The 57,671-nt window shown below is 72.3% G+C and carries 43 protein-coding genes, 2 tRNA genes and 1 riboswitch (1 of these 46 running past the window's edge); of the genes, 29 read left to right on the top strand and 16 right to left on the bottom strand.

What is annotated here, in order from left to right:
- Window positions 1-1,335, top strand: the final stretch of a protein-coding gene (gene ppc, locus AC07GB_RS23905) for a phosphoenolpyruvate carboxylase (RefSeq protein WP_478848615.1). 1,413 nt of this gene lie to the left of the window's left edge; 1,335 of the gene's 2,748 nt are visible here — the last part of the coding sequence; the start codon falls outside the window, past its left edge; the stop codon is at window positions 1,333-1,335.
- Between the two features lie 136 nt (window positions 1,336-1,471).
- Window positions 1,472-4,636: a hypothetical protein gene (locus tag AC07GB_RS23900; RefSeq protein WP_478848613.1), complete on the top strand. Its 3,165-nt coding sequence runs from the start codon at window positions 1,472-1,474 to the stop codon at window positions 4,634-4,636.
- 81 nt (window positions 4,637-4,717) lie between these two features.
- Here the strand turns inward: AC07GB_RS23900 and pth are convergent, their stop codons facing one another.
- The 6 genes from pth to AC07GB_RS23870 all read right to left on the bottom strand — a co-directional run bounded on the left by pth (window position 4,718) and on the right by AC07GB_RS23870 (window position 9,871).
- Window positions 4,718-5,314, bottom strand: a complete 597-nt coding sequence (gene pth, locus AC07GB_RS23895; RefSeq protein ID WP_478848611.1) for an aminoacyl-tRNA hydrolase — start codon at window positions 5,312-5,314, stop codon at window positions 4,718-4,720.
- Window positions 5,315-5,403: 89 nt separating this feature from the next.
- Window positions 5,404-5,991: a 50S ribosomal protein L25/general stress protein Ctc gene (locus AC07GB_RS23890; RefSeq protein WP_478848609.1), complete on the bottom strand. Its 588-nt coding sequence runs from the start codon at window positions 5,989-5,991 to the stop codon at window positions 5,404-5,406.
- A 188-nt stretch (window positions 5,992-6,179) separates the two neighbouring features.
- Window positions 6,180-7,169, bottom strand: a complete 990-nt coding sequence (locus AC07GB_RS23885; RefSeq protein WP_478848607.1) for a ribose-phosphate diphosphokinase — start codon at window positions 7,167-7,169, stop codon at window positions 6,180-6,182.
- Window positions 7,170-7,340: 171 nt separating this feature from the next.
- A complete protein-coding gene (glmU, locus tag AC07GB_RS23880) occupies window positions 7,341-8,798 on the bottom strand; it encodes a bifunctional UDP-N-acetylglucosamine diphosphorylase/glucosamine-1-phosphate N-acetyltransferase GlmU (RefSeq protein WP_478848605.1) in 1,458 nt (485 codons plus the stop codon).
- A 127-nt stretch (window positions 8,799-8,925) separates the two neighbouring features.
- Window positions 8,926-8,996, bottom strand: a tRNA-Gln gene (locus tag AC07GB_RS23875).
- A gap of 11 nt (window positions 8,997-9,007) precedes the next feature.
- Window positions 9,008-9,871, bottom strand: coding sequence for a hypothetical protein (locus tag AC07GB_RS23870; RefSeq protein ID WP_478848603.1), 864 nt, complete (start codon window positions 9,869-9,871; stop codon window positions 9,008-9,010).
- Window positions 9,872-10,048: 177 nt separating this feature from the next.
- Here AC07GB_RS23870 and AC07GB_RS23865 point away from each other — a divergent pair, with 177 nt between their 5' ends.
- Window positions 10,049-11,371, top strand: a complete 1,323-nt coding sequence (locus AC07GB_RS23865; protein ID WP_478848601.1) for a sensor histidine kinase — start codon at window positions 10,049-10,051, stop codon at window positions 11,369-11,371.
- Window positions 11,372-11,430: 59 nt separating this feature from the next.
- Here the strand turns inward: AC07GB_RS23865 and AC07GB_RS23860 are convergent, their stop codons facing one another.
- Together AC07GB_RS23860 and AC07GB_RS23855 are read right to left on the bottom strand one after the other, a co-directional pair.
- Window positions 11,431-11,922 (bottom strand): SUKH-3 domain-containing protein, encoded by a 492-nt coding sequence (locus AC07GB_RS23860; RefSeq protein WP_478848599.1) that lies wholly within the window; start codon window positions 11,920-11,922, stop codon window positions 11,431-11,433.
- 52 nt (window positions 11,923-11,974) lie between these two features.
- Window positions 11,975-12,649: a YwqJ-related putative deaminase gene (locus AC07GB_RS23855; RefSeq protein ID WP_478848597.1), complete on the bottom strand. Its 675-nt coding sequence runs from the start codon at window positions 12,647-12,649 to the stop codon at window positions 11,975-11,977.
- A 246-nt stretch (window positions 12,650-12,895) separates the two neighbouring features.
- On the opposite strand from AC07GB_RS23855, the gene AC07GB_RS23850 reads away from it, so the two are divergent.
- The 3 genes from AC07GB_RS23850 to AC07GB_RS23840 all read left to right on the top strand — a co-directional run bounded on the left by AC07GB_RS23850 (window position 12,896) and on the right by AC07GB_RS23840 (window position 17,955).
- On the top strand, window positions 12,896-13,885 hold the full coding sequence (locus tag AC07GB_RS23850) for an SMI1/KNR4 family protein (protein WP_478848595.1): 990 nt from the start codon (window positions 12,896-12,898) through the stop codon (window positions 13,883-13,885).
- An 8-nt stretch (window positions 13,886-13,893) separates the two neighbouring features.
- Window positions 13,894-16,698: an SUKH-4 family immunity protein gene (locus AC07GB_RS23845; RefSeq protein ID WP_478848593.1), complete on the top strand. Its 2,805-nt coding sequence runs from the start codon at window positions 13,894-13,896 to the stop codon at window positions 16,696-16,698.
- 339 nt (window positions 16,699-17,037) lie between these two features.
- Window positions 17,038-17,955 (top strand): cellulose-binding protein, encoded by a 918-nt coding sequence (locus tag AC07GB_RS23840; protein ID WP_478848591.1) that lies wholly within the window; start codon window positions 17,038-17,040, stop codon window positions 17,953-17,955.
- Window positions 17,956-17,965: 10 nt separating this feature from the next.
- On the opposite strand, the gene AC07GB_RS23835 is transcribed toward AC07GB_RS23840, so the two are convergent.
- A complete protein-coding gene (locus AC07GB_RS23835; RefSeq protein ID WP_478848589.1) occupies window positions 17,966-19,537 on the bottom strand; it encodes an MFS transporter in 1,572 nt (523 codons plus the stop codon).
- Window positions 19,538-20,009: 472 nt separating this feature from the next.
- Between AC07GB_RS23835 and AC07GB_RS23830 the strand changes: the two genes are divergently transcribed.
- Window positions 20,010-20,798, top strand: coding sequence for an ABC transporter ATP-binding protein (locus AC07GB_RS23830; RefSeq protein ID WP_478848587.1), 789 nt, complete (start codon window positions 20,010-20,012; stop codon window positions 20,796-20,798).
- Window positions 20,795-23,377 (top strand): ABC transporter permease, encoded by a 2,583-nt coding sequence (locus AC07GB_RS23825; RefSeq protein ID WP_478848585.1) that lies wholly within the window; start codon window positions 20,795-20,797, stop codon window positions 23,375-23,377. Before AC07GB_RS23830 ends, AC07GB_RS23825 begins: the two co-directional genes overlap by 4 nt.
- Before the next feature lie 74 nt (window positions 23,378-23,451).
- Here the strand turns inward: AC07GB_RS23825 and AC07GB_RS23820 are convergent, their stop codons facing one another.
- Together AC07GB_RS23820 and AC07GB_RS23815 are read right to left on the bottom strand one after the other, a co-directional pair.
- Window positions 23,452-23,706, bottom strand: a complete 255-nt coding sequence (locus AC07GB_RS23820) for a type II toxin-antitoxin system RelE family toxin (protein WP_478848583.1) — start codon at window positions 23,704-23,706, stop codon at window positions 23,452-23,454.
- The gene (locus AC07GB_RS23815) at window positions 23,703-23,978 is read right to left on the bottom strand and encodes a type II toxin-antitoxin system Phd/YefM family antitoxin (protein ID WP_478848581.1); all 276 of its coding nucleotides are present in this window, start codon (window positions 23,976-23,978) and stop codon (window positions 23,703-23,705) included. The genes AC07GB_RS23820 and AC07GB_RS23815 overlap by 4 nt, the downstream gene beginning before the upstream one ends.
- A gap of 148 nt (window positions 23,979-24,126) precedes the next feature.
- Between AC07GB_RS23815 and mfd the strand changes: the two genes are divergently transcribed.
- Entirely contained in the window at window positions 24,127-27,666 is a 3,540-nt protein-coding gene (gene mfd / locus AC07GB_RS23810; protein WP_478848579.1) for a transcription-repair coupling factor, read from the top strand.
- Window positions 27,667-27,715: 49 nt separating this feature from the next.
- Here mfd and AC07GB_RS23805 read toward each other — a convergent pair whose 3' ends face one another.
- The gene (locus tag AC07GB_RS23805) at window positions 27,716-28,141 is read right to left on the bottom strand and encodes a nuclear transport factor 2 family protein (RefSeq protein WP_478848577.1); all 426 of its coding nucleotides are present in this window, start codon (window positions 28,139-28,141) and stop codon (window positions 27,716-27,718) included.
- Between the two features lie 240 nt (window positions 28,142-28,381).
- Here AC07GB_RS23805 and AC07GB_RS23800 point away from each other — a divergent pair, with 240 nt between their 5' ends.
- On the top strand, window positions 28,382-29,119 hold the full coding sequence (locus AC07GB_RS23800) for an HNH endonuclease family protein (protein WP_478848575.1): 738 nt from the start codon (window positions 28,382-28,384) through the stop codon (window positions 29,117-29,119).
- A 49-nt stretch (window positions 29,120-29,168) separates the two neighbouring features.
- Window positions 29,169-29,924 (top strand): GNAT family N-acetyltransferase family protein, encoded by a 756-nt coding sequence (locus tag AC07GB_RS23795; protein WP_478848573.1) that lies wholly within the window; start codon window positions 29,169-29,171, stop codon window positions 29,922-29,924.
- A 58-nt stretch (window positions 29,925-29,982) separates the two neighbouring features.
- Here AC07GB_RS23795 and AC07GB_RS23790 read toward each other — a convergent pair whose 3' ends face one another.
- Window positions 29,983-30,762 (bottom strand): hypothetical protein, encoded by a 780-nt coding sequence (locus AC07GB_RS23790; protein WP_478848571.1) that lies wholly within the window; start codon window positions 30,760-30,762, stop codon window positions 29,983-29,985.
- Window positions 30,763-31,201: 439 nt separating this feature from the next.
- On the opposite strand from AC07GB_RS23790, the gene AC07GB_RS23785 reads away from it, so the two are divergent.
- The 15 genes from AC07GB_RS23785 (at window position 31,202) to AC07GB_RS23715 (ending at window position 50,245) form a co-directional block, all read left to right on the top strand.
- Window positions 31,202-33,361 (top strand): N-6 DNA methylase, encoded by a 2,160-nt coding sequence (locus AC07GB_RS23785; protein WP_478848569.1) that lies wholly within the window; start codon window positions 31,202-31,204, stop codon window positions 33,359-33,361.
- Between the two features lie 116 nt (window positions 33,362-33,477).
- Complete coding sequence (locus tag AC07GB_RS23780; RefSeq protein WP_478848567.1) at window positions 33,478-34,044, top strand: hypothetical protein; 567 nt, start codon at window positions 33,478-33,480, stop codon at window positions 34,042-34,044.
- A 47-nt stretch (window positions 34,045-34,091) separates the two neighbouring features.
- Window positions 34,092-35,579 (top strand): serine/threonine-protein kinase, encoded by a 1,488-nt coding sequence (locus tag AC07GB_RS23775; protein WP_478848792.1) that lies wholly within the window; start codon window positions 34,092-34,094, stop codon window positions 35,577-35,579.
- A gap of 180 nt (window positions 35,580-35,759) precedes the next feature.
- Window positions 35,760-36,404 (top strand): SurA N-terminal domain-containing protein, encoded by a 645-nt coding sequence (locus tag AC07GB_RS23770; RefSeq protein WP_478848565.1) that lies wholly within the window; start codon window positions 35,760-35,762, stop codon window positions 36,402-36,404.
- A gap of 31 nt (window positions 36,405-36,435) precedes the next feature.
- Window positions 36,436-37,419 (top strand): nucleoside triphosphate pyrophosphohydrolase, encoded by a 984-nt coding sequence (locus AC07GB_RS23765; protein WP_478848563.1) that lies wholly within the window; start codon window positions 36,436-36,438, stop codon window positions 37,417-37,419.
- Window positions 37,420-37,484: 65 nt separating this feature from the next.
- Window positions 37,485-39,158 carry a tetratricopeptide repeat protein gene (locus tag AC07GB_RS23760; protein ID WP_478848561.1) on the top strand — a complete coding sequence of 558 codons (1,674 nt, stop codon included), beginning with the start codon at window positions 37,485-37,487 and terminating at the stop codon, window positions 39,156-39,158.
- A 28-nt stretch (window positions 39,159-39,186) separates the two neighbouring features.
- Window positions 39,187-40,494, top strand: a complete 1,308-nt coding sequence (locus AC07GB_RS23755) for a cytochrome P450 family protein (protein WP_478848559.1) — start codon at window positions 39,187-39,189, stop codon at window positions 40,492-40,494.
- 131 nt (window positions 40,495-40,625) lie between these two features.
- Complete coding sequence (locus AC07GB_RS23750) at window positions 40,626-41,759, top strand: LysM peptidoglycan-binding domain-containing protein (protein ID WP_478848557.1); 1,134 nt, start codon at window positions 40,626-40,628, stop codon at window positions 41,757-41,759.
- A 191-nt stretch (window positions 41,760-41,950) separates the two neighbouring features.
- Window positions 41,951-42,136, top strand: a riboswitch (cyclic di-AMP (ydaO/yuaA leader).
- Window positions 42,137-42,140: 4 nt separating this feature from the next.
- Entirely contained in the window at window positions 42,141-42,893 is a 753-nt protein-coding gene (locus tag AC07GB_RS23745; RefSeq protein WP_478848555.1) for a transglycosylase family protein, read from the top strand.
- Window positions 42,894-43,166: 273 nt separating this feature from the next.
- Entirely contained in the window at window positions 43,167-44,447 is a 1,281-nt protein-coding gene (gene eno / locus AC07GB_RS23740; protein ID WP_478848553.1) for a phosphopyruvate hydratase, read from the top strand.
- Window positions 44,448-44,544: 97 nt separating this feature from the next.
- Entirely contained in the window at window positions 44,545-45,042 is a 498-nt protein-coding gene (locus tag AC07GB_RS23735; protein ID WP_478848551.1) for an FtsB family cell division protein, read from the top strand.
- 30 nt (window positions 45,043-45,072) lie between these two features.
- On the top strand, window positions 45,073-45,594 hold the full coding sequence (locus tag AC07GB_RS23730; protein WP_478848549.1) for a DUF501 domain-containing protein: 522 nt from the start codon (window positions 45,073-45,075) through the stop codon (window positions 45,592-45,594).
- A gap of 201 nt (window positions 45,595-45,795) precedes the next feature.
- Window positions 45,796-46,752 carry a Ppx/GppA phosphatase family protein gene (locus AC07GB_RS23725; protein ID WP_478848547.1) on the top strand — a complete coding sequence of 319 codons (957 nt, stop codon included), beginning with the start codon at window positions 45,796-45,798 and terminating at the stop codon, window positions 46,750-46,752.
- Between the two features lie 443 nt (window positions 46,753-47,195).
- The gene (locus AC07GB_RS23720) at window positions 47,196-48,584 is read left to right on the top strand and encodes an NAD(P)/FAD-dependent oxidoreductase (protein WP_478848545.1); all 1,389 of its coding nucleotides are present in this window, start codon (window positions 47,196-47,198) and stop codon (window positions 48,582-48,584) included.
- A gap of 302 nt (window positions 48,585-48,886) precedes the next feature.
- On the top strand, window positions 48,887-50,245 hold the full coding sequence (locus AC07GB_RS23715) for a class I SAM-dependent methyltransferase (RefSeq protein ID WP_478848543.1): 1,359 nt from the start codon (window positions 48,887-48,889) through the stop codon (window positions 50,243-50,245).
- A 48-nt stretch (window positions 50,246-50,293) separates the two neighbouring features.
- Here the strand turns inward: AC07GB_RS23715 and AC07GB_RS23710 are convergent, their stop codons facing one another.
- Both AC07GB_RS23710 and AC07GB_RS23705 read right to left on the bottom strand, forming a co-directional pair.
- A complete protein-coding gene (locus AC07GB_RS23710; protein ID WP_478848541.1) occupies window positions 50,294-52,816 on the bottom strand; it encodes an ABC transporter permease in 2,523 nt (840 codons plus the stop codon).
- A 98-nt stretch (window positions 52,817-52,914) separates the two neighbouring features.
- Window positions 52,915-53,688 carry an ABC transporter ATP-binding protein gene (locus AC07GB_RS23705; protein WP_478848539.1) on the bottom strand — a complete coding sequence of 258 codons (774 nt, stop codon included), beginning with the start codon at window positions 53,686-53,688 and terminating at the stop codon, window positions 52,915-52,917.
- A gap of 544 nt (window positions 53,689-54,232) precedes the next feature.
- Between AC07GB_RS23705 and AC07GB_RS23700 the strand changes: the two genes are divergently transcribed.
- Window positions 54,233-54,315: transfer RNA gene (locus AC07GB_RS23700), tRNA-Leu, on the top strand.
- Window positions 54,316-54,340: 25 nt separating this feature from the next.
- Here AC07GB_RS23700 and AC07GB_RS23695 read toward each other — a convergent pair.
- On the bottom strand, window positions 54,341-55,138 hold the full coding sequence (locus AC07GB_RS23695) for a VOC family protein (protein ID WP_478848538.1): 798 nt from the start codon (window positions 55,136-55,138) through the stop codon (window positions 54,341-54,343).
- Window positions 55,139-55,259: 121 nt separating this feature from the next.
- Between AC07GB_RS23695 and AC07GB_RS23690 the strand changes: the two genes are divergently transcribed.
- Together AC07GB_RS23690 and AC07GB_RS23685 are read left to right on the top strand one after the other, a co-directional pair.
- On the top strand, window positions 55,260-56,444 hold the full coding sequence (locus AC07GB_RS23690; protein WP_478848536.1) for a 4-hydroxybenzoate 3-monooxygenase: 1,185 nt from the start codon (window positions 55,260-55,262) through the stop codon (window positions 56,442-56,444).
- A gap of 204 nt (window positions 56,445-56,648) precedes the next feature.
- Window positions 56,649-57,542 carry a Bax inhibitor-1/YccA family protein gene (locus AC07GB_RS23685; RefSeq protein ID WP_478848534.1) on the top strand — a complete coding sequence of 298 codons (894 nt, stop codon included), beginning with the start codon at window positions 56,649-56,651 and terminating at the stop codon, window positions 57,540-57,542.
- The last annotated feature ends 129 nt before the right edge of the window (window positions 57,543-57,671 follow it).

Below are 57,671 nucleotides of genomic sequence, written 5' to 3'. Positions count from 1 at the left end.
TTCGAGACGGTCAAGAAGGCCCTGGACGTCTTCGGACCCGAGGTCATCGAGTCGTACATCATCTCCATGTGCCAGGGCGCCGACGACGTCTTCGCCGCCGCCGTCCTCGCCCGCGAGGCAGGCCTGCTCGACCTGCACGCCGGCTGGGCGAAGATCGGCATCGTGCCGCTCCTGGAGACCACCGACGAGCTGCGCGCCGCCGACGTCATCCTCGACGAGATGCTCGCCGACCCCTCCTACCGCCGCCTCGTCGCCCTGCGCGGCGACGTCCAGGAGGTCATGCTCGGCTACTCCGACTCCTCCAAGTTCGGCGGCATCACCACCAGCCAGTGGGAGATCCACCGCGCCCAGCGGCGCCTGCGCGACGTCGCCCACCGCTACGGCGTGCGCCTGCGCCTCTTCCACGGCCGCGGCGGCACCGTCGGCCGCGGCGGCGGCCCCTCGCACGACGCCATCCTCGCCCAGCCCTGGGGCACCCTCGAAGGCGAGATCAAGGTCACCGAACAGGGCGAGGTCATCTCCGACAAGTACCTGGTCCCCTCGCTCGCCCGCGAGAACCTGGAACTCACCGTGGCCGCCACCCTCCAGGCCTCCGCCCTGCACACCGCCCCACGCCAGTCCGACGAGGCCCTCGCCCGCTGGGACGCCGCCATGGACGTCGTCTCCGACGCCGCGCACGCCGCCTACCGCAGGCTCGTCGAAGACCCCGACCTGCCCGCCTACTTCTTCGCCTCCACCCCCGTCGACCAGCTCGCCGAACTGCACCTCGGCTCACGGCCCTCGCGCCGCCCCGACTCCGGCGCAGGACTCGACGGCCTGCGCGCCATCCCGTGGGTGTTCGGCTGGACCCAGTCGCGGCAGATCGTGCCCGGCTGGTTCGGCGTCGGCTCCGGCCTCAAGGCGCTGCGCGAGGCCGGCCTCGACACCGTCCTGGAAGAGATGCACGAGCACTGGCACTTCTTCCGCAACTTCGTCTCCAACGTCGAGATGACCCTGGCCAAGACCGACCTCAGGATCGCCCGGCACTACGTCGACACCCTCGTCCCCGACGACCTCAAGCACGTCTTCGCCACCATCGAGGCCGAACACGAGCTGACCGTCCGCGAGGTCCTGCGCATCACCGGCGAGGCCGAACTCCTCGACGCCCAGCCCGTACTCCGCCAGACCTTCGCCATCCGCGACGCCTACCTCGACCCGATCTCCTACCTCCAGGTCGCCCTGCTCAAGCGACAGCGCGACGCGGCCGCCGCCGGCGCCGAAGCCGACCCGCTCCTCGCCCGCGCGCTGCTGCTCACCGTCAACGGCGTGGCCGCGGGACTGCGCAACACCGGCTGACCCCACCACCCGCCGCCGAAAGGCCCCGCACCCTCCTGGTGCGGGGCCTTTCAGGTGAAAAGTGCGCTTAACGCCTTGTCGTAGCGGTGGACGCCCCGACCACCACCCCACAGTTGACCCGTCCTCAGGTCCCCTCGTGGTCGGAAGTGCTGTGGTCCTCCTCGCCCACCGGTACCGTCGCGCGCTCGGCGCCACGGTGGCCGTCCTGCTCGCCGCCCTCGCGGCACTCGCCCTGGTCCCGCACGACAGCGCGGCCCGCGCCGACGCCCGCATGAGCGTCCGCCTCGACCCCGGCACCACCCCGGTGCCCTCCGGCGACCACGTCACCTACAACGGCTTCATCCAGTGCTCCATCCCCGGCGACTGCCAGTCGGTGACCGTCACCTTCACCCCACCGCCCGGCGCATCCGGCAAGGGAGTCGTCTCCCAGCCCTACCCGCCCGGCGTCACCGGCGTCACCGCCCACGACGACGGCAGCGTCACCGTCACCTACAGCTCCATCGCCAGCGGCCAGAGCTCCCAGCTCACCGTCAGCTGGCCCACCGAGGACTACTGGACACCCCCCGGCGACCAGCGGGCCGAGATGTCCGCGACCGCCACCAACGGCGACGGCACCCCCAGCACCGACGACGCCGCGGTCGAGGTGACCGCCGAGCCCAACCCCGCCGTCCGCAAGGAAGGCCCCTCCCGCGCCCGGCCCGGCGAGACCATCACCTACAAGGTCACCGCCACCAACGACCCCCGCAACGCCAACCGCCCGCGCGGCAACCTGGCCCTGGAGAACGCCACCCTCACCGACGTCCTCCCCGAAGGCGTCGACCTCGTCGACGCCACCCCCGCCGGATACACCTACGACCCCGCCACCCGCACCATCAGCTGGCCCGTCGACACCGAACCCGACCGCCCCGGCAACCAGCTCGCCCAGGTCAAGACCTACCCCTACGGCGTCGTCCACGAAATCCGCGTCAAGGTCCGCGACGACGTCCCCGACGGCACCACCCTCACCGACACCGCCGCCATCAGCGGCGACCCCCTCGGCCCCGACCCCGAGGAGATCACCAGGACCGACACGGCCGACACCGTCGTCGGCACCGGCGGCGGCGAGGTCTCCGGCACCCTCGACAAATCCGTCGACACCCCCCTCGCCGCCGACGGACAACGCGTCTCCTACGTCCTGCGCTTCGCCAACACCGGCACCGACCCCGCCGACGCCCGCGTCAGCGACGCACTGCCCGCCGGGTTCGACGCCGAGACCCTGAGCCTGTCCACCTCGTCCGGCGGGGTCTACTCCGGCCCCTGGACGGTGACCGTCACCCGTCGCGACGGCAGCTCCGAGACGGTCACGCCCTCCGGGCAGACCATCAGCCTGCGCGACCTCGGCGACCTGGTGGCCGTCCGCGTCGACGTACCGGACCTGGCCGCGCGCACCAACCTCGTCCTCCAGATCTCCGGCCGCGCCGACGCCTCCGAACTCCCCGACGGCAGCGGAGACGTCGACAACTGCGCCGACCTCCACCTCACCGGCTCCGCCGGCACCGCCGACGAACAGTCCTGCACCAGCTTCCACATCGAACCCCAGGTCTCCCAGCCCGAGCTGGCCAAGTCCACCGACCCCACCCCCGTCGGCCCCGGCGGCAGCCACACCTGGACCGTCACCCTCCGCAACGACCGCTACCGCACCGGCTCCTCCCCGCTGCGCCCCCGCTTCGTCGACCTCGTCCCCCGCCAGCTCGCCTACGACAGGGGCTCCTGGACCCTCGCCGACGGCCAGCCCGACTACTGCCCCGCCGCCGACCGCTTCACCGAGACCGTCTCCGAAGGCCCCGACGGCCGCACCCGCGTCGAACTCACCGCCGAACCCGGCGCCGAGATCCCCGCCGACGACTCCTCCTGCGTGTACGAGTTCCGCACCACCGTCGAACCCGGCGTCGCCAGCGGCACCTACGGCGGCTCGCCCGACAGCGCCGACTACGCCGGCAACCGCGCCGGCCTCTACGACGCCGAGCGCCCCATCAACACCCGCAGGACCGACACCCACGACATCGACGGCGACGGCGACACCACCGAGAACGTCGCCGAGGCCACCGACGACTTCGCCATCGCCGAATCCTCCGCCCTGTTCGTCACCAAAGAGGTCAAGGGCGACAAGGACGACGCCTTCAAAGGCTCCGCCGAAGTCCCCGGCAAGGAGGACGAGGTCGGCCAGTCCACCATCGGCGGCACCGTCGAATACCGCACCGTCCTCGGCAACATGGGCAACACCGACCTCACCAACGTCGTCGCCTACGACCTGCTGCCCGCACCCGGCACCTACGGCGTCACCAGCGGCCGCTACGAGGACGACGTGACCAGCCAGTGGCGCCCCACCCTCACCGGACCCGTCGACGCGGGCGGCGCCCCCGTCACCATCACGTACTCCGAAGAGCCCGACCCCTGCCGCCCCGAAATGGACAACACCCCCGACAAGAGCGCGCCCTTCCAGTGCGGAGGCGAACCCGACCCCTCCTTCGTACCCGCCGACGACGTCACCGACTGGAGCCGCATCCGCTCCATCCGCTTCGACTTCGACGGACACGTCTTCTCCGCCGGAGAGCGCTATACGCTGCGCTGGCTGATGGAGGTGCCCGAACGCGCCGCGGACGGTGAGCCGTTCGAGGGCGGGGAGCGCACCTGGAACAAGATCGCCATCCAGGGCGACCGCCGCCAGCCCGACGGCTCCACGCGGGGCCTCCTGGCCACGGAGGCCCCCTGGGTGGTCGACGAGGTCCACCCGTCGCCGTCCCCGTCGCCGTCCCCGTCGCCCTCGCCGTCGGATTCGCCGTCCCCGTCGCCGTCTCCGTCGGATTCGCCGTCGCCGTCCCCGTCGCCGTCGGATTCCCCGTCGCCGTCGCCGTCCCCCTCGGACTCGCCGTCGCCCTCGCCGTCTCCGTCGGATTCGCCGTCGCCGTCCCCGTCGCCTTCGGATTCCCCGTCGCCGTCGCCGTCCCCCTCGGACTCGCCGTCGCCGTCCCCGTCCCCGTCGCCTTCGCCGTCGGATTCCCCGTCTCCGTCGGACTCGCCCTCGCCGTCGGACTCCCCGTCCCCGTCCGACTCGCCCTCCCCGTCCGACTCGCCCTCGCCCACCCCGACCAAGCCCACCGGACCCCCCTCGCCCTCACCCTCGAAGCCCACCCCGTCCCTCCCGGACACCGGGTCCGGCGGTGCGTGGCTGGCATCCGGGATCGCCGCGGCGCTGCTCGCGGCAGGCGCGCTGCTCGCGGCCATCGCCCGCAGACGACGTGAGGTACGCGACCACCTGTAAGACAGAACACCCCCGCCCGCCCCCTCAAGAAGGGGGGCGGGCGGGGGTGTGAGTGCCGCGGAGCGCCGACCGAGGCCCGGCTCAGGAGTTGTACGTGCTCTGCGCCCGCTCCAGACCCTCCACGACCAGGCACTCCACCGCGTCCGCCGCCCGGTCCACGAAGTAGTCCAGCTCCTTGCGCTCCGCCGACGAGAAGTCCTTCAGGACGAAGTCGGCGACCTGCATCCGCCCCGGCGGCCGGCCGATGCCGAAGCGGACCCGGTGGTAGTCGGACCCCATGGCCTTGGTCATGGACTTCAGACCGTTGTGCCCGTTGTCACCACCACCGAGCTTCAGCCGCAGCGTGCCGTAGTCGATGTCCAGCTCGTCGTGGACCGCGACGACGTTCGCCGTCGGCACCTTGTAGAAGTCGCGCAGCGCCGTCACCGGACCGCCCGACAAGTTCATGTACGACGTCGGCTTGGCCAGGACGACCCGGCGGCTGCCCGGCCCCATCGGCCCCAGACGACCCTCCAGGACCTGCGCCTGCGCCTTCCCCGCGCGCTTGAACGTGCCACCGATCCGCTCGGCCAGCAGGTCGACGACCATGAACCCCACGTTGTGCCGGTTCATGGCGTACCCCGGCCCCGGGTTGCCGAGACCCACGACCAGCCAGGGAGCACTCGGGTCCGTCGTCATCTGCGTGTCTCCTCCATCGCTGCTCATAGCCGAACCGCCGCCCAGCGCCGAGGCGCTGGACGGCGGTTGACAGTGCCTTGAGGCGCGGCTCAGGCCTCGGCGGCCGCGTCGCCCTCGCCCTCGGCCGGGGCTTCCTCGGCCTGCGCGGCCAGCACCTGGAGAACCACGGCGTCACCGTCGACGGCCAGCGTCGCACCGGCGGGCAGCGTGATGTCCTTGGCGTGGATGGAGGCACCGGCCTCCAGGCCCGCGATGGAGACCGTGACGGCCTCGGGGAGGTGCGTGGCCTCGGCCTCGATCGGCAGCGCCGAAAGAACGTGCTCAAGGAGGTTGCCACCGGCGGCCAGCTCGCCCTCGGTGTGGACCGGGACCTCGACGGTGACCTTCTCGCCACGCTTGACCAGCAGCAGGTCGACGTGCTCGATGAAGCCCTTCAGCGGGTCGCGCTGCACGGCCTTCGGGATGGCCAGCTCGCTCTTGCCGTCGATGTCCAGGGACAGCAGGACGTTCGGCGTACGCAGCGCGATCATCAGGTCGTGACCCGGCAGCGTGACGTGCACGGGGTCCGTGCCGTGGCCGTACAGGACGCCGGGAACCTTGTTCTCGCGGCGGATGCGGCGGGCGGCGCCCTTGCCGAACTCGGAACGGGTCTCGGCGCTGAGCTTGACCTCAGACATGGAGCACTCCTCGTAGATATAGGTGAACGGATGCGTCACCCGGCCATACGACTGGCCTGCTACGAAGAGCGCGTCGATAACGGACCGCCGTACTCACGTTTGCGACAAACGCGTACGGCCTCCCTCGCCGAGCAACTTCGACAGTCTACTCGGCGGGGAGGCCGTACCCCAAAACGATCAAGCAGGACTCAGTCCTTCGGACCCGCCTGCTCCTCGAAGAGGCTGGTCACAGAGCCGTCCTCGAAGATCTCCCGCACCGCGTTGGCGATGGTCGGAGCGATCGAAAGGACCGTGATCTTGTCAAGCTCCAGCTCGTTCGGCGTCGGCAGCGTGTTCGTGAACACGAACTCGCTCACCTTCGAGTTCTTCAGCCGGTCCGCCGCCGGACCCGACAGCACACCGTGCGTCGCCGTCACGATGACGTCCTCCGCACCATGCGCGAACAGCGCGTCCGCCGCGGCACAGATCGTGCCACCCGTGTCGATCATGTCGTCGACCAGGACACACACCCGGCCCTCGACGTTACCGACCACCTCGTGGACCGTCACCTGGTTCGCGACGTCCTTGTCACGCCGCTTGTGCACGATCGCAAGCGGCGCGCCCAGACGGTCGCACCAGCGGTCGGCCACACGCACCCGGCCCGCGTCCGGGGACACGACCGTCAGCTTGTCCCGGTCCACCTTCGCACCCACGTAGTCCGCGAGGATCGGCAGCGCGAAGAGGTGGTCGACAGGACCGTCGAAGAAGCCCACGATCTGGTCCGTGTGCAGATCGACCGTGACGATCCGGTCCGCACCCGCGGTCTTCATCAGATCCGCGACCAGACGCGCCGAGATCGGCTCACGGCCGCGGTGCTTCTTGTCCTGACGCGCATAGCCGTAGAACGGCACGATCACGGTGATGCTCCGCGCGGAAGCCCGCTTCAGAGCGTCGATCATGATCAACTGCTCCATGACCCACTTGTTGATCGGAGCCGTGTGGCTCTGGATCAGGAAGCAGTCCGCACCACGTGCCGACTCCTGGTACCGCACGTAGATCTCACCATTGGCGAAATCGAAAGCCTTGGTCGGTACGACGCCGATCCCCAGCTCGTGGGCCACCTCCTCGGCCAACTCGGGGTGGGCGCGGCCGGAGAAGAACATCAACTTCTTCTCGCCGGTCGTCTTGATCCCGGTCACAGCACTGTCTCCTCAGACGAGTTCTTCCGCTGCTGCACCCGCGATACATCCAGAGGTCCAGGAGCGATCACCCGCATCCCAGGACATAGGCCGCGCCACGAGTCAGCCGATTGGTGTGCACCTATCACGGTACGCGGTGTTCGGCGCACCTTTTTCCAGTCAGGTTGACGGTCAGCCCTCGCCGACCGCGTCCCCGGACCCCCCGGAGGCCGCCTCGGCCGCCTTCGCCGCCGCGCTCCCCGGACGCTTACGAGCCACCCAACCCTCGATATTCCGCTGCTGGCCACGGGCGACAGCCAACGAACCGGGCGGCACATCCTTCGTGATCACGGACCCCGCCGCCGTATAAGCACCGTCGCCAATCGTGACAGGCGCCACAAACATGTTGTCCGAACCCGTCTTGCAGTGCGACCCCACCGTCGTGTGGTGCTTGGCCTCACCGTCGTAGTTCACGAAGACGCTCGCCGCCCCGATGTTCGTGTGATCACCGATCGTCGCGTCCCCCACGTACGACAGGTGCGGCACCTTCGTGCCCTCACCGATCGTCGCGTTCTTCATCTCCACGTACGTCCCGGCCTTGGCCCTCGCCTTCAGCCGCGTACCGGGCCGCAGATACGCGAACGGGCCCACACTCGCCCCCTCGCCGACCTCCGCGCCGGTCGCCACCGTGTTGTCCACCCGCGCGCCCGCACCCACCGTCGTGTCCGTCAGACGCGTGTTGGGACCCACCTCCGCACCCTCACCCAGGTGCGTCGCCCCCTGGAGCTGCGTCCCGGGGTGCACCAGCGCGTCACGCTCGAACGTCACCGTCGCGTCCACCCACGTCGACGCCGGATCCACCACCGTCACACCCGCGAGCATCGCCTCCGTCAGCAACCGGTCGTTCAACACGCGCCGCGCGTCCGCCAGTTGCACACGGTTGTTGATCCCAGCGATCTCCCGGTGATCCGCCGCCACCGACGCCCCCACCCGGTGCCCCGCCTCCCGCAAAATCCCCAGCACATCCGTCAGGTACTCCTCACCCTGACTGTTGTCCGTACGCACCTTGCCCAGAGCATCCGCCAGCAACTGCCCGTCGAACGCGAAAACCCCGGAGTTGATCTCCCGGATCGCCCGCTGCTCCTCGCTCGCGTCCTTGTGCTCCACGATCGCGGTCACCGCGCCCGACGCCGGGTCGCGCACGATGCGGCCGTAGCCGGTCGCGTCGGGGACCTCGGCGGTCAGGACGGTCACGGCGTTGCCGTCGGTGGCGTGGGTATCGGCGAGCCGCCTCAGCGTCGCACCGGTCAGCAGCGGAGTGTCCCCGCACACGACGACCACGGTCCCCTCGACCGCGCCGCCGATCTCCTCCAGGCCGATGCGGACGGCGTGCCCCGTGCCGTTCTGCTCCGCCTGGTAGGCGGTGCGGGCCTCCGGGTCGATCTCGGCGAGGTGCGCGGTGACGCGCTCGCTCTCGTGCCCCACGACGGCGACCAGACGCTCCGGCGCGAGTTCGCGCGCGGCGGCGAGCACGTGCCCGACGAGGGAACGGCCACAGATGTCGTGCAGGACCTTCGGGGTGGCCGACTTCATACGGGTGCCCTCACCCGCTGCGAGGACGACGACGGCTGCCGGGCAATTGGCGCTCACGGGGGTGCCCTTCGGCTTCGGATGGCGTGGGGTTGGACATCCGCAGGATACCGGGGCGTAAGGGGGCGGAAATGGGGGCGGGTCCCGACCTTGCGGTCAGGACCCGAACCTGGGCGATGTATCTGAGCTCCCGGGGAAGGAATCGAACCCTCATTCAAGAGACCAAAACTCTTTGTCCTACCATTAGACGACCCGGGATGGTTCGTCCGCTATGTCCGATTCTGCTGATCGGCTTCGCTCGCGGACAACACTATGCCGTACCAAGCGCCCTCGATGCGACGGTACAACTCCGCGCTCTGCCGAACTTGGATCACTAGACAGCCGCGATAGGTCTCGCCCACGTTCTTGCGCACGGTCTTGGGGTTGTGCTTCTTGATGGTCGTCTTGTGGAACGCGGAGCGGTCGGCGCCGACGAGGTCCGACCAGTACTGCTCGGCGCCCGGCACGTCTGCGGTCTCGTGGATCATCACGTAGTACCGCACGCGCTCGCGCTCGACTTCGAGGAGGTCGAGCCAGCGCAGGAAGACCTTGACCATTCCCGGGTCGCTGTTCACGAACGTGACGCGCTCGCGCCGAGCGTAGGGCTTGCTCTTGGAGCCCTCGGCCCAGTAGAGCCCGACGCCGATCAGGAACAGTTCGCGGTCCGTGAGTTGCCCCACCGCGTCCAGCGCTGCCTTTGTGGTGCGTTGCCGCTCTTCTTCGCGCAGCCTCAGCTTCGGCTCCCAGCCGCGTCTGGCGATGGCTGAAGCTTCTTCACGGGTTCGCCGAGGGCGCTCCGGCCTCGGCAGGTCTCGTACCCACAGTGAGACGGAACTCTTCGAGCAGCCCAGCTCTGCCTGGATCTGGTTGTACGTCCAGCCCTTGAGGCGCAGCTCGCGGGCGCGTTCGCGGAGGTCGTCCTTGGCCCTGGGGCGCTTGGTCCACTCCGGTGCGGGCTCGCCCTCGACGAGGCGCTGGAGGAGGTCCTTGCTGCGGACCTGAAGGGCGTCGGCGATCTGCCGGAGGCTCAGGCCTGCGCGGCGCAGTGTGACGGCCCGGTGGCGCAGCGACGCGAAGTCGGTGATCTCGGTCATGCGGCGAGCCTCGTTCGGAATTTTGGGTTCCGGGTCGAAAATCTGGGCGGTTCAACTGTTCGAGGGTTACCTGGCGGTTCGGGCGTCGTCCGAGGCCCGCCCGGGTAGGGCCGCGGTGCGATCGTGTGCTGGAAACTCACCGGAAAACCGGGCGGCGGCGCCCGTAGGCTGGAAGGCATGACCACGACGGGGGACAGCGGAGCCGCGGCCAGGACCGGGCCGTGGTGGTGGGAGCGGCGGCGCAGTGCCGTGCTCGATGTGGGGCTCGGCGTCGTGTCGGCGGCCGAGTGCGGTGCGGAGGGTGTGGAGTTCGCGCGGGACGCGGGGCTGCCGCTCGCGGTGGGTGTGGGTTTCGGGGTGCTGGCCGGGGCGATGCTGGTGCTGCGGCGCCGCTGGCCGATCGCGGTGGTGCTGATCGCGGTGGCGGTCACGCCGGCGCAGATGGGCGTCCTGATGACGATCGTGGGTCTTTACACGCTGGCGGCGTCGGAGCTGCCGCGGCGGATCATCGGTGCGCTGGCGGGCATGTCGCTGGCGGGCACGTTGATCGTGACGATGGTGCGGGCCAATCAGGACATAGCGAGTGGGGATCTGACGATCGGCGAGGGGGTCATCCCGTTCATCGCGATCAGTACGTCGCTGGGGGTGACGGCGCCGCCGTTGCTGCTGGGTCTGTATGTGGGTGCGCGGCGTCGGCTCATGGAGTCGTTGCGGGAGCGGGCGGACAGTTTGGAGCGGGAGCTTCAGTTGCTGGCGGAGCGGGCGGAGGAGCGCGCGGAGTGGGCGCGTAACGAGGAGCGGACGCGGATCGCGCGGGATATGCACGACGTGGTGGCGCACCGGGTGAGTCTGATGGTGGTGCACGCGGCGGCGTTGCAGGCGGTGGCGCGGAAGGATCCGGAGAAGGCGGTGAAGAACGCGGCGCTGGTGGGGGACATGGGCCGGCAGGCGCTGACGGAGCTGCGGGAGATGCTGGGGGTGTTGCGGGCGGGGGAGGCTCCGCCGAGGCCTGCCCCGGCCGCGGTGCCGTTGGCGGCGGTGCGGGAGGCGGCGTCGCGGGCGGCGTCGCGGGCCGGGGGTGAGGAGGCCGGGGAGGCGGCGGAAGGGCCGTGTCTGGCGGAGCTGGACGAGTTGGTGGATCAGTCGCGGGCGGCGGGCATGGTGGTGGATCTGTCGGTGGAGGGTGAGTCGCGCCTGTATGCGGCGGATGTGGAGGAGACGGCGTACCGGGTGGTGCAGGAGGCGTTGACGAACGTCCACAAGCACGCGGCGGGTGCGAAGACGTATGTGCGGCTCGCGCATCGGAGTGCGGAGATCGCGATGCAGGTGGAGAACGGGCCGCCGCCGGAGACGGCTCCGGCGGACGCGCGGTTGCCGAGTGGTGGCAATGGTCTGGTGGGGATGAAGGAGCGGGTGACGGCTCTGGGGGGTGTGTTCGTGTCGGGTCCGACGGACGCGGGGGGTTTCCGGGTGTCGGCGGTGCTTCCGGCGGGGGCCTGACCCGGTGAGCGGGGGCCTTGGCTGGTGAGCGGGGCCTGTTCCGGTGAGCGGCGGGGGGTTCAGGTGCCGGCGGTGAGGCGTACTGGTCGGGTGCCGGCGATGAGGGTGGTGAGGGCCTGGTCGATGTGCTGGCCGAGGTACCAGTCGCCGGTGTGGTCGAGGCTGTAGACGCGGCCGCGGGCGTCGACGGCGAGGAGTGCCTGGGTCTCGGTCTCCTCGCCGATGGGGCTGACTTCGGTGCCGAGGGCGCGGCCGAGGTCGCCGAGGGTGCGGGCGGTGTGGAGGCCGTACATGGGGTCGAGGTGGAGGGTGGCGGGGGCTATCTGGCGGCCGGGGCCCTGGGGGGTGATGTGCAGGCCGCCGAATTCGGCCCAGGCTTCGACGGCGGCGGGGAAGACGGCGTGGCGGTGTCCGGCGGGTGAGGTGTGGCGGCGCAGGACGTCGGCCCAGATCTCGGCCTGTTTGATGTCCCAGCGGCCGGGGCGCCAGCCCGCGGTGCGCAGGGCGGCGTCGACGGGCACGGGGAAGCGGGTGGTGTGGTCGGTGCGCATGGTGGTGGGAGCCCTCGTGGTGCGGTGTGGGTACGGGCGGCGGGTGGGGGTGTCAGCCGTCGGCCGCCGTGGGGTCCACGACGCGGACGCCGAAGTGGTCGGTGAGGGCGGTGCAGGAGCGGCAGGGCCGGGCGAAGGAGCCGTGCAGGGGGTCGCCGTCCTCGCGGATGCGGCGGGTGGTGAGTTTGGCGTGTTTGAGGGCTTTGCGGGCTTCGCCGTTGGTCATGGGTTTGCGGCGGGCGCGTTTGGAGCGGCCGGCGTCGGCGGTGGTGAGGTGGCGGGAGACGAGGAGGGCTTCGGCGCAGCGTCCGGTGAAGCGTTCGCGTTGGGCGCTGGGGAGGGCGTCGAGGAAGTCCTGGACGAGTGGGTGGAGGCGGGGTGGTTCCTCGCCGCGTCTGGGGGTGGCGGTGAGGGTGGTGCCGCGTACGGAGAGTGCGGCGGCGACGGTCGGCAGGATGCCGTCGCGGCGTTGGAGCAGGATGGGTGCGTCGGCGGGCACGCTGCTCCAGCCGACGCGGGGGTCGCCGCCGGGTTGGGCGGGTGCGGTGGCGGCGGTGGTGCCTGGGGGGCCGTGGGTGCTGTGGGTGCCCGTGGTCCTGGGGGTGCCTGTGGTCCCGGGGGTGCCCGGGGTGTGCGCCGTGGTGCCTGTGGTCGTGGAGTGAACGGTTCCGGCGCTTTCGGTGGATGTATCGGTGGTCCGTGACATGCTGGTTTGTGCCGTGTGCATGTGGTGTTTCCCTCCCCGTGCCCGCGGTGTCGGCCGCTGTGCCACGCCCCCGCGTTGCGGGAACAGACTGCCAAATGGGGCGCGTGGTACGGAAGCTGGGTCGGTGTGACACGAGCGGGTTTCGTCTCTGGGTGACGGGCTCGTGGCGGGTGGTCACGGATCCGGCGGCCCGATGACCCGTGTCGTCCTTCCGCATAGGCTGTCGCCATTCGTGAACCTCGACAGTGCCGCAGGAGGGCAACCGCCATGACGACAGGTCGGCCAGGTCGGCTCGGGCAGCAGGCCGCGCCGCCGAACGCGGCCTACGCCGGGCAGGTCGTGCACTTCCCGGATCCGGTCCGTGCCGCGCGCCATCCCAGGGGGGTGCGGGTGGACGGCGACGGCTTCCCGGACTTCTCGCCGTACGCGCGGGCCGCGGCGGAGATCGCGGAGCCGCCGGAGGGCTTCGGTGTGGACGAGCTGCGGCTCACGGACTACGTGTCGGCGAACGCGGCGCTCGCGGCGTCGGGGCATGAGCTGTGGGACACGATTCCGGCGGTGGCGACCCCGCACGGCTGGACGTGGCACCACGCGCCGTACGGCCGCCGGCTTCTGCTGGTCCCGGTGGAGGTGAAGGCGTTGCTGCGGCACCACGGCGGCATCGCGACGTCGGCCGTGGACCACGGCAAGCGCGGTACGCGTCCGCTTCAGGAGACCCGTCCGGTGCATCTGGCCCTGCCGAAGGGGGCGCTCGCCGTCACGGAGAGCCAGGTCTTGGGGGTCGAGGAGGACTTGGGTTACCGCTTGCCGGGGGCGTACCGCTCGTTCTTGAAGGCGGCGGGCGGTTGCGCGCCGGTGGGCACGGCGCTGGACGCGGAGCTGGGTCTGCTCATCGATCAGCCGTTCTTCACGGTCCGTGACGAGGCGGCCGTGAACGACCTGGTGTACGTCAACAAGTGTCTGCGCGACCATCTGACCAAGGATTTCCTGGGGGTGGGCTTCGTGCAGGGCGGTCTGCTCGCGGTGAAGGTGAAGGGCGACCGGATCGGCTCGGTGTGGTTCTGCGCGTACGACGACGCGCGGGACGTGGATCCGTCGTGGGCGCCCGCGGAGCGGGTGCAGCGGCTGTTGCTGCCGTGCGGTGACGACTTCGACGCGTTCCTGTCCCGGCTCGCGGGCAGTCCGCCCGAGCTGGAGACCGTGGCGAACCTGATGGTGGACGGCGGCTTCGCGCGTGCCGTCCCGGTGGGGGAGTGAGCTCCGAGATGGTGACGTTCGCACAGGCGCAGGAGCGCGCCGAGGAGTGGGTCAACGGTGACGTGCCGCCGCCCGGGCACCGTGAGGTGCGGGTGCGGGAGTTCGACCTGGGCTTCGTGGTGTGGGCCGAGGACCGCGAGGGCGGTCCGCGGTCGGACGGTGGCGGGCAGCGGCTGGTCATCGCCCGGGACAGCGGCGAGGCCACGTTGTGGCCCGCGCTGCCGGTGGGTGAGGTGATCCGCCGGTACGAGGAGGAGTACGGGGTGCCGGACGCGGCGGAGCCGGCGGTGGCGCCGGCGGCGCCGGAGCGCATGGATCTGAATCAGACGTCGTTCCTGCTGAGTCCGCCGGAGTGGTTGCAGGAGGCGGCGGACAAGCTGGGGATCCCGGACCGGCGTTCGTCGTCGGCCGCGGAGCCTGCGGGGCCGGCGGGGCCTGTGGCTGCGGAGCCCGCGGTGACGTCGGCGGGGCCCGTTCCCGAGGAGGCTCGGTCTCAGGGTGGTGGCACGCCGTGGCCTGTCGCCGGTGGGTCGGCCGGTGGGTCGGTGGGGGTGTCCGGTTCCGCGGGGCCGTCGTCGGAGACGCCGTGGGCCGGTACGGACACGAACGTCGGGGCCGATGACGAGGACGTGGCGGTGCCGTTGCCCGCGACGGTGTTCTCGCCGCCGGTGAATCTGGACGGCGAGGAGGAGGACGCGCCGCCCTCGGTGTCGCCGGAGGCGAAGACCGCGCTGATGTCGGGGGGCAGTCAGCTCCCGAAGACGGCGGTCGCGCCCGCTCTGGAGGAGCCGGTGCCGGGGGAGCCGGGCGGGGGCCCGGAGCTGCCGCCGCCGGCCGCGGGTGCGGCCGTGAGCGGCCCGCACCTTCCGCCTCCGCCCGCGGGCTCGGCGGTGGGTGGTCCTCAGGTGCCGCCTCCGCCTGCGGGGGCGACTGCTGGGGGGCCTGCCGCGCCGGGTGCGCCTGTCGGGTCCGGTGTGCCGCTTCCGCCGCCGTCCGCCGGGGCTGCCGTGAGTGGTCCGCACCTGCCGCCTCCGCCCGCGGGTGCGGCCGTGAGTGGTCCGCATCTGCCGCCTCCGCCCGCGGGTGCGGCGGTCGCCGGTCCCGGTGCGCCGCCTCCGCCCGTCGGTGCGACTCCGCCGCCCTCTCCGGGTGCGCCGCCGTCCCCGTCTTCGTCCGAGGGCGCGGCCGTCGGCGGTGGCGCGGGGACGCCGCCGCCCGGTGCGCCCGGTGGCGGCTATGTGGCGACGCAGTACGTGGCCTCGCTCGGCCCCGAGGGGCCGCAGCCGCCCGCCGCGCCGCAGCCGCCCGCCGCTCCCGGTGCCCCGGGTACGCCTCCCGGCGGGGTGCATCACGCCGCGACGATGCTGGCCGACCCGGGCGCGGGCGGCGGGACGCAGCCTCCAGGGGCTCCGGCCGCTCCGGCTGCCCCCGGTGTTCCTGGTGCGCCTGGCGCCCCGGGCGCTCCTGGTGCGCCCCAGCCGCCCGGCCCGCCCGGTGCCCCGGGCACGCCCCCCGGCGGGGTGCACCACGCCGCGACGATGCTGGCGGACCCGAGCCTCGGCGGCGCGCCCAAGCCTCCCGGTGCCCCGGGTGCTCCCGGCGCCCCGCAGCCGCCCGGCCCGCCCGGCGCCCCGGGCGCCCCGGGTGGCGGTGTCCACCACGCCGCCACCATGCTCGCGGGTCCCGCCGTGGGCGGCCCGCCCGCGGCCCCGCAGCCGCCGGGTGCCCCGGGCGCTCCCGGCATGCCGCCGCCCGCCCCGGGCATGGTGCCGCCGGGCCCCGGCATGCCGCCGCCCGGCGCGGGTCAGCCGTACGGCTATCCGCAGCCGCCCACCGGGCAGCCCACCGTGGGCCCCGGTTACCAGGCCGTGCTGCGGTACCGCGCCGCCGACGGCTCCGAGCAGCAGGTGATCCGGCGGTCGGCGCCGGGCACGCCGCACCCGGAGTGGCAGATCTTCCACGAGCTGCGCGGCATGAACGTGCCGCCGGACCAGGTCCTGGAGCTGCACACGGAGCTGGAGTCCTGCGAGCTGCCGGGCGCGTACTGCGCGCGGATGATCCGGGAGACCTGGCCGCAGGCGCGTATCACCTCGATCGCGCCGTACGGCAGGGATCATGCGTCGCGGCAGCAGGGGATGCGGCAACTGCTTGCGCACCAGGGCGAGTTGCACCAGGTCGCGGACGGCCCGGCGCGTCCGGCGCCGGTGCGGGCGCCGCTGCCGCAGGTGCCGCCCGCGCAGCCGGTGCCGCCGGAGGGCGTGGCGCAGGAGCTGGCGGGGGCGTTCGGGCCCGGGGTGTTCCGGTTCGACCAGCGGGCGGTGTCGCGGCAGGGTGTGCCGGACGTCGTGGCGCACACGCTCGTCGTGGCGGGCCTGCCCGTCGACTTCGGGCCGTTCTTCTGGGCGCAGGCCCAGCCGGGGCGGCCGGTGCCGACGCTGGCCGAGCTGGCGCAGGAGCGGGGCGTGGCGCCCGCGCCGGACGCGGGTTCGTACCTCGTGATGGGCAGCGACTTCGGCCGGGCGATCTGTGTGCAGTACGGCACGGCGCACATCGTCGCGGTGCCGGTCGAGGCCGGTCCTGGCGGGGTTCCGGTGCCGCCGCAGTTCGTGAACACGGGGCTGCCCGAGTTCGTGCGCTGTCTGGCCCTGCTCGGCCGCATGTGGCGGCTGCGCTACGGCCTCAACCAGGAGCAGGCGGGTCGCTGGACTGTCGACTTCCAGGCGCAGCTGGCCGCGCTCGACCCGGCGGCGCTCGCCTCGCCGGAGAGCTGGTGGTCGGTGCTCCTGGAGCAGATGTGGGACGGCTTGCTGTAGCCCGCGTCCGTACGCGGCCCGCCCGGTTCGCCGGGTCACCGGGGCGCCCGACCCGCACGGCGGGCCGGGCGCCCCGGTCGTTGTTCCGCGTCGTTCCGGTCGTTGTTCCGGTCGTCGTTCCGCGGGCCGGGCGGGGACGCGCCGGGGAACGACACCCCGATTCCGGCTTCTGGCCTCAATTGGCGCATCCTTGAGCGGACGGCGCTGACGGAGTGTCGTGTTATGACCATTTCCGCTTGATCCATCAGTATGTGCGCCAATCGCGTTGTACGCGGGTGGCGCGGTGGAGAGAGTCAGCGCGACGGTGAGAGTCCGTGTGGGCGAAAGAGGGGAACCAGGATGAGCGGCAGCGGTGCGTCACCTCATGGCTTCGTCACCGTACGCGGCCGCGGCTACCGCCCCGAGCAGGTGGAGGCGTACGCCGACGCGCTGTCCCGGGACCGTGACGCCGCGTGGGAGCGCGCCGCGCGGCTCACCGTCCTGGCCCGGGACATGGGCGAGGAGGCCGCGCGCCTGCGCGAGGCCGTGGGGCGGCTCGCTCCGCAGACGTACGACGACCTCGGCCGGCGCGCCCAGTACCTGCTGGCGCTGAGCGAGGAGGAGGCCGCGGCCGTGCGGGAGGCCGCGGCGGCCGAGACGTACGAGCTGGGGCGGGCCGTGGACGCCGCCGCCGCGGAGCTGCGTGAGTCCGCGCGCGCGTACGCCGATTCGGTGCGGGGCGAGGCCGAGGAGCGGGCCCGGCAGCGGTTGCTGGCCGCGGGGGCCGCCGCCGACGAGCTGCGGATCGCCGCGCGCCGCGACGCGAAGGAGTGGCGCGGCGAGGCGCTCGCCGCGCTGCGGGAGATGCGCAGGCGCACGAGCGGGCTGCTCGCCGAGCAGGAGAAGGAGCACGCCGAGCGCTGGGAGGCCACGGAGCGCGAGATCGCCGAGCGCGAGGCCGTCGCGGACGCCCGCGAGGCGGCCCTCGTCGCCGCGGCGGAGGCCCGTCTCACCGAGGCCAAGCGGGCGTACGCCGAGGCGGAGGAGGCCGCGCGGCACGGCGCGGAGGACGCGGCCGCGCGGGCCGCCGAGCTGGTCGCGCAGGCCCGGGTGCGGGAGGAGCGGGTGGGGCGGGAGACGGAGCGGGTGCTGCGCGAGCACGGGGAGCGCCGCGAGGAGGTTCGGGCGCACATGGACCACGTCCGCAGCAGCCTGGCCTCCTTGACCGGCCGCGGCTACGGAGACGTCCCCGGCCCCGCCCAGGGCGAGGACTCCTGATCCGGGGTTCTCAGTCGGCGGGGGGCTTCTCGGGGCGCGTACGGGTCAGCTGAGTCTCCTGGGGCACCTGGCGCGCCCCGGCCTCGGCACCCGGCTCCGGCTCCGGTTCCTGGAGCACCGGGAACCGCCGGGGCGCGAGCAGCAGCAGGACGAGCAGGCACAGCACCGCCGCGCAGGCCGCCCCCACGTACACGGAGTCGACGGCCGTGTCGACCGCCCGGCGCAGCCGGTCCGGGTCGGCGACGGAGCCCGGGTCGTCGAGGGACTTCGCGACGGCGTCGAGCGAGCCCGCGCCGCCCAGCTTCGCGCTGAGGACGCCGTTGGCGATCGCCCCGAAGACGGCCGCGCCGACGGTCTGCCCGATCTGGCGGCAGAAGAGGACGGAGGCGGTGGTCGTGCCGCGCTCCGCCCAGCCGACGGTCGACTGGACACCGACGACCAGGGGGAGCTGGAAGAGCCCGAGCGCGGCGCCGAGCAGCAGCATCAGGAGCGCGGGCTGCCAGGCCGCGCCGGGGTAGGGGAGCAGCGGGAAGGCGAACAGGACGCAGGCGGCGGCGCTGATGCCGATGATCGCGGTGTCGCGGAAGCCGATGCGCCGGTAGACGTGCTGGCTCAGGGCGGCCGACACGGGCCAGCTCAGGGTCATGGCGGACAGGACGAAACCGGCCGCTGTCGGCGAGAGGTGGAGCACCGACTGCGCGTACGTCGGCAGGAACACCGTGGGCGCGACCATCAGCAGGCCGAGCGAGCCGAGCGCCAGGTTCACGGCGGCGATGGGGCGGCGCCGCCACACCCAGCCCGGAATGATCGGGTTCGCCGCGCGCCGCTCGATGGCCACGGTCGCGCCGACGCAGGCGAGCCCCGCGGCGAACAGCGCGAGCGAGGGCGGCGACAGCCAGTCCCAGGCCACGCCGCCCTGCACGAGCGCGGTGAGCAGTACCCCGCCCGCGGCGAACACGGCGAGCGCCCCGGGCCAGTCGACGCGGTGCCGCTCGCCCCGTGGACGTACCGGCTCGTGCAGGTGACGGACGATCAGCCAGAGGGCGAAGGTGCCGACGGGCAGGTTGATCAGGAAGATCCAGCGCCAGTCCGCGTAGGCGGTGAGCAGGCCGCCGACCGCCGGGCCCGCGACGGACGACACGGCCCACACGGTCGAGATCCTGGCCTGGATGCGGGGGCGTTCCTTGAGCGGGTACAGGTCGGCGGCGATGGTCTGCACGGTGCCCTGGAGGGCGCCGCCGCCCAGGCCCTGGAGGACGCGGAAGGCGATGAGGGAGCCCATGTTCCAGGCGAGCGCGCACAGCACCGAGCCGGTGAGGAAGAGGGCGCAGCCGGCGATCAGGACGGGCTTGCGGCCGAAGGTGTCGGACAGCTTGCCGTAGACGGGCAGGGTGACGGTGGCGGCGAGCAGATAGCCGGAGAACAGCCAGGAGAAGACGGAGAAGCCGCCGAGGGAGCCGACGATCTGCGGTACGGCCGTGGAGACGATGGTGGCGTCGAGGGCGACGAGCGCCATGACGAGCATGAGCGCGGCGACGACGGCCCCGCGCCGGTCCGCGCGGCGCGCCCGCGTTGCCTCCATGGCGAAAGTCCTTTCCCCCTGCACCGGTTGCCCTAGTCACCTTCTCACTGATGGCGCGCTCCAGGGAGGGTGGAGGGCTTCTCTGCTGGTAGGGCGGTTGCTCGGTCAACAAGGGGGTGGAGGAACCCTGAGAAGCGCTCCACCGCCGGGTGGAGAACCCTTAGGGGGACCTCCGTATTTGGGGCAGGGGGATGTTGGTACCGGCGGAGGACGAGACGGCGGGAGCCGGTCCTTAGATTTGCTTTACGCCGCAGGGCACGGGGCGAAAGCGCCGGGCACGGGCACGGGGGCGTGGGGCCGGTATCGGGGGTCCGGCTCCGCGCCCTGCGACGAACCACAGCGCGGGGGGTGGGGTTTTCCCCAGGAAAAGACTGCGCTGCGCACCAGGGCGCCGGAGTACCCCGGCGATCCACACTGATCGCGTGAGCGCGCCGAGACGCGTTCATCTCGTCACCGACATAGGAGACTTACCGTGACAACGGCTGTATCCACTCCCAGGCACGGGGGAACTGGCGGGCGTACGGCCGTGGCGGCGCGGGCGCGCCAGGTCGTCAAGGCGTACGGCTCAGGGGAGACCCGGGTCGTCGCGCTCGACCACATCGACGTGGACATCGCCCGCGGCCAGTTCACCGCCATCATGGGCCCCTCCGGGTCCGGCAAGTCGACGCTGATGCACTGCCTGGCGGGCCTCGACACGGTCAGCGGCGGGCAGATCTATCTCGACGAGACCGAGATCACCGGCCTGAAGGACAAGAAGCTCACGCAGCTGCGCCGCGACCGCGTCGGCTTCATCTTCCAGGCGTTCAACCTCCTGCCGACGCTGAACGCCCTGGAGAACATCACGCTGCCGATGGACATAGCGGGCCGCAAGCCCGACCAGGGCTGGCTGGACCAGGTCGTCCAGACCGTCGGCCTGGCCGGGCGCCTCAAGCACCGGCCCACGGAGCTGTCCGGCGGTCAGCAGCAGCGCGTCGCCGTGGCCCGTGCCCTGGCCTCCCGGCCCGAGATCATCTTCGGTGACGAGCCGACCGGGAACCTCGACTCCCGCGCGGGCGCCGAAGTCCTCGGCTTCCTGCGCACGTCGGTGACGCAGCTCGGCCAGACCATCGTCATGGTCACCCACGACCCGGTCGCCGCGTCGTACGCGGACCGCGTGCTGTATCTGGCCGACGGCCGCATCGTCGACGAGATGTACAACCCGACCGCTGAGCAGGTCCTCGACCGCATGAAGCACTTCGACGCCCGGGGGCGTACGTCATGACGGTCCTGAAGACCTCGATGCGCAACTTCCTCGCGCACAAGGGACGCATGGCGCTCTCCGCGGTCGCCGTGGTCCTCTCGGTGGCCTTCGTGTGCGGCACGCTGGTGTTCTCCGACACGATGTCCACCACCTTCGACAAGCTCTTCGCGGCCACGTCCTCCGACGTCACGCTCACCCCGAAGAACGCCCCGGACGCGGGCGAGGAGGGCCCGAGCACCGGCAAGCCCGAGACCCTGCCCGCCTCCGCCATCGGCCAGGTGAAGAAGGCCGACGGAGTGAAGTCCGTCGAGGGCGCGATCAGCAGCGACAGCGTCACCGTCGTCAATTCCGAGAACAAGGACATCGGCCCCTCCAGCGGCGCCCCCACCCTCGCGGGCAACTGGACGAAGAACGACCTGCGGTCCATGGAGATCACCTCCGGTCACGCCCCGCGCGGCCCCACCGAGGTGATGCTCGACGCCGACACCGCCGACAAGAAGAACCTCAAGATCGGTGACGAGCTGCGCACCATCGCCGCCACCGGCACCTTCACCGCGAAGATCACCGGCATCGCCACCTTCAAGGTGACCAACCCCGGCGCCACCGTCGTCTACTTCGACACCGCCACCGCCCAGCGCGAACTGCTCGGCGCCACCGGCCGGTTCACCCACCTCGGCGTCACCGCCGCGAGCGGCGTCAGCGACGAGCGCCTGAAGGCGAACGTGGCGGCCGCCCTCGGTGCCGACGCCGCCGACTACAAGATCAAGACGCAGAAGGAGAGCGCCGACGACAACCGCAAGTCCGTCAGCGGCTTCCTGGACGTCATGAAGTACGCGATGCTCGGATTCGCCGGGATCGCCTTCCTCGTCGGCATCTTCCTGATCATCAACACCTTCTCCATGCTGGTCGCCCAGCGCACCCGCGAGATCGGCCTGATGCGGGCCATCGGCTCCAGCCGCAAGCAGGTCAACCGCTCGGTGCTCGTCGAGGCCCTGCTGCTCGGCGTCGTCGGCTCCGTCCTCGGCATCGGCGCGGGCATCGGCCTCGCCGTCGGCCTGATGAAGCTGATGTCGGGCATCGGCATGGAGCTGTCCACCGAGGACCTCACCATCTCCGCGACGACCCCGGTGGTGGGCCTGCTCCTCGGCGTCATCGTCACCGTCCTCGCCGCGTACCTCCCGGCCCGCCGCGCCGGCAAGGTCTCCCCGATGGCCGCCCTGCGCGACGCGGGCACCCCGGCCGACGGCAAGTCATCCGCGGTGCGCGCCGTCCTCGGCCTGGTCCTCACCGGCGCCGGAGTCTTCGGCCTCTACGCCGCCGCGGCGGCCGACAAGGCGAAGGAGGGCTCCCTCTTCCTCGGCCTCGGCGTGGTCCTCACGCTCATCGGCTTCGTCGTCATCGGCCCGGTCCTCGCGTCCTTCGTGGTCCGCGTGATCAGCGCGGTCCTGCTGCGGATGTTCGGCCCCGTCGGCCGCATGGCCGAGCGCAACGCCCTGCGCAACCCCCGCCGCACCGGCGCCACCGGCGCCGCCCTGATGATCGGCCTGGCCCTGGTGGCCTGCCTCTCGGTGGTCGGCACGTCGATGGTGGCCTCGGCGACGGACGAGCTGGACAAATCCGTCGGCGCGGACTTCATCGTGCAGGGCCAACAGCGTGTCAGCCATCAGGTGGAGAAGCGCCTGAAGGACACCCCGTACGTCGCCCACACCACGCGCTACAAGGAGGTCAAGGCCGACATCACCACCCCCGACGGCAAGACCGACAAGGGCGTCGACCTCAGCGCGAACGACCGCACCTATGTGCAGGACCTGCGCCGCGAGACCACCGCGGGCGAGATGTCCGCCGCGTACGAGGCGAACGCGATGTCGGTGGGCGAGGGCTTCGCCAAGGACCACCACCTGAAGGTGGGCGACAAGCTCAAGGTCGCCTTCGACGACGGCCGCACTGGGGAGCTGAAGCTCGCGGCGATCACCGAGGAGGAGGGCACCCTCGACCGGGGCGCGATGTACCTCGGCATCGACACCGTCGAGAAGTACGTCTCCCCCGACCGGATGCCGCTGAGCAGCATCGTCTTCGCCAAGGCGGTCGACGGCAAGCAGGACGAGGCCTACGCGGCGCTCAAGAAGACCCTGAAGACGGACCCGCAGCTCAAGGTCCAGGACCAGACCGACTTCAAGCAGACCCTGAAGGACCAGGTCGGCCAGCTCCTGAACATCGTCTACGGCCTCCTCGGCCTCGCGATCATCGTGGCCATCCTGGGCGTGGTGAACACCCTGGCCCTCTCCGTGGTGGAGCGCACCCGCGAGATCGGCCTGATGCGGGCCATCGGCCTCTCGCGCCGCCAGCTGCGCCGCATGATCCGCATGGAGTCGGTGGTCATCGCCCTCTTCGGCGCCCTCCTCGGCCTCGGCCTCGGCATGGGCTGGGGCGCGACCGCCCAGCAGCTCCTCGCCCTGGAGGGCCTGAAGGTCCTGGAGATCCCCTGGCCGACGATCATCACGGTCTTCATCGGCTCGGCGTTCGTGGGCCTGTTCGCGGCCCTGGTCCCGGCGTTCCGGGCGGGCCGGATGAATGTGCTGAACGCGATCGCGACGGAGTAGTCCTCCCGGACGGGGAGAGCAGGAACCAGGGCCGGGCCCGGTGGGATTCCACCGGGCCCGGCCCTGGCTTCGGTTCAGAGGGCGATGCGGCCGATGTGCATGACCACGATGGTGATGGTGTCCTCGTCGATCTCGTACATCAGGCGGTACAAACCGACCTGTAAGCGGCGGACCTCGGGCGATCCGTAGGCGACGGTCCCGCGCGGTCGGGGGTCGTCGGCCAGCAGGTCGACAGCGGCGTACACCTGACTCAGACCGTCAGGGTCGTCCTTCAGGAAGCGCACGGCGGTGTTGGTCGCCTGCTCGCGCCAGATGATCTGGTAACTCACTCACGCTCCAGACCGAGCAGCTTGCGTACTTCCTCGTGGGGAACGCCGACGAACGTGCCGTCCGCCTTCTCGGCTCGATAGCGGGCCACCGCGAGCTGCTCCTCCAGCTCCAGCATTCGCTCCTCCATCTCGGCCAGCTCAGCCGGATTTATGAAGACGGCTGCGGCCTGGCCATGATCAGTGATAGTGATTCGCTCACGCGCGTGGGCCGTGCGGCGCACCAGGGAGCCGAATCGGGCTCGCGCCTCGGTGATGGGCAGCGTCTCGCTCATACACAAAACAGTACGCTTCACGCGCCTTCTGTACAGTCCCTCGATCGGGTGAGCGGCGGCGCGGCGACGTACCCTGGGAGGCCCCCCGGCCCGTGAGACGTGTCGGGTGGTTCGCGTTGTCCACGCCCCCCGGACGGGATGCCCCTTCATGACCCTGCACGGACTGCTGGACGCCGTCGTCAAGGACGCGGCCCTCACCGAAGCGGTGAAGGCCGCCGCAGACGGCAACCGGCACCACATCGACCTCGTCGGTCCCCCGGCCGCCCGGCCCTTCGCCGTGGCCGCGCTCGCCCGCGAGACGCGCCGGACCGTGCTCGCCGTGACGGCGACCGGCCGCGAGGCCGAGGACCTGGCCGCGGCGCTGCGCACGATCCTGCCGCCGGAAGGGGTGGCGGAGTACCCCTCGTGGGAGACCCTGCCGCACGAGCGGCTGAGCCCCCGCAGCGACACCGTGGGCCGCCGCCTGGCCGTCCTGCGCCGTCTCGCGCACCCGAGCACCGACGGCGCCGACCCGGAGACGGGCCCCGTCAGCGTCATCGTGGCGCCCGTGCGCTCGGTGCTCCAGCCGCAGGTCAAGGGGCTCGGCGACCTGGAGCCCGTGGAGCTGCGCACGGGCCGGTCGGCCGACCTGAACGAGGTGGTCGACGCGCTCGGCGCCGCCGCGTACTCCCGCGTGGAGCTGGTCGAGAAGCGCGGCGAGTTCGCCGTGCGCGGCGGCATCCTCGACGTCTTCCCGCCCACCGAGGAGCACCCCCTGCGGGTGGAGTTCTGGGGCGACGACGTGGAGGAGATCCGCTACTTCAAGGTCGCCGACCAGCGGTCCCTGGAGGTGGCCGAGCACGGCCTGTGGGCGCCGCCGTGCCGGGAACTGCTGCTCACCGACGACGTGCGCGACCGCGCGCGGGCGCTCGCCGAGGCGCACCCCGAGCTGGGCGAGCTGCTCGGCAAGATCGCCGAGGGCATCGCCGTCGAGGGCATGGAGTCCCTCGCCCCGGTGCTCGTGGACGACATGGAACTGCTGCTCGACGTGCTGCCCGAGGGCGCGATGGCCGTCGTGTGCGACCCGGAGCGGGTCCGCACCCGGGCCGCCGACCTGGTGGCGACGAGCCAGGAGTTCCTCCAGGCCAGCTGGGCGGCCACGGCCGGCGGCGGCGAGGCCCCGATCGATGTGGGCGCGGCCTCGCTCTGGGGCATCGCGGACGTCCGCGACCGGGCCCGGGAGCTGGGCATGATGTGGTGGTCGGTGAGCCCGTTCGCGGCCGACCTCGACGCGGACGACGACACGCTCACGCTCGGCATGCACGCCCCGGAGACCTACCGCGGGGACACCGCGAAGGCCCTCGCCGACACCAAGGGCTGGCTGGCCGACGGCTGGCGCACGGTGTACGTGACGGAGGGGCACGGCCCGGCCGCCCGCACCGTCGAGGTCCTCGGCGGCGAGGGCATCGCGGCCCGCCTGGACACGGACCTCGACGGGATCACCCCGTCCGTGGTGCACGTGGCCTGCGGCTGCATCGACTACGGCTTCGTCGACCCGAAGCTGCGGCTCGCCGTCCTGACGGAGACCGACCTCACCGGGCAGAAGGCCGCGGGCAAGGACGGGCAGCGCATGCCCGCACGGCGCCGCAAGACCATCGACCCGCTCACCCTGGAGCCGGGCGACTACATCGTCCACGAGCAGCACGGCGTCGGCCGCTACATCGAGATGGTGCAGCGCACCGTGCAGGGCGCCACCCGCGAGTACCTGGTCGTGGAGTACGCCCCGGCCAAGCGCGGCCAGCCCGGCGACCGCCTGTACATCCCCACCGACCAGCTGGAGCAGATCACCAAGTACGTGGGCGGCGAGGCCCCCACGCTGCACCGGCTCGGCGGCGCCGACTGGACCAAGACCAAGGCCCGCGCGAAGAAGGCGGTCAAGGAGATCGCCGCGGACCTGATCAAGCTGTACTCGGCGCGCATGGCGGCCCCGGGCCACACCTTCGGCCCGGACACGCCCTGGCAGCGCGAGCTGGAGGACGCGTTCCCGTACGCGGAGACGCCCGACCAGCTCACGACGATCGCCGAGGTCAAGGAGGACATGGAGAAGTCGGTCCCGATGGACCGGCTGATCTGCGGCGACGTCGGCTACGGCAAGACGGAGATCGCGGTGCGCGCCGCGTTCAAGGCGGTCCAGGACGGCAAGCAGGTCGCGGTCCTCGTGCCGACGACGCTGCTGGTGCAGCAGCACTTCGGCACGTTCACCGAGCGCTACGGCCAGTTCCCCGTGAACGTACGGGCGCTGTCCCGCTTCCAGACCGACACCGAGTCGAAGGCGACCCTGGAGGGCCTGAAGGACGGCTCCGTCGACATCGTCATCGGCACGCACCGCCTGTTCTCCTCCGAGACGAAGTTCAAGGACCTGGGCCTGGTCATCGTCGACGAGGAACAGCGCTTCGGCGTCGAGCACAAGGAGCAGCTGAAGAAGCTCCGCGCCAACGTGGACGTCCTGACGATGTCGGCCACGCCCATTCCCCGTACGCTGGAGATGGCCGTCACCGGCATCCGGGAGATGTCGACGATCACGACGCCGCCGGAGGAGCGCCACCCGGTGCTCACCTTCGTGGGTCCGTACGAGGAGAAGCAGATCGGCGCGGCCATCCGCCGTGAACTGCTGCGCGAGGGCCAGGTCTTCTACATCCACAACCGGGTGGAGTCCATCGACCGGGCCGCCGCCCGCCTGCGCGAGATCGTGCCGGAGGCGCGCATCGCCACCGCCCACGGCCAGATGTCCGAGCAGGCCCTGGAGCAGGTCGTGGTGGACTTCTGGGAGAAGAAATTCGACGTACTCGTGTCGACGACGATCGTCGAGTCCGGCATCGACATCTCCAACGCCAACACCCTGATCGTGGAGCGCGGCGACAACTTCGGCCTCAGCCAGCTGCACCAGCTGCGCGGTCGCGTGGGCCGCGGCCGCGAGCGCGGCTACGCGTACTTCCTGTACCCGCCGGAGAAGCCGCTCACGGAGACCGCGCACGAACGGCTGGCGACGATCGCCCAGCACACGGAGATGGGCGCGGGCATGTACGTGGCGATGAAGGACCTGGAGATCCGCGGCGCGGGCAATCTGCTCGGCGGCGAGCAGTCCGGGCACATCGCGGGCGTCGGCTTCGACCTGTACGTCCGCATGGTCGGCGAGGCCGTCGCGGACTACCGCAAGTCCCTTGAGGGCGGCGGCGCCGAGGAGGAGCCGCCCCTTGAGGTGAAGATCGAGCTGCCGGTCGACGCGCACGTCCCGCACGACTACGCGCCCGGCGAGCGGCTTCGCCTCCAGGCCTACCGCGCGATCGCCTCCGCCAACTCCGAGGACGACGTCAAGGCGGTCCGCGAGGAGCTGACCGACCGCTACGGCAAGCTCCCGGAGCCGGTGGAGAACCTCCTCCTGGTGGCGGGCCTGCGCATGCTGGCCCGCGCCTGCGGGGTGGGCGAGATCGTGCTCCAGGGCTCGAACATCCGCTTCGCGCCGGTGGAGCTGCGGGAGTCCCAGGAGCTGCGCCTGAAGCGGCTCCACCCCGGCTCGGTCATCAAGGCGGCCACGCACCAGGTGCTCGTGCCGCGCCCGAAGACCGCGAAGGTCGGCGGCAAGCCGCTCGTCGGGCGGGAACTGCTCGGCTGGGTGGGGGAGTTCCTGGCCACCGTCCTCGGTTCGTAGGCGTACGGCGTACGGCGTACGGCGTACGGCGTGCGCGTCCGGGCCGGGCTCAGGGCGTGCACGCCGCCGCGACCGAGAGGCTGTTCTCGTACAGGTGGTGCCGGGTGATCCGGCCGTTCTCGACGGTCAGGCGCAGCGCGTACGGGCCTTCGAAGGACTTGCCGGTGGCGCGCACGGTGCCGGACAGGTGGCCCATGATGACGGCGTCCTGCCCGCTCACCAGGTACGTGTCCACGCTCGCCCGGGCGTCATCGGCGACCGTGTGGGCCGCCAGCTCCTCGCCCTGGGCGGCGCATTCGGCGCCGGTGGAGCGCGGGCGTATCCACGGCACGACCGGGTTCTCGGCGAGCAGCCAGTCGACGTCGTCGGCGAAGATCTCGGTGAGGCGCGCGGTGTCGTTCGCGATGCGCGCGGCGAAGAAGGCGTCGACGGTGGCGCGGGTGGCGTCCTCGACCGTGCGGGTCTCCGTGGCCATGGGGTCTCCCTCGTTGACGTGACCGGCCCCCTGTGCGGGGCCCGTTGACGCTCTTGAGATTGCCAGGGCGCGCGCCGGCGCGCGATTACCTCACGGGTAGTGCCCCGACGGGGCGCGGGGCCGTGCCGATGTGCGGCTCTGCCGCGCGGGCGCGCCCGGCCGCCACGAACCCGCAGGTTGCCGACGGCCTGGCGCGGCAATGCAAGTACGGTGGGGACCGTTCCATGGGGAGGGAAATCCGTGAGGTTCGCAGTCACGGGGCGGCGCGCGGCCGCTCACGCCGTCGTCCTGGCAGTCGCCCTAGGCGGTCTTGCCGCCTGCGACAAGGACGGGAAGGACGGGGCGGGGAAGAGCGGCGCTCCCGGCGGGCGCGCGGGCTCCGCGCTGGCCGCCGTCGACTCGCTCGAGGTCAAGGGCCGCGCGCCCAAGACCGGTTACGAGCGCGCGCGTTTCGGCAGCGCCTGGGCGGACACGGACTCCAACGGCTGCGGGACCCGTGACGACATACTGAAGCGGGACCTGAAGAGCGTGAAGTTCCGCGGCGGCGACTGCGTGGTCAGCGCGGGGACCCTCGCCCCGGACCCGTACACCGGCAAGGACGTGCGGTTCACGCGCGGTCGCAGCCGCGTCGACATCGACCACCTCGTGGCGCTCTCCGACGCCTGGCAGAAGGGCGCGTGGCGCTGGGACGCGAGCAAGCGCATAGCCCTCGCCAACGACCCGCTGAACCTGCTCGCCGTCGACGCGGGCCCCAACCGCGGCAAGGGCGACGGCGACACCGCGACGTGGCTGCCGCCGAACAAGGGCTTCCGGTGCGCGTACGTGGCCCGGCAGGTGGCCGTGAAGAAGAAGTACGGGCTTTCGGTGACGGGCGCCGAGCGGGACGCGATGCGCGAGGTCCTGTCGGGCTGCCCGCGGGAGAAGCTGCCCGGCGGCGGCAGTCCGACCCGGGCCCCGGAGCGCTTCCGGGCGCGGTGAGGCACAAATTCGGTGGGCGGGCCGGGGCCGCGCCGCTAGCGTGCTGTGCGTGGACTTGACGATTACCACCCTCGCCGAGCGTCCCGGTCTCGTCGAGCCGATGTGGGCCATGGACGACTCCTGGGCCGAGTTCGTGGGCCACGACCTGGTCGCCCGGTCGCACATGAGCCGGATCCCCGACGAGTTCCCGGAGTACGTGCTGCTGGCCACGGACGGTCAGGAGCGGGTGGTGGCGCGGGCGTTCAGCGTGCCGTTCGCGCTGTGGACCGAGGAGCGGGGCGGTGAGCGCGGCGAACTGCCGGACGGGGGCTGGGACCAGGTCCTGGTCTGGGCGTTCGCCGACCGGCGGTACGGCGACGGGACGGACACGGTCAGCGCCATCGAGGTCGCCGTCGATCCCGCGTGCCAAGGGCACGGCCTCTCCGGCCGGATGCTGGCCGCGATGCGGGAGAACGCGCGCGCCCACGGCTTCGCGGAGGTCGTCGCGCCGGTGCGGCCCAACGCCAAGCACCTGGAGCCGGCGACCCCGGTCGAGGAGTACGCCTTCCGCACCCGGGACGACGGGCTGCCCCACGACCCGTGGCTGCGCGTCCACGTCCGCGTGGGCGGTGTCGTCGAGAAGGTGGCGCCGGTGTCGATGACCGTGTCGGGTTCGCTCGCGCAGTGGCGGGAGTGGACGGGGCTGCCGTTCGACGAGGAGGGCCTGGTCGAGGTGGAGGGCGCCCTCGTGCCGGTGCACTGCGTGCCCGGGCGGGGTTACGCGGTCTACGCCGAGCCCAACGTGTGGGTGCGGCACGCCCTGTGAGGGGCGCCCCGCACACCCCTCGCCCCGGGGCGGGCGCGCCCCGCGGCCCGGCCGGGCGTCAGCCCTCCAGCTCGTCGAGGTCGAGCACGTCGCCCTTGGGCGGGGTCGCCTTCACGGGCTTGTCGAAGTCGGTGAAGACGAGGGTGTCCCGCTTCTTGCCCTTGCCGGGGTCGTTGACCGCCTTCAGCAGGTAGGGCTTGCCCTCGGTGGCCACGTAGAGCGTCGCCCGCGCCTTGCCGTCGGTCTCGTGCAGCGCGATCGCCGGGGTGCCGTCGACCGTGGTCGCCTTGCCCTTGCGCGCCACCGAACCGGTGTCCTTGAAGTCGGCGAGGACGGTCTTCAGGTCGCAGAACTGGGCGAAGTCCTGCTCGTCGGACTTCGTGGTGGCGGTCTTCACCCAGCGGTCCGCCATCATGTCGACCGACGCCTTCACGTCGGCCTTCGGCTCGTCCTTCATCTCGGAGCGCAGGAACGCGGCGTCGTACCGCATGTACACGGTCCTGCCCTTGCCGATCAGGTCGACCGAGCCCTCCGCGCCGGTGCCGATGGTGCCGACGCACTGCCCCTTGGTGTCGAGCGCGAGGTCGATGTGGCCGGGGCCGCCGCCGTCCGACATGGAGCCCTTCATGCGGAGCGAGGACGCGCCGCTGGTGGCCTTCATGGCCTTGTCGATGATCTGCGGCCCCGACAGGTCCGCGAACGGCTCCTTCTTCGTGGCCGCCGCCTTCTTGGCGTCGTCGGACTTGTCGTCCCCGCAGCCCGTCAGCGTGACGGTCGCGGCGGTGGCGAGGCAGAGCGCGGCGAAGGCCGTGCGGCGCGAGCGCGAGTAGGCGTGCATGGAGAGTCCCCCAGGGAAGTCGTGTTCAGCTCGGACATCACACCAGATGCTTGTGAACCGAGTCAACACTGTTCACGGTCGACGGGCGATTAACGGCCGTGAAAGGGGTTCGCCCGACCCGCGTGGGTAGGCTCGGCGACACAGGCGGTGGGTGATGACCGACGCGCACCGCACGCGGAATCGAGCGACGAGGGGCGGGCCAGTGGGGACCAGCGGGCCGACGCGGCCGGGCGGGAGCACGGGGGACGTGACGTACGACGGGCGCGGGGCGGGCGGGCCGGGTGGATCGGGCGGGCCGGGTGGATCGGGCGGGCCGGGTGGATCGGGCGGGCCGGGTGGATCGGGCGGGCCGGGCGGATCGGGCGGATCGGGCGGGCCAGGCGGATCGGGCGGGCCTGGTGCCGCCGGGCCGGGTGCCACCGACGCGACCCCCACCGAGGTGACCGCCGCCGGGATCGCCCGCCTCGCCGGGGTCGGCCGCGCCGCCGTCAGCAACTGGCGTCGCCGCCACGCCGACTTCCCCAAGCCCGTCGGCGGCACCGACACCAGCCCCTCCTTCGCCCTCGCCGAGGTCGAGCGGTGGCTGCGCGGCCAGGGCAAGCTCTCCGAAGTGCCGCTGCGCGAACGGGTCTGGCAGCACGTCGCCGGACACCCCGCGGGCCCCGTCACCGCCCTGCTGCACGCGGGCTGCGGCCTGCTGCTCGTGCACGACCGGCACACCGACTGGCTGCGCCTGAGCGCCGTGTCCGACGCGCACCTGGCGCGGCAGCTCCCCGACGCCCTCGACGCCGTGCTCACGCCGAGGTTCGGCAAGCCCCGGCGGACCCGCGCCGTGCGCGTCCCCGCGACGCCCGAACTCCTGCCGTCCATCGGGCTGCTGCGCTCCGCCGCCGAACTCGCCGCGGAACTCGGCGCGCACACGGCGTACGAGTTCCTGCTCGGGCGCCACCTCGACGCCAACCCCCGCCAGTACACGCTCACCCCCCAGGGCCCCGCCGACCTCATGGCCGCGCTCGCCGGGCCCGCCCGCAGCGTGCTCGACCCGGCCTGCGGCACCGGCGCCCTGCTGCGCGCCGCCGCCGGCGCCCCCGGCCAGCGGCTGTACGGCCAGGACAGCGCCCCCGACCTCGCCGCGCTCACCGCGCTGCGCCTGGCCCTCGGCTGTGACGCCCCGGCCACCGTGCGCACCGCCGCCGCCGACACTCTGCGCGCCGACGCGCACCCGGACGTCACCGCCGACGCCGTCCTGTGCCACCCGCCGTTCAACGACCGCAACTGGGGCCACGACGAGCTGTCCTACGACGCCCGCTGGGAGTACGGCCTGCCCGCGCGCACCGAGTCCGAACTCGCCTGGGTGCAGCACGCCCTGGCCCGGCTGCGCGACGGCGGCACCGCCGTCCTGCTGATGCCGCCCGCCGCCGCGTCCCGCCGCTCGGGGCGCCGCATCCGCGCCGACCTGCTGCGCCGGGGCGCCCTGCGCGCGGTCATCGCGCTCCCGCCGGGCGCGGCGCCCCCGTACAACCTGCCGCTGCACGTCTGGGTCCTGCGCAGGCCCGGGCCCGGCGTGCCCGCCGCCCCCGAGGCCCTCCTCGTCGAGGCGGCCGAGGCCACGGCCGCCGCCGACGGCAGGCACCCCGCGTCCCGGCCCCCCGAGTCCCGGCACACCGACGGGCGCGACCCGCGCGCCTGGCCGCCGGTGCAGGACGCCGTGCTCGACGCCTACCACCGCTTCGAGCGGCACGGCACCCTCGCCGAGATCCCGGGCTTCGCCCTGTCCGTGCCCGTGCTCGACCTCCTCGACGACGAGGTCGACCTGGCGCCCGCGCGCCGCCTGCCGCCACGGGCCGCGGGCGGCGGCGCCGACGAGCTGCGCGCGGTCCGCGACCGGCTCGGCGAGACGCTGCGCCTGACCGCGGGGCTGACCCCGCCCCCTGCCGTGCCCGCCACCCCCGACACGGCACGGCGGCCGCTCACCACCGTCGGCGAACTCGCCCGCGCGGGCGCCCTGGTGATCCACACCGGCGGCGTCGGCGGACCCCCCGGGGTGCCCGTCCTCACCGACCACGACGTGCTCACCGGAGCGGCCCCCGCCACCCCGGCCGCGCCCCACGACGACACCGCCCCGACCGGCCAGGCGGAGCCGCCCGTGCTCACCGAGCCCGGCGACGTCGTCGTGCCCGTCTCCGGCGGCGCCGCCGCCCGCGTCGTCGACGAGGCCACCGCGGGCGCCGCCATCGGCCGCGGCCTCGCCCTGCTCCGCCCCGACCCGGCGGCGCTCGACCCCTGGTTCCTCGCCGGGTTCCTGCGCGGCACCGCCAACAACCGCCAGGCCAGCAGCTACGCCTCCACCTCCGCCCGGCTCGACGTGCGCCGCCTCCAGCTGCCCCGCCTGCCGCCGGAGCGCCAGCGCGGCTACGGTGAGCACTTCCGCGCCCTCGCCGCCTTCGAGGACGCGCTGCGGCTCGCGGGCCGCCTGGGCGAACGGCTCGTCCGCGGAATGTACGACGGGCTCACCGACGGCACGGTCGCACCGGACGGGGCAGGGCCGGCCCCGCGGCAGGCACCACGGGCCCCACAGGCCCCGGGGGCGGCGGACTGACACGTACCACGTGATCAGTACGACAACGGTTCGGTACAACCCGAGCCGGGTCCCCGGAGTCGGCCTATACGCTCGAACCCTCAACTGTCCGTCCCGTCAGGTAACCAGGAGCAGCCATGCACGGCCACGGCTACGCGCCGCCGCCCCCGCCGGCCCCGCCGGCGGCCTCGCCCGTGACGCTGCGGGTGCTGTTCGTGGTGCTCGCGTTCCTGACGTGCGGCTTCCTCTCGTGGGCCATGATGCTGCGGCTCGCCCTCGTGACCCGCAAGACGCGCGACTGGCTGCTCTTCCTGGCCGTCCTCGCCCTCGTCGTCGTGGCGGTCGTCCTCATCGGCGTGGACCCGGGCGACGAGGAGTTCAAGGGCCCCGGCAACGCGGGCATGACGATCCTCATCGCCACCTACGCGCCCGTGGCCGCGTACTACCTGACCATGGAGATCCGCCACTTCAACCGCCTGGAGCAGGCCCACGCCCTGTACCGGCAGACGCAGTACCCCGGCTACGCCCCGCAGCAGCCCCAGCCGTCCTACGGCTACCCGGCGCAGAGCACGCCCGCCCCCGCGCCGGCCCCTACCCCGCCGCCGGCACCGCCCACCCGCCAGGCCCCCGCCCGCATCGACCAGGTCCGGGCCGAGCTGGACGAGCTGAGCGACTACCTGCGCAAGCACGAAGGCGGCAGCTGACCGTGGCGCAAGGCACCGACCGACGCGTCGTCGCCGGGCGCTACGAGCTGGCCACGCTCATCGGCCAGGGCGGCATGGGCCAGGTCTGGACGGCGTACGACCAGCGCCTGGACCGCCGCGTCGCGGTCAAGCTCCTCCGCCCGGACAAGGTCGCGGGCGCCGAGGCCGACGAGCTGCGCCGCCGCTTCATCCGTGAGTGCCGGGTCACCGCGCAGGTCGACCACCCCGGGCTCGTCACCGTGCACGACGCGGGCAGCGACGACGACGACCTCTACCTCGTCATGCAGTACGTCGACGGCGCCGACCTCGGCGACCACCTCGCCGAGCACACGCCCTACCCCTGGCAGTGGGCGGTCGCCGTCGCCGCCCAGCTGTGCGCCGTGCTCTCCGCGGTGCACGCCGTGCCGATCGTGCACCGCGACCTCAAGCCGCGGAACGTGATGGTCCGCCAGGACGGCACCCTCACCATCCTCGACCTCGGCATCGCCTCGGTCATGGACACCGACACCACCCGGCTCACCCACACCGGCTCCCCGATCGGCAGCCCCTCGTACATGGCGCCGGAGCAGGCCATGGGCGGCGCCGTCGGCCCGTACACCGATCTGTACGCGCTCGGCGTGCTGCTCCACGAACTGCTCAGCGGCGACGTGCCGTTCGCCGGCTCCACCGCCCTCGGCGTGCTGCACCGGCACCTGTACGAGCCGCCGCTGCCCGTGCGCCGCCTGCGCCCCGAGGTGCCCGAGCCCGTCGAGTCCCTGGTCCTGCGGCTGCTCGCCAAGGACCCCCAGCACCGGCCCGCCAGCGCCCAGGACGTCTACGAGGACCTCGTGCCGCTGCTGCCCGCGCGCTCCGCGCCCTCCGGCCGCCCGCTCGACCCGACCCGTCCCTTCCTGCGCCCGCACGCGCCCTGGCCCGACCGGGCCGCCACCCCCGCCGCCACCCCGCAGGCACAGGCGCCCCGACCGGGCCACGGCCAGGACGTCGCCCGCGCCGTCGACGAGGTCAAGCGGCTGCTCGGCGAGGGCCGCATCACGCAGGCCGTGGACGTCCTCGGCTCGATCCTGCCGGCCGCCGCCGCCCAGCACGGCGAGCACTCACCCGTCGTCCGCACCCTGCGCAAGCAGTACGCGGCGACGCTGATGGACGACGGCCAGTACCGCCGCGCCCTGCCGGAGCTGCGCCGCCTCGCCGACCAGCGCGCAGCCGAGTCCGGCCACGCCGACCCGCAGTCCCTCCAGTTCCGCTACGAGGCGGCCCAGTGCCTGGAGCAGCTCGGCGAGCCGGCGGCTGCCCTCGCCGAGTACCGCGCCCTGCTCCCTTACTACGAGAACCAGTACGCGACCGACGACATCCGCCAGTCCCTGGAGATCCGCCGCCGCGTCGGCCACCTCCTGCTCGCCCTCGGCGACCGCTCGGCGGCCCACGACGCCCTGGCGCGGCTCGTCCTGGACGCGGAGCGCGTCCACGGGCTCGGGCACCCCTTCCCCGCGGAGATCCGCAGAACCCTCCAGTGGCTGGGGCAAGTGCGCGGATAGGGCGTTTTCCGGGCGCCGGGGGTGCCCGAACTCCCGGTGAGTCGTTGGTGGTGGCGCGTCCCCCTGAACGAACTGGACGAAGTTCTGGGGGAAGGGTGGCCGAGACGACCACCGCTGCCTACCATCGATCACCGCAAGACTTTGTGCAGCGAAGCACAATCTCTCCACCGGGAGGCCCACTTGCACCGCCGCCGCCGTCGTCGCACCGCGCTCCTCCTCTCCGCCGCGGCCCTCGCCGCCGCCCCTCTCCTCACCGCCTGCGGCAGCGACGTGCGCCCCGGCGCGGCGGCCGTCGTGGGCGACGACCGCATCACCATGGCGCAGCTCGAGCACCGGGTGAACGAGGTGCGGGACGCGCAGCGCGCCGCCGTCCCCGACGAGCGGCAGTACGAGCAGGTCGTCGCCAAGACCGGCGGCCTCACCCGCTTCACGCTCCAGACGATGGTCCTGGACCGGGTCCTGCACCGCGCCGCGCGCGACGCGGGGGTGACCGTCTCCCGCAAGGAGATCCAGACCACGCGCGCCGCCATGGCGAAACAGGCGGGCGGCCGCAAGGCCCTGGAGGCGGGCTGGCTCCAGCAGTACAACGTCGCGCCCCAGCACCTCGACGACAGCATCCGCACGGACATCCAGGCCCAGAAGCTGGCGGCGAGGCTCGGCGCCGACATGAGTTCCAAGGCCGGCCAGGACACCTTCTGGGCCGCCCTGACCAAGGCCTCCAAGAAGCTCGACGTCAACGTGAACCCGCGCTACGGCAAGTGGGACGCCGCCCAGAACAAGCGCGTCGACACCAGGACGCCCTGGCTCCGCGAAGCGGCGGCCTGAGCCCTCCCGCGACTCCGCCCCGGGCGCGGCCGTGGGTTACGTTCGAGCGGTGAACGAAACCCCGGCGGGGCGCGTCGTCCTGCTCACCACCAGCCACCGCGTCGCCCCCGGCCTCCTGTCCTGGCCCGCCTGGCAGGCCCTGCGCGGCGCCGACGACGTCCTGTGCGCCGACGCCGCCCATCCGCAGCTGCCGTATCTGCGCGAGGCGGGCGTCGACGTCAAGCAGGCCGCGCCCACCGCCGAGGAGCTGGTGCGCGCCTGCGAGGGCGGCCGTACGGTCCTGGTCGTGGCCACGGCCGAGGGCGACCGCCCGCTGACGGACGGCCTGGCCCGGCTCGCGGGCTCGGGCCGCGTCGCCATGCCGGACCTGGAGCTGCTCCCCGCCTCGTACGACCTGCCGGGCGCCCGCCTCCTCGACCTCGTCCAGGTCATGGACCGGATCCGGGCCGAGTGCCCCTGGTCGTCGCGGCAGACCCACAAGAGCCTCGCGAAGTACGGCATCGAGGAGGCGTACGAACTGGTCGAGGCGATCGAGGACGGCGACCGCGCGGAGCTGCGCGAGGAGCTGGGGGACGTGCTGCTCCAGGTCGTCTTCCACGCGCGTATCGCGCAGGAGGACGAGCAGGCGCCGTTCTCCGTGGACGACGTGGCGGGCACGATCGTGGACAAGCTCATCCACCGCCACCCGCACGTCTTCGGTGAGGACACGGCGGCCACGCCCGAGGAGGTCAAGGCGCACTGGCTGCGCACCAAGGCCGTGGAGAAGCAGCGCGACTCGGTGACCGAGGGCATCCCCCTCGGCCAGCCCGCCCTCGCCCTCGCCGCCAAACTCGCCTCCCGCGTCCGCACGGCGGGCCTGGCCGTCCCCCTGCCGCAGGGCGACGGCATCGGCTACGAACTCCTCGCGATGGCCCTGCGCGCGGAGGCCGAGGGCGTGGACCCCGAGGCGGCCCTGCGCGCGGCGGCCCGCGCCTACCGCGACGCGGTACGCGAGGTGGAGGCGACCGGCAGTTAGTACGGTTGCCTCCTCGGCCGGTTCAGGCGCTCACCGCCGAACGTGGCCCGGCCGAGCGGGAGTTCATGCCCGAGGAGGCGATGGTGACCTGCCCGGTGTGCCAAGCGGCGCTGTCCTACGACGACCGCTTCTGCACGGACTGCGGCCATGACCGGAAGGCGTACGCCGCCCTCGCGCCGATCCCGCCCCCCGTGCCGCTGGTGGCCACGACGCGGAACACGGTCATCGGGGACGCGGCGGGCCCGGTGATCCAGGCAGGGACCGTCGACGGCGGCATCACCGTCAACGCCTTCGGGCCGCCTCCGCCCGACAGCTGGCTTCCCGTCGACGGGCTCGGCCTCCGCTGGTTCGGCGTACGCCTCACGAGCCGCTTCGGCAACGAGCAGGGCCTGCCCCCGTACGTGGCCAGGGACTGCGACGGCGAGCTGGGCGCCCTGGTCGCGCGGGGCCTGCGCGCGGGAGGCCTCGTCGTGGTCACCGGCGGCCCGCTGTCGGGCAAGACCATGACTGCCGCCCGGGCGGTCCTGCGGGCCGGGGCCGGGCCCGGGGCCGAGATCCGGATCCACGCCCCGCACCCCGGCTCGGACCTGCGGGGCACGGCATCCGGGCTGCCGGGGCCCGAGGCCTCCCGCGTCCTCTGGCTCGACGACCTGGAAGGCCACCTCGGCCCGGACGGCCTGAGCGCGGCGCTCCTGGCCCGGCTCGCCCAGGAGCGGGTCCTCGTCCTCGCCACCATGCGCGACACGACGTACGACGAACACCGCTTCGGCGGCGACGCGGCGGCGCGCGTCCTGAGCGGCGCCCACACCGTCGAACTGAGCCGCCGCTGGAGCGAGGCCGAGCTGGAGCGGCTCGCGGGCACCGACGATCCGGGCCTCGCGGACGCGCGGACGTGGCGCGGCAGGCGGGGCGTCACCGAATACCTCGCCCTGGCCCCGGAGCTGTGGGACGAGTGGCGCAGGGCCCGCCGTGCGCAGGCACACCCGCGCGGCCATCTGCTGGTGCGGGCGGCCGTGGACCTGGCCCGCTGCGGTCTGTGGGGGGACGTGCCGCTGGCGGTGCTGCGGGAGGTGCACGAGCTGTACCCGGTGTGCCGGGCGAGCGACTCGTGCCCCGCGTCCACCGCGGAGGCCGAGCCGTTCGATGACGCCCTCGCCTGGGCCGTCCGCCCCCGGTACGGGGCGACGGGCCTGCTCGTCCCCGGGGAGAAGGGGGACACGTACCGGGCGTACGGCTCCCTCGTCGCGGACGCCGTCCGCTCCGGCGCGCTCGGGGAGGTGTCGGACGAGGTGTGGGTCAAGGCGACGTCGGCGGTGACCCGGCACGGCTTGGACGCCGCACCGATGGCCGAGGCGTGCCGTACCGTCCTCACCCGTCGCGTCGCCGCCCGCGACATCGCCGCGTACGTCCTGATCGGCCTGGTCACCGAGTTGGCGGGCGACACGACGGAGGCGGAGGCCTGGTACCGCAGGGCCGCCGACCGGGGGAACGCCGAGGCCTGCGACCGCCTCGGCCACCTCCTCGCGGGCCGGGGCGCCGCCGTGGAGGCCATCGGTTACTTGGAGAAGGCCGCCGAGGCGGGCCGCGAGAGCGCGTACGCCGTCCTCGGCAAGCTGCACCGGGACCGCGCCCGCCACTGGCTGGCCAAGGCCGCCGAGGCCGCCGAGGCCGCCGAGGCCGGCGCCGACCGGGCCGCCCGCCACCGGGCGAGAGCCGGCGACGCGGGCCGGCCGCGCTAGCACCGCCCCGGGCGGATACGGTCGTCGCATGCACGACCAGCACGACCAGAACGACACAGCCGCTGCCGGGCCCGAGCTGTTCACCTGGGAGTTCGCCTCCAACCCCTACCCGGCGTACGCCTGGCTGCGCGAGCACGCCCCCGTGACCAAGCGGCGGCTGCCGAGCGGCGTCGAGGCCTGGCTGGTCACCCGCTACGCCGACGCCCGCCAGGCCCTCGCCGACCAGCGGCTCAGCAAGAACCCCGCGCACCACGACGAGCCCGCGCACGCCAGGGGCAGGACCGGCATCCCCGGTGAGCGCAAGGCCGAGCTGATGACGCACCTGCTCAACATCGACCCGCCGGACCACACCCGCCTCCGCCGCCTGGTGGCGAAGGCGTTCACGCCGCGCCGCGTGGCGGAGTTCGAGTCCCGGGTGCAGGAGCTGACGGACCAGCTCATCGACGGGTTCGCGGAGAGGGGCGCGGCCGACCTCATCCACGAGTTCGCGTTCCCGCTGCCGATCTACGCCATCTGCGACCTGCTCGGCGTACCGCGCGAGGACCAGGACGACTTCCGGGACTGGGCCGGGATGATGATCCGCCACGGCGGGGGCCCGCGCGGCGGCGTGGCCCGCTCGGTGAAGAAGATGCGCGGCTACCTCGCCGAACTCATCCACCGCAAGCGGGAGACCCTCATGGACGAGGGCGACGACGACCTGATCTCAGGCCTCATCCGCGCCTCCGACCACGGCGAGCACCTCACCGAGAACGAGGCCGCCGCCATGGCTTTCATCCTGCTGTTCGCCGGCTTCGAGACGACCGTGAACCTCATCGGGAACGGTACGTACGCCCTGCTGACCCACCCCGAGCAGCGGGCCCGGCTCCAGCGTTCGCTGGCCGCGGGCGAGACCGGACTGCTCACCACGGGCCTGGAGGAACTCCTGCGCTACGACGGGCCCGTGGAGCTGGCCACCTGGCGGTTCGCCACCGAACCGCTGCGCATCGGCGGCCAGGACGTCGCGGCGGGCGACCCGGTGCTCGTCGTGCTCGCCGCCGCCGACCGCGACCCCGAACGCTTCGCGGACCCCGACCGCCTCGACCTCGCCCGCCGCGACAACCAGCACCTGGGCTACGGCCACGGCATCCACTACTGCCTCGGCGCCCCGCTCGCCCGCCTGGAGGGCAGGACCGCCCTCGCCACCCTTCTGCGCCGGCTGCCCGACCTGCAACTCGGCGTGGATCCGGAGGAGTTGAGGTGGCGGGGCGGGCTCATCATGCGGGGCCTGCGGACGTTGCCGGTGGGTTTCACACCCGCCCCTCGGGTCACCCGTGCTGATGGGTCGTCAAGCATGTGACTTTCATGTGATCTCGGCTGAACCGACTTGTGACCGGCGTTCGACTGCGGCTACGTTCACGACGGCCCGGCACCCGCGCGCCCGTGCGCACTCGTGCCGTGCCTGACCTGTCGTCCACGAAAGGCACCTGCATGCTCTCCGGCCAAGGCCGTCACCGTCGCCCCCGCCAGGTACCGGCGATCCTCGTCACGGCGGGCGTCACCGGATCAGCCATCGCCATCCCGCTGCTCGGCGCGTCGGGCGCGAGCGCCGCGGACGCCGAGACGTGGGACAAGGTCGCGGAGTGCGAGAGCGGTGGCGCGTGGAGCGCCAAGGGCAGCGGCTACTACGGCGGCCTCCAGCTCACCCAGGACACCTGGGAGCGGTACGGCGGCCTCTCCTACGCGCCGAGCGCCGACCAGGCGAGCCGCTCCCAGCAGATCCACGTCGCCGAGAACGTCCTCGCCGCGCGGGGCCCCGACGCCTGGCCGAACTGCGCCCCGGCCGCGGGCCTGGCGAAGGGCGGCGAGGCCGCCGACGTCGACCCGGGCCTGCCGTCGGCCCCGCCGCGCGCGCAGGACTCCGGCGAGTCCGCCGGCTCCCCTGAGTCCGGCAAGGACAAGGACGCGAAGGGCGAGCGCGAGGGAGCCGAGTCCGGCGACGCGGGCACCGCCGAGGACGCGGACGGCTCCGAGAAGGCCGAGAGGCCCGGCGGTTCCGCCGGATCGCGAGACAAGAGTCACGAAACGGACGGCGAGGACGCGGGCGCCGCCCAGGGCGAGAAGGGCGAGAAGGGCGCCGAGGACGCCGAAGGCGGATCGCGCCAGAGCGGCGGCAAGCACCGCAAGCCCGCCGATGAGCCCGGCAAGTCCGCTGCGGACGACAGTGCTTCGCCGGAGGGCTCCGGCGGCGCCACGCCGGGCTCGGACGCCCCGTCCGACGCCTCGTCCGACGAGCGGACCTCCGGCCGCCACCGCGGCGACCGCGCCGACGAGAACGCCTCGTCCGGCGACACCGGCCCCGGCCGTCACGCCTCGCGCGGCGACGCGCGTGAGGTACCCGGCGCCGAGCGCGGCGCGGGCACGTACACGGTCCGCTCCGGCGACAACCTCTCGGCGATCGCGGACAGCCACGACCTTGACGGCGGCTGGACGGATCTGTACGCGGGCAACAAGAAGACCGTCGGCTCCGACCCGGACCTCATCCTCCCCGGTCAGCGGCTCGAACTGAGCGCGGACGCGAAGCGCGAGGCCGTCGAGGACAAGGAGAAGTCGGGCGAAAAGTAGGGCAGTTGCCCGGCGGTTCGCGATGAATGTCCGGTTTAAAGGCGGTGAGAGGCAAGTGAGAGATGGGTCTCAGAAGCCCTGATCGTCTTTGAAATTCGGATGATTGCCTGTCTACGGTCATGACCGCTCGCCACAGCGGGCCCCGCCGGTCGGTACGCCGAATCCTGCCAACGGCCGGACGGGAACAGTCGTCGCTTCGAGCGCCGAAGGCAGGAGCGGGGGACCCAAGGTAAGTGCCGGGCCCGGACGTTGAGCGGTCGTGAGACCGCGGGACGCACGGACACGGCTAGGGGTGAAGTCGCGCGCTAGGACGTGCGGCCGGGCACTCACCCGCCCGAACCCGACAGCTCACCTCGCAGGCGTCGGTGAGGGGATCACTTCATGCTGCGTTCCGGCAAGGGCAAGCACCGCCGTCCGACCAAGCTCGACAAGGCCACTCGCGCCGCCACCGTCGTCGGTGTCACCGGTGCCGCTGTCGCCGCCCCGCTGATGGCGGCCGGCACGGCCAATGCCGCCACTCCCGCCGAGTGGGACCGCGTCGCCGCCTGCGAGTCCGGCGGCAACTGGTCCATCAACACCGGCAACGGCTACTACGGCGGCGTGCAGTTCTCCGCCTCCACCTGGGCCGCGTACGGCGGTACGAAGTACGCGCCGACCGCCGACAAGGCGTCCAAGGCCCAGCAGATCGAGATCGCCGAGAAGGTCCTCGCGGGCCAGGGCAAGGGTGCCTGGCCGAAGTGCGGCGTGGGCCTGTCCAGCTCCCCGTACACCGGCGGCGGCTCCTCCGGCGGCGGCCAGCAGCAGCCGCAGCAGCAGCCGCAGCAGCAGGCCAAGCCGAAGCCGCAGCAGCAGGCCCAGCCGCAGCAGCAGGCCGCTCCCAAGCCGCAGGCGCAGCCGCAGCACCAGCCGCAGCAGGCCGCCCCGCAGGTCGAGAAGAAGACCGTCCAGACCCCGACCGGCAAGGTCGTGAAGAAGGGCGACGGCGAGTACAAGGTCGAGACCGGCGACACCCTGTCCAAGATCGCCCAGGAGCACGACGTCAAGGGCGGCTGGCAGAAGCTGTACCAGCTCAACGACGACATCGTCTCCGACGCCGACTTCATCTACCCGGGCCAGCAGCTGCACCTCAGCTGACCCGCCCCGGCCCCGGCAGCGCCCGGAGCCACCCGCTTACCCGGCTACCGCCCCGGTGCGCGTCCCCCCGCCGCACCGGGGCGGTACCTTTTGGTCCGGTAGTTTGTTTCATGAGGGAACTATCCGCGCCAGGCTCCACCGGCCGTCCGGCCCGTCCATGTGAGGGGCGGTCGGCTGGCCGATGCCCCGGAGCCGGTTAGGCTCGTCTCGCAGGGGCCAGCGCGGCCCCAGTACCCCCGCGTACCCCGCGTCACATCCCAGAAGGAGATGCTCGTGCCGTCCATCGACGTCGTCGTAGCCCGGGAAATCCTGGACTCCCGAGGCAATCCCACGGTCGAGGTCGAGGTCGGCCTCGACGACGGCTCCACCGGCCGTGCCGCCGTCCCCTCCGGCGCCTCCACCGGCGCCTTCGAGGCCATCGAACTCCGCGACGGAGACGCCAACCGCTACGGCGGCAAGGGCGTGGAGAAGGCCGTCCTCGCCGTCATCGAGCAGATCGGCCCGGAGCTGGTCGGCTACGACGCCACCGAGCAGCGCCTGATCGACCAGGCCATGTTCGACCTGGACGCCACGGACAACAAGGGCTCCCTCGGCGCCAACGCCATCCTCGGCGTCTCGCTCGCCGTGGCCCACGCCGCGTCCGAGGCCTCCGACCTGCCGCTCTTCCGTTACCTCGGCGGTCCGAACGCGCACCTGCTGCCGGTGCCGATGATGAACATCCTGAACGGCGGGTCCCACGCGGACTCCAACGTCGACATCCAGGAGTTCATGATCGCCCCGATCGGCGCGGAGTCCTTCTCCGAGGCCCTGCGCTGGGGCGCCGAGGTCTACCACACGCTGAAGAAGGTCCTGAAGAACAAGGGCCTGTCCACCGGCCTCGGCGACGAGGGCGGCTTCGCGCCGAACCTGGAGTCGAACCGCGCGGCCCTCGACCTCATCGTCGAGGCCATCAAGCAGGCCGGTTACGTGCCCGGCGAGCAGATCGCGCTCGCGCTCGACGTCGCCGCGTCCGAGTTCTACAAGGACGGCGTCTACGAGTTCGAGGGCAAGTCCCGCTCGGCCGCCGAGATGACCGACTACTACGCCGAGCTGGTCTCCGCGTACCCGCTGGTCTCCATCGAGGACCCGCTGTACGAGGACGACTGGGACGGCTGGAAGATCATCACCGAGAAGCTGGGCGACAAGGTCCAGATCGTCGGCGACGACCTCTTCGTCACCAACCCGGAGCGCCTCCAGCGCGGCATCGACGAGGACGCGGCCAACGCGCTGCTCGTCAAGGTCAACCAGATCGGCTCGCTCACCGAGACCCTGGACGCCGTCGAGCTGGCCCAGCGCAACGGCTTCAAGTGCATGATGTCCCACCGCTCCGGCGAGACCGAGGACGTCACCATCGCCGACCTCGCCGTCGCGGTGAACTGCGGCCAGATCAAGACCGGCGCCCCGGCCCGCTCGGACCGCGTCGCCAAGTACAACCAGCTGCTGCGCATCGAGGAGATCCTCGACGACGCCGCGGTGTACGCCGGCCGCAGCGCGTTCCCCCGCTTCAAGGGCTGAGCCTCTTCACGGGCTAAGCCCTAGCCAGTCGTACGTACGTCCCCGTACTCGGTCCCGTACCGTGTGCGGGGACTACGCACGTACTGGGGAGGCGGACATGGCCGTGAAGAACCGGGACCGGTTCTCCACCGCGACGCGGCTGAAACTGCTCGGCGAGCAGACCGCGCAGCGCGTCTACCGCTCCCAGACCAAGCGCCAGGCCCGCCGCTCCCGGCTCACCGGGCGCGCGGCGCTGCTCGTGCTCGTGGTCTGCTCGCTGGTCGTCGCGCTCGCCTACCCGATACGGCAGTACGTGTCGCAGCGGGCCGAGATCGCGGACCAGCGCCAGAAGCAGGCCGAGCACCGCGAGAACGTCGAGCGCCTGCGCGACGAGAAGGCGCGCTGGCAGGACGACGCCTACGCCGAGCAGCGCGTCCGCGACCGGCTGCACTACGTGATGCCCGGTGAGACCGGCTTCACGGTGATCGACCCCGAGGCCGCCGAGCGCCGGCGCTCCGACGAGGGCGACGCCGACCGGCCCTGGTACTCCAACGTCTGGGACGGCGTCGACAAGGCGGACCGCTCCGGCGCCGCGGGCCGCCCCGACGACAACTGAACCGACCTCCGCACCCACCGAAAGACAGGCATGGAAACGCCCCCGCCCCAGACCGAGTCCAGCGCGCCCACGGACGCCGACATCGCCGCGTTCAAGGAGCAGCTGGGCCGCCCGCCGCGCGGCCTGCGCGCCATCGCGCACCGCTGCCCCTGCGGCAACCCGGACGTGGTCGAGACGGCACCGCGCCTCGAGGACGGCACGCCGTTCCCGACGACGTTCTACCTGACGTGCCCGCGCGCGGCCTCCGCGATCGGCACGCTTGAGGCGAACGGCGTGATGAAGGAGATGACGGAGCGGCTCGCCACCGACCCGGAGCTGGCCGCCGCGTACCGCGCCGCGCACGAGGACTACATCGCCCGGCGCGACTCCATCGAGGTCCTGGAGGGCTTCCCCTCGGCCGGCGGCATGCCGGACCGCGTGAAGTGCCTGCACGTCCTGGTCGCCCACTCCCTGGCCGCGGGCCCGGGCGTGAACCCCCTGGGCGACGAGGCCATCGCCATGCTCCCCGAGTGGTGGCGCAAGGGCCCCTGCGTTTCTCCTGCCGAGGGCTGAGCAGGCCCTGGACCCGCCGCTACCGCGGCGGGATCCCCCCTGCCCGCCCACCCGAAAGCCCCAGCTGCGCGAGGACCGGCCCCGACGCTGAGCGCCTGATCGTCCGTCTTCCCGCTGTGGGCAATCGTTCCGCAGGGCGGAACGGGTGGGCACAGCCCCCCCCCGCTGCCCCCTACCCGTCAACGCAAAGGAGCACCCAGCGTGACCCGCGTGGCCGCCATCGACTGTGGCACGAACTCGATCCGCCTCCTCGTCGCGGACGCGGACCCGCGGACCGGCGAACTCGTCGACCTCGACCGCCGCATGCGGATCGTCCGCCTCGGGCAGGGCGTGGACAAGACGGGCCGCCTGGCCCCCGAGGCCCTGGAGCGGACCTTCGAGGCCTGCCGCGAGTACGCCGCCGTCATCAAGGAGCACGGCGCGCAGCGCACCCGCTTCGTGGCGACCTCCGCGTCGCGCGACGCGGAGAACCGCGACGAATTCGTCCGCGGCGTCCTGGACATCCTCGGCGTCGAGCCGGAGGTGATCAGCGGCGACCAGGAGGCGGAGTTCTCCTTCACGGGCGCCACCAAGGAGCTGACGGGCCGCGCCGACCTGGAGACGCCCTACCTCGTCGTGGACATCGGCGGCGGCTCCACGGAGTTCGTCGTGGGGGACGGCAGCGTCCGGGCGGCCCGCTCCGTGGACGTCGGCTGCGTGCGCATGACCGAGCGGCACTTCGTGCGCGACGGCGTGGTCACCGACCCGCCGACCGCCGAGCAGCTCGCCGCCGTCCGCGCGGACGTCGACGCCGCGCTCGACCTCGCCGAGGAGACGGTCCCGCTGCGCGAGGCCAAGACCCTCGTGGGGCTCGCGGGCTCGGTGACCACGGTGGCCGGGATCGCGCTCGGCCTCGACGCCTACGAGTCCGCCGCGATCCACCACTCGCGCGTCTCGTACGAGCAGGTCGAGGCGATCGTGGAGCGGCTCGCGCACTCCACGCACGCCGAGCGCGCGGCGATCCCCGTGATGCACCCGGGCCGCGTCGACGTGATCGTGGCGGGCGCCCTCGTGCTGCGCGCGATCATGGAGCGGGTCGGTGCCCGCGAGGTCGTCGTGAGCGAACACGACATCCTGGACGGAATCGCCTGGAAAGTGGCGGAGGAGCTGGGCCGCTAGCCCCGCTCGGCTCCCCCTCGCTCAGGCGCTGTCGATCAACGCCTGAGCGGGGAGGATGTCGTTTGAGCAGCCCTAGGGAGGCTCCGGCGGACCGTCGGTGGCATCTCATCGGAAAAGTTCGTGAAGTTCTTCACAAGGAAAACGGCCCTCCAGGGCGCGGTTCCGAGGAGTTTCGGGCCCGGAGGCGGGGTTTTGAAGGCGCGAGGCTGACGGCCGTGGCGCATCGCAGGTGTTACGGGGGTGTGAACCGAGGACTGGTTCACCCGGCGTCGAAGCCCGGAGTGGCTGCTCACGAGGGGTTGACAACGACTCGCGTCACCCACTGGTTCCCCTGAGGTGCCATGACCTCCGTCACGTGGGCGGCGAAGTGTAGCAGAGGCCCCCCGCAACCTTGTGAAGGGGCGCACGAGCGACCCTCCCAGAGGGGGTGGATACTCGATGGCATGAGCACCACGGAGCGTCCCAGGATCCTCGTAGTAGGCGGTGGGTACGTAGGCCTGTACGCAGCTCGTCGCATTCTCAAGAAGATGCGCTACGGCGAGGCGACCGTCACGGTCGTCGACCCGCGCTCGTACATGACGTACCAGCCCTTCCTCCCCGAAGCCGCCGCCGGCAGCATCTCGCCGAGGCACGTCGTCGTCCCGCTGCGACGCGTGCTGCCCAAGGCCGAGGTACTGACCGGTCGGGTCACGACCATCGACCAGGACCGCAAGGTCGCCACGATCGCGCCGCTCGTCGGCGAGGCGTACGAGCTGCCGTTCGACTACCTGGTCATCGCCATGGGCGCGGTCTCCCGCACCTTCCCGATCCCCGGCCTCGCCGAGCAGGGCATCGGCATGAAGGGCATCGAGGAGGCCATCGGCCTGCGCAACCACGTGCTCGAGCAGCTCGACAAGGCCGACTCCACGACCGACGAGGAGGTCCGCCGCAAGGCGCTGACCTTCGTCTTCGTCGGCGGTGGCTTCGCCGGTGCCGAGACGATCGGCGAGGTCGAGGACATGGCCCGGGACGCGGCCAAGTACTACAAGACCGTGTCGCGTGACGACATGCGCTTCGTCCTCGTGGACGCCGCCGACAAGATCCTGCCGGAGGTCGGCCCGAAGCTCGGCCAGTACGGCAAGGAGCACCTGGAGAGCCGCGGCGTCGAGGTCTACCTCTCCACCTCCATGGACTCCTGCGTCGACGGCCACGTCGTGCTGAAGAACGGCCTTGAGGTCGACTCCAACACGGTCGTCTGGACCGCCGGTGTGAAGCCGAACCCGGCGCTCGCCCGCTTCGGTCTCCCGCTCGGCCCGCGCGGCCACGTCGACACCCAGACGACCCTCCAGGTCCAGGGCACCGACTACATCTGGGCCGCGGGCGACAACGCCCAGGTCCCGGACCTCGTCGGCCGCAAGGCGGGCAACGAGAACGCCTGGTGCCCGCCGAACGCCCAGCACGCCCTTCGCCAGGCCAAGGTCCTCGGCGACAACGTGGTCTCCGGCATGCGGGGCTTCCCGCAGAAGGAGTACAGCCACGCCAACAAGGGCGCGGTCGCGGGTCTCGGCCTGCACAAGGGCGTCGCGATGATCGTCATGGGCAAGATGAAGATCAAGCTCAAGGGCCGTCTCGCCTGGTACATGCACCGTGGCTACCACGGCATGGCGATGCCGACGTTCAACCGCAAGATCCGTGTCTTCGCGGACTGGACGCTCGGCATGTTCCTCAAGCGTGAGGTCGTCTCCCTCGGTGCGATGGAGACCCCGCGCGAGGAGTTCTACGAGGCCGCCAAGCCCGCGCCCAAGCCGGCCGCCGCCTCCGCTCCGGTCGAGGAGAAGGCCAAGGCCTCCTAGGCTCCGGCCGCACGTCGTATCGACCCGAAGGGCCCCCGCTATCCGTGGAGCGGGGGCCCTTCGGGTTTTCGCCGTGGTGGCGGGGGCGGCGGGAGGAGCGGGGAGCACCGGGGGACGGGAAGAGCGAGAGAACGGGAAGAGCGAGAGAACGGGAAGTAGCCGTTGCCGTCCGCCGATGTCCGTGCTATCTACACTTATTTTGCCGTTTCGTGACGCCGTAACGGGACTGTGCGGGCGTGTCGCTGGTGTTTACGGGGAGTCGGACCGTTCCCCGGGGTACCCCCATTGCGGAGGTGTGTGCCATGCAGGACGCCGCTTCGCGGCTGAAGAACATCGCCGAGCAGGTGCTGGGAGCCCAGCTTCCCGTTCGCATCCGTGCCTGGGACGGTTCGGAGGCAGGACCGCCGGGGGCGCCCGTGCTCGTCGTGCGCCATCGGCGCGCGCTGCGGCGCCTGTTGTGGAAGCCGGGGGAGCTGGGCCTCGCCCGGGCCTGGGTGGCCGGGGACCTCGACGTCGAGGGCGACCTCTACCAGGCCCTCGACCTGCTCGCCGAGTTCATCTGGGAGCGCGACGACGACGCCCCCACACTGGTGGAGTCGCTGCGCGACCCCGAGGTGCGGGCCGCCGTCCGCTCGCTGCTCGCGCTCGCCGCGCCGTTCCTGCCGCCGCCCGTGCCGCGCGAGGAGATGCGCAAGCACGGCAGACTGCACCGGCACACCAAGGGCAGCGACAAACAGGCCATCAGCCACCACTACGACGTCGGCAACGACTTCTACGAGCTGGTCCTCGGCCCCTCCATGGTCTACTCCTGCGCCTACTGGGAGTCGCCCGAAGGCACCCTTGAGGACGCCCAGCGCGACAAGCTCGAACTGATCTGCCGCAAGCTCGGCCTGCGGCCCGGCATGCGCCTGCTGGACGTCGGCTGCGGCTGGGGCTCCATGGCCATACACGCCGCGCGCGAGCACGGCGTACACGTCGTCGGCGTGACGCTCTCCCGCGAGCAGGCCGCGTACGCCCGCAAGCGCGTCGCCGAGGAGGGCATGACCGACCGCGTCGAGATCCGCGTCCAGGACTACCGCGACGTGCGCGACGGCCCGTACGACGCGATCTCGTCCATCGGCATGGCCGAGCACGTCGGCTCCGACCGCTACCTGGACTACGCGCGCGACCTCCACACCCTCCTGAAGCCGGGCGGGCGCCTGCTCAACCACCAGATCGCGCGCCGCCCCCTCGGCGACGAGACGGCGTACTCCGTCGACGAGTTCATCGACGCGTACGTCTTCCCCGACGGCGAACTGGCCCCGCTCGGCACCACCGTGGGCCTCCTGGAGCGCGCCGGCTTCGAGGTCCGCGACGTGGAGTCCATCCGCGAGCACTACGCCCACACCCTGCGCCACTGGGTCGCCAACCTGGAGGCCGACTGGCAGCGGGGCCAGCGCCTCACGACACCGGGCCGCGCCCGCATCTGGCGCCTCTACATGGCCGCGTCGGCCCTGGCCTTCGAGCGCAACCGCATCGGGGTCAACCAGGTCCTGGCGGTCAGGACCCCGGAGGACGGCAGATCGGGCATGCCACTACGCGCCAGGGACTGGCGGGAGTGCCCCGAAGGGGCGCGGGGAACTGCGCGACCAGCCACGACGGACCCGCAGACGGAGCATTGAAAAGGGGGCCCGGGTGCTGGTGCACCCGGGCCCCGGCACAGCCCGACGTCAGTCGGACTTGATGGCCTGCAACGGATTGAGCCGCGCAGCGCTCCGCGCGGGCCACACCGCCGCGAGCACGCCGACCACCGCCGCGATGGCGAGGAAGAGCAGGATCCGCCCGGCGGGGATCTCCATGGTGTACGTCTTCACCGAGCCGGAGATGCTGTCGCCCGCGACCCAGCCGAGGAACAGGCCGAGGCCGACGCCGAGCACCGCGCCGAACAGCGAGATCACGACGGACTCCAGGCGCACCATCTGCTTGATCTTCGCCCGGTCGAGGCCGATCGCGCGGAGCATGCCGATCTCGTGCTTCCGCTCGAAGACGGACATCGCGAGGGTGTTGATGACACCGAGGACCGCGACCAGGATGGCCATGGCGAGCAGGCCGTACAGCATGTTCAGCAGCATGTTGATGGCGCCGCCGACCTCGTTGCTGATGTCGTCCTTGTCCTGGATCTTGATGGCGGGGTTGTCGCCGAGGGCCTTCACGACGGCGTCCTCGGCCCGGTCGGACGCGCCGTCCCTCATCTTCAGCAGGACCTGCTGGTCCTGGACCTTCGACAGGTGCGGGGTGACGACGGAGGCCGGGGTGAAGAGGCCGTCGAGCATCTCGTTGGACTTGTAGACGCCCGCGACCTTCAGCCGCGTGGTCTTGTCGTCGTCGAACTTCACCGGGACGGTGTCACCGGCCTTCAGGCCCTTGGCGTCGGCCGTCTCCTTGTCGACGAGGACGGAGTCGCCCGTGAGCCCGGCGGTGGAGCCGCTGGTGAAGTCCAGGCCGACGAGCTTGTCGAAGGCCTTGGGGTCGACGCCGGTGATCCGGGTGTCGCGGCCGTCGGCCTCGCCCCAGGTGGTGCGCAGGGGGCTGCTGGCCTCGACCTCGGGGAGCTGGGCCAGCTTCTCGTGGACCTTGGGGGTGAGCGGCTGGAAGTTCGCCATCGAGACGGCGTAGTCGGCCTTCAGGGAGTCCGTGGCCATCTTGTTGATGGCGCTGCCCATGGAGACGGCGACGACGGTCATCGCGGTGATGAGGGTCAGACCGATCATCAGGGCCGAGGCGGTGGAGGCCGTGCGGCGCGGGTTGCGGACCGAGTTCAGGCGGGCCAGCTTGCCGGTGACGCCGAAGGGCTTCAGGAGCGGGCCCGCGGCGGCGATGAAGGGGCGGGACAGCAGCGGCGTGAGGACGATGACGCCGACGAGGATCGTCGCGGCGCCGCCGGACTTCACGTAGTTGTCGTCCATGAACAGCATGACCACGCCGAGCGCGACGATCAGCGAGCCGATGGTGTTGCGCACGACCAGGCCGCGCGTGGTGGGCGAGGCGTGGACGCTGTTCATGGCGGCGACCGGCGGGATCTTCGCGGCGCGGCGGCCCGGCAGCCAGGCGGCCAGCATGGTCACGACCACGCCGATGAGCAGGGCGACGAGGACCGTCGTCGGGCCGATCTTCAGGGGCCCGTCGGGCAGCGAGGCGCCGCCCGCGTTCATCAGGGACTCCAGGCCCACGGCCACGCCGATGCCGAGCACGAAGCCCGCGACGGCGGCGACCAGGCCGACGATGAACGCCTCGATGAGCACCGAGCGCGTGACCTGCCGGCGGGAGGCGCCGACGGCCCGCATCAGGGCCAGCTCCTTGGTGCGCTGGGCGACCAGCATGGTGAAGGTGTTGGCGATGATGAAGATGCCGACGAACAGCGCGATCCCGGCGAAGATCAGCAGCACCTGGCTCATGGCGCTGGTGTTCTCCTCGATCAGCCGGTCCTGCTCGGCCTTCAGGGAGGCGCCGGTCTCCGCCTCGGTGTCCTTCGGCAGGATCTTCTCGACGGCGCCCTTCAGCGCGGACTCACCGGTGCCGGCGGCGGCCTTCACGTCGATCTCGTCGTACTCGGACTTGCCGAGGACCTTGCGCGCGGTGTCGTTGTCGAAGACGACGAGGCTGCCGCCCGCGACGACGCTGCCGTCGTCGGTGTCGAAGACGCCGGAGACCTTGGCGGTCTTCACGGGGCCGTCGGTGGAGTAGCGGACGGTGTCGCCGACCCCGTAGCCGGTGCGGTCGGCGGTACGGCTGTCCAGGGCGACCTCACCCGCGGACCGCGGGGCCTTGCCCTCGGCGAAGTCGTAGCGCGGGTCCTTGCCGTCCTGGCCCGGGTAGTAGTTGGCGCCGGTGGTGCCCCACTCGCCGCCGACGAGCTTGCCGTCCTTGTCGGCGAGCGCGGTGAAGCCGGAGTAGGTGCCGATCGCGGAACCGGCGCCGGGCAGCTCCTTGGCCTTGCCGAGCAGCGCGTCGGTGAGCCGGGGGGTCTGCTTGGCCTCCTGGCCGTCGTCGTCACGGGTGCCGCCGCCGTCGGGGCGGATGGCGACCGAGACGTGGTCGAAGCTCTTCGCCGACTTGTTCTTGTAGGCGGAGCCGAAGGTGTCGGTGAAGACCAGCGTGCCGGAGACGAACGCGACGCCGAGCATGACGGCGAGCACGGTCATCAACAACCGGGCCTTGTGCGCGAGCACGTTGCGCAGGGCAGTACGGAACATGGTGTGAGGTCCTGGTGAGGCTGGGCGCCCCCAAGGGGCGCGGGGAACTGCGCGACCAGCCACGAGCGGCCCGCAGAAAAGAACTGACCGAGGAAGCGCTAGCTCACGCGGCCCTTGGCGTCGAAGTCCTTCATCCGGTCGAGGACGCGGTCCGCGGACGGCTCGTGCATCTCGTCGACGACCCGCCCGTCCGCGAGGAAGATCACGCGGTCCGCGTACGCGGCGGCCACCGGGTCGTGGGTGACCATGACGACGGTCTGGCCCAGCTCGCGCACGGAGTTGCGCAGGAAGCCGAGGACCTCGGCGCCGGAGCGGGAGTCGAGGTTTCCGGTGGGCTCGTCACCGAAGATGATCTCCGGCTGGGAGGCGAGCGCGCGGGCCACGGCGACGCGCTGCTGCTGGCCGCCGGACAGCTCGGTCGGCCGGTGGGAGAGGCGCCCGGCCAGGCCCACCATGGAGATCACCTGCTCCAGCCACCGCTTGTCGGGCTTGCGGCCCGCGATGTCCATGGGGAGCGTGATGTTCTCCAGGGCGGTCAGGGTCGGCAGCAGGTTGAACGCCTGGAAGATGAAGCCGATCTTGTCCCGGCGGAGCTTGGTGAGCTGCTTGTCCTTCAGCGTCGACAGCTCGGTCTCGCCGATGCGCACCGAGCCGGAGCTGAAGCTGTCCAGGCCGGCCACGCAGTGCATCAGGGTGGACTTGCCGGAGCCCGAGGGGCCCATGATCGCGGTGAACCGGCCCTGTCCGAAGTCGACGGAGACCCGGTCGAGCGCGACCACCTGGGTCTCGCCCTGGCCGTACACCTTGGACAGTTCCGTGGCGCGCGCGGCCACCGCGGTGGCGTGGGCGGCGAAGGGAGTGGTGGTGGTCACGGGGCGGTGCTCCTGTCGGGACGGCGTGTCGAGGGGACGTACTCCATCGTCCTGTCCGATGACGGCCCCGTAGTCAGCCGCTGTTCCGGTTCCTGGGGGCGACTCGGGTCGGACACGGGGCGGCCGAGTCATACCTGGGGATGACGGGCTTCCCTGAGACGCGGGCCGGGGTCCCGCCGCCTCCGCGTCCCGGTGAAGCCCGTCCCGACACGACCGGGGGAACCGGTGGCACACGGCCCGGGGAGGCGCTTGTGGCACGGCCCGCGCACCGGTGTGCGCGGGGGCGGCGCACAACGGTGCGCGAGGCTCGGCGGAGGCGGGGGGAGAGCGCTTGCCGCAGACGCCACGGAGACGGCTAAATTCCGTCAATTCCCTCGCGTTCGCGGCCCTCGGCCGGGGTGGCCCGGGGCAAGTACCACCGGCGCGTACCAGGTGCTGATGCACCCTCAGGCGTCAATAAAATAAGACAACGTCGGGCTGCCGTTCCGCTATTCGGGGGATGCCTCCCGATAGGGTCGAAGCCTTGATGCGGAGCCTACGGCCTGCCCGGGTGGTGGAATGCAGACACGGCGAGCTTAAACCTCGCTGCCCTTCATGGGCGTACCGGTTCAAGTCCGGTTCCGGGCACCTCCGCCACCCTTCTGACGCTTCGTCAACTCCCGGCGGGATCCGCGCTTTTGATCACCGCGAACGGCGCCCCGGCGGGGTCGAGGAACATCGCGAACCGCCCGATGCCCTCGGCGTCGGCCGCCGGGATGATCACCGTGGCCCCCGCCTCCGTGGCCCTGGCCAGCGTCGCGTCGACATCGGCCACCTCGAAGTACGGATGCCACTCCGGCATCGAGCCCGCCTCCAGGTTCTCCGGCGGCAGCTGCATCAGGCCACCGTGGCTGTTCCCGTCGGGACCGCCCTGCGGGGTCAGGACCGTGTACGTCAGCTCCGGGCTCATCCGCACGTCACGCGTCCGCCAGGAGAACACCGAGCCGTAGAAGTCCTTCGCCGCCGCCGCGTCCGTCGTGTACAGCTCGACCCGGCTCAGCGCGTTGGGCTCCGCCACCAGCTCGACCCCGTCGGTGTCGGCCGGCTCCCACACGGCGAAGTCCGCGCCCGCCGGGTCGGTGAACTGCCCCAGGCGCCCGAAGCCGAACACGTCCGAAGGGGCCACGCGGACGCTGCCACCGCCCCGCTCCACCGCCTTCGCGGTGGCGTCCGCGTCCGGGGTGTGGAAGTACACCGTCCACGCGGACGAGGCGCCCTCCTCGGTCAGCGCGCCGAGACCCGCGACGGTCCTGCCGTCCTGCCGGAAGAAGCCGTAGCCCCCGGCCTCGGGGCCCGCGGACTCGTACTCCCAGCCGAAGACCGCCGCGTAGAACGCGGCGGCGGCGCCGGTGTCCGGGGCACCCAGGTCCAGCCAGTTCGGGGCGCCGGGGACGAACTCGGTGGACAGCATGGTGCGGCCCCTTCGCAGCGGAGGTCGGACGGGCTCGTCCCCAGCATGGCAGCGACCGGCGGCGACCGCCCTCCGCAGCGCACCGTTGACACCCGGACAGGGGCGGCCGGACACTCCCCGGATGCGGACGCAGGTGGGGATCATCGGGGCGGGGCCCGCCGGCCTGGTGCTCGCCCGGCTGCTGCACGGCGCGGGCATCGCGGCCACCGTCGTCGAGGCCCGCGACCGGGCGTACGTGGAGGGCCGCCAGCGCGCCGGCATCCTGGAGCACGGCACCGCCGACGTGCTGCGCGCGGCGGGCGCGGGCGCGCGCATGGACCGCGAGGGCCTGCGGCACGACGGCATCGAGCTGCGCTTCGACCGCCGCAGGCACCGCGTCGACTTCCCGTCCCTCACCGGCGGCCGGTCCGTGATGGTGTACGCGCAGACCGAGGTCTGCAAGGACCTCATCGCCCTCCAGCTCCAGGACGGCGGCCCGCTGCTCTTCGGCGCCGAGGCACTCGCCGTGACGGACGCGGACACCGCCCGGCCGCGCGTCCACTTCCGACACGAGGGCCGCGAGCGAATCCTGGAGTGCGACTACGTCGCCGGGTGCGACGGCTTCTGGGGCGTGTCCCGCGCCGCCGTGCCCCCCGCGCTCTCACGCACGTACGAGCGCGCGTACCCCTACGCCTGGCTCGGCGCCCTCGCCGCCGCGCCCCCCTCGCACGACGAGCTGGTCTATGCCCGCCACGACCGCGGCTTCGCCCTCCTCAGCCACCGCTCGCCCACGGTCTCCCGGCTCTACCTCCAGGTGCCCGCGGACACCGACCCCGCCGCCTGGAGCGACACGGAGGTCTGGGACGAGCTGGAGCGCCGCTGCGAGACCGACGAAGGTCCGCCGCTCACGCGCGGGCCCCTCACCGCGAAGTCCGTCACGCCCCTGCGCTCCTACGTGCACGAGCCGATGCGGTACGGGCGGCTCTTCCTCGCCGGCGACGCCGCGCACATCGTGCCGCCCACCGGTGCCAAGGGCCTCAACCTCGCCGTCGGCGACGTCGCCACCCTCGCCCGCGCCCTCGTCGCGCACGAGCGCACCGGCGACCCCGGCCTCCTCGACGCGTACTCCGCGACCTGTCTGCGCCGCGTCTGGCAGGCCGAGCGGTTCTCGAACGCGCTCACGGCCCTGCTGCACCGCCACCCGGACGCCACCCCGTTCGACGACCGCGTCCAGCTCGCCCAGCTCGACCGCGTCGCCACCTCGCGCCCGGCCCGCGCGGACCTCGCCGAGGCCTATACGGGGCGCCCCCTGGACGGCGTACTGTGACCCGCGACACCACCCGATGGGAGGACCGCGGGCGGGCCGGGAACAGCGCGCCCGGTCCCGGGCGTTCTCCGGGCGAAGAGTAGGGGCAGGACAGGGATCCCCCGCCACCTGGCGGGAAAGATCCTCCCCAAGCACTAGGCACATCCTTTTGCCTACGCATTACTCTTGAACCAAAGCCACGCACGGTGGCCATGGAGGAGTGAGATGAGGAGCAGCAACCCGGTCTTCTCGCGACGGGGGTTCAGCCGCGACAACGGCTATGCGGGCTTCAACGCGCAGCCGCAGGCCGGGGGCCCCGCAGTCGGTACGCAGACCAACCCGTCCGCGGGCCAGCAGGCCCCCACCAACCCGTACGCCGCGAACCCGTACGGCCAGCAGGACCTCCAGGGCGCCCCGCCGCAGGCCCCGGTGACCACCCGCATGACGATGGACGACGTCGTCATGCGCACGGCCACCACGCTCGGCGTCCTCGTCGTGACGGCCGCGCTCGCCTGGGCGCTGCTCCCCGTCGACGACGCGAACATCAGCAAGTCGTACGGCATCGCGATCGGCGCCGGCCTCGTGGCGATGGTCCTGGGCTTCGTCCAGGCCTTCAAGCGCAAGGCGTCCCCGCCGCTGATCCTGGCGTACGCCGCCCTGGAGGGCGTCTTCCTCGGCGTCGTCTCCAGCGTCGTCGACAACCGCATCGCGAGCGGCGCGGCCATGCAGGCCGTGCTCGGCACGATGGCCGTCTTCCTCGCCGTCCTGGTGGCGTACAAGGCGGGCTGGATCCGCGTCAACCGCCGCTTCTACGGCTTCGTGATGGCCGCGGCCCTCGGCTTCGTGCTCCTGATGGCGGTGAACCTGCTGTTCTCCGTCTTCGGCGGCGGTGACGGCCTGGGCTTCCGCAGCGGTGGCCTCGGCATCATGTTCGGCATCATCGGCGTGCTGCTCGGCGCGTGCTTCCTGGCCCTGGACTTCAAGCAGGTCGAGGACGGCATCGCGTACGGCGCCCCGCGCGAGGAGGCCTGGCTCGCCGCCTTCGGCCTCACGATGACGCTGGTCTGGATCTACCTGGAGTTCCTGCGCCTGATCGCGATCCTGCAAGGGAACGACTGAGCGCCGCCGAGGGGGGGGGGGGGCCCCCCCCCCCCCCCCCCCCCCCCCCCCAACAAAACAACCCACACCCCAGGCCCCCGGTCCCTCCTCTTTTCTTGGTGGGGGGAGGGGGTGGGGGGAGGCGAAACT

The sequence above is a fragment of the Streptomyces sp. NPDC045778 genome, assembly GCF_056431945.1.
Note: the sequence above shows the minus strand (reverse complement) of the source record. Positions and strands in the feature narration are given on the sequence as shown.

Excerpts from the sequence above, each read along its gene's own strand:
- AC07GB_RS23690 (WP_478848536.1), top strand. The coding sequence starts at position 55,260 with ATGCGGACGCAGGTGGGGATCATCGGGGCGGGGCCCGCCGGCCTGGTG.
- AC07GB_RS23695 (WP_478848538.1), bottom strand. The coding sequence starts at position 55,138 with ATGCTGTCCACCGAGTTCGTCCCCGGCGCCCCGAACTGGCTGGACCTG.
- AC07GB_RS23815 (WP_478848581.1), bottom strand. The coding sequence starts at position 23,978 with ATGAGCGAGACGCTGCCCATCACCGAGGCGCGAGCCCGATTCGGCTCC.
- AC07GB_RS23745 (WP_478848555.1), top strand. The coding sequence starts at position 42,141 with ATGCTGCGTTCCGGCAAGGGCAAGCACCGCCGTCCGACCAAGCTCGAC.
- AC07GB_RS23840 (WP_478848591.1), top strand. The coding sequence starts at position 17,038 with ATGAGCGGCAGCGGTGCGTCACCTCATGGCTTCGTCACCGTACGCGGC.
- AC07GB_RS23845 (WP_478848593.1), top strand. The coding sequence starts at position 13,894 with ATGGTGACGTTCGCACAGGCGCAGGAGCGCGCCGAGGAGTGGGTCAAC.
- AC07GB_RS23855 (WP_478848597.1), bottom strand. The coding sequence starts at position 12,649 with ATGCACACGGCACAAACCAGCATGTCACGGACCACCGATACATCCACC.
- AC07GB_RS23790 (WP_478848571.1), bottom strand. The coding sequence starts at position 30,762 with ATGCACGCCTACTCGCGCTCGCGCCGCACGGCCTTCGCCGCGCTCTGC.
- AC07GB_RS23735 (WP_478848551.1), top strand. The coding sequence starts at position 44,545 with ATGGCCGTGAAGAACCGGGACCGGTTCTCCACCGCGACGCGGCTGAAA.
- AC07GB_RS23850 (WP_478848595.1), top strand. The coding sequence starts at position 12,896 with ATGACGACAGGTCGGCCAGGTCGGCTCGGGCAGCAGGCCGCGCCGCCG.
- mfd (WP_478848579.1), top strand. The coding sequence starts at position 24,127 with ATGACCCTGCACGGACTGCTGGACGCCGTCGTCAAGGACGCGGCCCTC.
- AC07GB_RS23710 (WP_478848541.1), bottom strand. The coding sequence starts at position 52,816 with ATGTTCCGTACTGCCCTGCGCAACGTGCTCGCGCACAAGGCCCGGTTG.
- AC07GB_RS23730 (WP_478848549.1), top strand. The coding sequence starts at position 45,073 with ATGGAAACGCCCCCGCCCCAGACCGAGTCCAGCGCGCCCACGGACGCC.
- AC07GB_RS23860 (WP_478848599.1), bottom strand. The coding sequence starts at position 11,922 with ATGCGCACCGACCACACCACCCGCTTCCCCGTGCCCGTCGACGCCGCC.
- AC07GB_RS23870 (WP_478848603.1), bottom strand. The coding sequence starts at position 9,871 with ATGACCGAGATCACCGACTTCGCGTCGCTGCGCCACCGGGCCGTCACA.
- AC07GB_RS23825 (WP_478848585.1), top strand. The coding sequence starts at position 20,795 with ATGACGGTCCTGAAGACCTCGATGCGCAACTTCCTCGCGCACAAGGGA.
- AC07GB_RS23805 (WP_478848577.1), bottom strand. The coding sequence starts at position 28,141 with ATGGCCACGGAGACCCGCACGGTCGAGGACGCCACCCGCGCCACCGTC.
- AC07GB_RS23890 (WP_478848609.1), bottom strand. The coding sequence starts at position 5,991 with ATGTCTGAGGTCAAGCTCAGCGCCGAGACCCGTTCCGAGTTCGGCAAG.
- AC07GB_RS23715 (WP_478848543.1), top strand. The coding sequence starts at position 48,887 with ATGCAGGACGCCGCTTCGCGGCTGAAGAACATCGCCGAGCAGGTGCTG.
- AC07GB_RS23755 (WP_478848559.1), top strand. The coding sequence starts at position 39,187 with ATGCACGACCAGCACGACCAGAACGACACAGCCGCTGCCGGGCCCGAG.
- AC07GB_RS23750 (WP_478848557.1), top strand. The coding sequence starts at position 40,626 with ATGCTCTCCGGCCAAGGCCGTCACCGTCGCCCCCGCCAGGTACCGGCG.
- AC07GB_RS23685 (WP_478848534.1), top strand. The coding sequence starts at position 56,649 with ATGAGGAGCAGCAACCCGGTCTTCTCGCGACGGGGGTTCAGCCGCGAC.
- AC07GB_RS23780 (WP_478848567.1), top strand. The coding sequence starts at position 33,478 with ATGCACGGCCACGGCTACGCGCCGCCGCCCCCGCCGGCCCCGCCGGCG.
- AC07GB_RS23760 (WP_478848561.1), top strand. The coding sequence starts at position 37,485 with ATGCCCGAGGAGGCGATGGTGACCTGCCCGGTGTGCCAAGCGGCGCTG.
- pth (WP_478848611.1), bottom strand. The coding sequence starts at position 5,314 with ATGACGACGGACCCGAGTGCTCCCTGGCTGGTCGTGGGTCTCGGCAAC.
- AC07GB_RS23865 (WP_478848601.1), top strand. The coding sequence starts at position 10,049 with ATGACCACGACGGGGGACAGCGGAGCCGCGGCCAGGACCGGGCCGTGG.
- AC07GB_RS23720 (WP_478848545.1), top strand. The coding sequence starts at position 47,196 with ATGAGCACCACGGAGCGTCCCAGGATCCTCGTAGTAGGCGGTGGGTAC.
- AC07GB_RS23835 (WP_478848589.1), bottom strand. The coding sequence starts at position 19,537 with ATGGAGGCAACGCGGGCGCGCCGCGCGGACCGGCGCGGGGCCGTCGTC.